Here is a 56,702-nt window from a genome sequence, read left to right on the forward strand (position 1 = left end):
CGTCCACTCGCTCCTCGTCCCCCCCCCCTTTCGTGCTCCGTTTTCGAGAACTGCTCTCCAGCCCCGTGTAGCTCAGTCGTCGTCGGTCAGGATGTCCGCCGAGAGCCCCTGGGCCATCTCGATCCCGTCGGCGTTGTTGAGCGTCCACGCGGTGCGCTCGGTGACGGCCTCGATGACCTCTCGCGCGCTCGGGTAGCCGTTGCCGGACTTCTTCACGCCGCCGAACGGGAGCTGGATCTCCGCGCCGATACACGGGAGGTTGCCGTAGGCCAGCCCGATCTCGGCGTTGTCGCGGAAGTAGTTGATCTCGCGGTAGTCCTCCGAGATGATCGCCCCCGCCAGCCCGTACTCGGTGTCGTTGTGGATCTCGACGGCTTTCTCGATGTCGCCCGCGTAGGGCATGAGCGCGACGTGGGGACCGAAGACCTCCTCCTTCGTGACCCGCAGGTCCGCCTCGTGGTCGGCCTCGTAGACGAACGGTCCGACCCAGTGGCCGTCCTCGTGGCCGTCGGGGATCTCGCTACTATCGAGTTCGGTCCGGTCGACCAGCACCTCGACGTCCTCCTCGTGTGCGAGGTCGTTGTAGCCCGTGACCTTCTCCCTGTGTTCGCCTTCGATCAGCGGCCCCATGAACGTCTCCTCGTTGAGAGGGTCGCCGACCGAGACGTTCTTCGCGGTCTCGACGAAGCGGTCCTTGAACTCGTCGTAGAGGTCCTCGTGGACGATGATCCGCTCGGCGGAGACACACCGCTGGCCGGTGGTCTTGAACGAACTCATCACCGCCGAGTGGACCGCGACGTCGAGGTCGGCCTCGCTCGTCACGACGATCCCGTTCTTGCCGCCCATCTCACACGCCGCGAGCTTGCCGGGCTCGCCGCCGACCTTGCCGGCGATCTCGTGGCCGACCTCGGCCGACCCGGTGAACAGCACCGTCGCGACGCGCTCGTCCTCGACGATGGCCTCGCCGGCGTCGCCGTAGCCCTGAACCATGTTGAAGACGCCGTCCGGTATCCCCGTGCTCTCGAACATCTCGGCGATGATCTGGCCGCACCACGGGGTCTGCTCGGCGGGTTTCCACACCACGGTGTTGCCCTCGACCAGCGAGACCGCCATGTGCCAGAAGGGGATCGCGACCGGGAAGTTCCACGGCGTGATGCAGCCGACCACGCCCCTCGGTTTCCGGCGCATGTAGGCGTCCTTACCCGCGATCTCTGAGGGGACGACGTCGCCGTGGGGACGGCGGGCGTCGGCGGCGGCCCACTCGACCATGTCCCAGGCCTCGTTGACGTCGGCTTTCCCTTCCGAGATCTCCTTGCCGCACTCCTTGGTGACGATTTCGCCGAGCTCCTCGTGGCGCTCCTTGAGCTCGTTGTAGATCTCCCAGAGGTACTCGGCCCGGTCGGTGTACGAGAGCGCGGCCCACTCCTCGAAGGCGTCGTCGGCGGCCGCGAGCGCGCGGTCGACGTCCGCGTCGGTGCCCCGTTGGAACTCGCCGAGCGTCTCGCCCGTCGCCGGGTTCGTGCTCTCGAAGGTCTCCTCGCCGGTCCCCTCGGTCCACTCGCCGTCGATGTACTGCTCGAACGGCTCCGCGACTTGTTGACTCATACGGCAAGAATTGCGCGGCCGGGGTACAAAAACACCGCGCTGTGTGGGTCAGTCGGCCTCGGCGCTCGCACGGCCGGTGAACAGACGGCGATCCGTCCGGCCCATCACGCACTCCGTCCAGGCTCGATATACGATTCGAGCGCTTCGACCACTCCCGCAACCACGCTTCCCCGAAGCCGCCCCTGAACGCCTCCCGTTTGGTCGTGCTCGATGTGCAAAATTCGGCGGCATGAAAATTGAAACCAGCGGGAAGCATGCATGGCGAACCGATCTCTACGACGACGTCGGCGAGTTACTTGGCGAGAACACGCGCTCGGGAAGGCGGGTCTGCTTGGGTCTCAGCAAGGCGGTGCGTCCAGTCCCCGACCGTTCCGTGTGACTGATCAACGTCGAGAAGATCAAGGATCGCTACCGTCTCCCGCAGCGAGAGTCCCGCTGAATGCAGGCGGACGGCGAACGCCCGAATGGGCGTTCGCCGTCCGCTCCCGGTCCCAACAGTGAGTATCTTCCGTCTCGAATGCCTCACCGAGTAGGTCGTTGAGTGGCATGAACAACCAGCTCCTCGGCCTGCTCGCTCTTAACTAGACAGCGCCGTTATGCGACAGCAACAGAAATAGCAGCAACAACCACACTGATTGCGAAGATTAAAATGATAACCGAACTCATCCACTTCTCTTCATCACTCTCACCACCATCTTGGAGAATTCCTTCGCCTATATACGCACTAATACCAATTCCGACTAACAAACTACCACCACATAAAATAACAAAGCGTGGCCAGAGCGACTGCGCTGGGAAAGAGAACGCTAGAGGTAGCTGACTCAATCCAATCAACACAGTAGAGAGAATATTGAGTTGATTATGATCGATCCGATCTTTGAGGGTATACTCACGGCTGAACACTGCTGTGAGTGCAGGGAATGAATTTTTGGCCATTATACGTACCATCTCGATTAGTTCTAATCAATCTTTCCCATAAAACAGTACTTATTAAACGGAGGGGCACCCGGTACACTCTCTTTTCCAACGGGAACAGCAGGTTCCAATGAGATAACCACATGCACCAGCCGCACAGGTCAAACACGCAGCTGGACCGAGAGCACTACACCAAAAGCACGCTCCACCACAACTAGATAGTATACAGTTCACACGTACTGCCTTACAAACACGTCGATGTTTGCCCTTCTCCGGTGCAGGAGCTGGGTTACACTTACAAGCACTAGCACTAATTTCCGCTAATGACTCAGTTGGAGTGCCATTAAAACTAGAGCTGTTGGAAACCAACATCATGTCTTCTACGTTTTCGCCAACAATATTCCACAAGACAGCCATATCTTTTATGCTATTCGTTACCTTCTCATATTTCTGCCGAGTTATGAGGTTATCATTATTTCCAAGTGCCACCGTCGTCATCTTATTTCCATCCTCAAGGGTGTGCTCAACAGCGGAGACAAGGAGGTCATCTTCAGCTAAACTATCGACGTCGCTCGCACTTGTGTGGCTTGAGATGTTTTTTGAAACAATGTGCCCGGATTGCTCACTAGGGGCCACCTCCAAAGCAACTCCACTCTGTATAGTCTCTCGCATCTGTGTATTCATTACATTCGTAACATCATCCTGGCTCTTGGTCTCACTTATTAGCTGCCCTAAGTCACTACCAGTAACCGGCTCACTACTTTTGACCGAAGGTCGGGAAGGCTCAGCAGCCATTGCCGATGAAGAGAACACGCTTCCAGCGATAGCGGTACCTCCAGTCACACCAAGAGCCTTGACGAATCGACGACGATTCACTCCAGTGTGATTCTTGGTCTCTGCTGTCTCATTCGCCTCATGTCGTTCAGGCATCGCAGTTCGACCCACTCCCGCACCCATTTTCACCTTACTGCGTGGGTAATCGCCAACCCAATGGGTTGGTAGTTGCCAATCTAGTGGGCAAATGTTCACCTAGTGGGTATTTGCCCACCCACTGGGTGATTACCTATTCAGTGGGCATCTGCCCAGCAGGTAAGGTGAAATCCACCGCGTCTGTACCCCGTCGCAATGTCACTCGTTGATCGCTTTCGCCAGCCCGAATACACCGGCGAAAACCGCTGCGTCCCCTGTACCGCCGTCAATATTGCTATCGCTGCCGGTACGAGCGCCCTCGTCGCCGTTGCCTCAACCGTCCTCGGAGCCGGCATATTTACCCTCTCGCTCGGAACCATCTACCTCCGCGGCTATCTCGTTCCCGGCACACCCGCGCTCACGAAACGCTACTTCCCCGACCGTGTTCTCCGATGGTTCGACAAGGACTCCGCGACACCAATGGCCGACGAAGCCGTTGAAATCGATCCCGAACGGGTACTCCTCGACGCCGACGCAGTCGAACCCTGTCGAGAGGGCACCGACCTCTGTCTCACCGCCGATTTCCAGCAAGCGTGGCGCGAACGCATCCACACTACCCGCGCACACGATCTCAGCGAGCACCATCTCGCCGATGCGCTCAACGTCTCAACCACCGACGATCAAATCGCGGTCGATCAACACGACGAGGCGTTCGTCGCCCACACCGATGATGCCGTCGTCGGCCAGTGGAGTTCACGCGCTGCCGTCATCGCTGACGTCGCCGCTGCAACCGAACTCAGCGAACGTCTCCCCGACTGGCAGAACCTCGCTCCCGCCGAGACCGCGCGCGTCCTGATGAGCCTGCGTATCTTTATCGAACGATGCCCCGACTGCGACGGTCCCGTACGGGTAGAGGAGGAGGTCGTCGAATCGTGTTGTCGGTCCTATGATGTGATCGCCTCGGCCTGTCAGGAGTGCGATGCTCGCCTATTCGAAATGGAGTGGGATGAAACTGCCGTGGATGACGCCTCTCAGCGGCCAGATCGATCCGCCCAAGCTACTGTCTAAACCGGTAAGGGACTGGGACTACTCGACCAGTTCCCTATCGCCCGCTACCGACGGAGTAGCTGCCTTGGAGGGCGGGGTGGACTGACGTCTGTACGCCTCATAGACTCGCTTCCCCCATTTGATGGCCGTCTCGCTAGTCGATTCGACTAGCACTTGCATCCGACCGAACTCGTCGTAGGCAGCGAGCGCGAGTGCGTCATCGGAGACGAACAGCCCGTACGGAAGATCGCCGTCATACACCCAAACATCGATATGAGCAGGCGGGTCTATCTCCGCCCCGTCAACACCCTCGCCGGCGTACTGATCGTGAAGCGCATCGAATACAGCTGACGAGACGACGTACTCACCATTGGGTTCGCCGTCAGCATCCGCACGACGGGCCTCCTCGACCGATACGAAGGAGACAACCGGCAAAAGCCCCCGGACGCGATCGACCTCCTCCCCGAAAATCTCCAACAGTCGCTTCCTCGGAGCGTACGGCCGAGTTGGATCGGGTGTCGTTACGAACACGTCACTCAATCGGTTGACAGCAACCTCCCCGGGTGCATTCGCCGTGTTCAAGAACGGAGCCATGCGTTCGATTTTGGAGGCTGTCTCGCCCATCTCTACGAACTCCCTACAGAGGAGGTCACCGACGGTAGTTGCCGTATATCCGGAGCTTGTCCTCTCAACCCAACCCTGTCTTTCCAGAACAGAGAGGTTACGTTGGACGGTAGATCGAGGGCTGTCTAGCGCCTCCATCACCTCACGAACGTCCATCCGTGCGTCACCGAGCACGTCGAGTATTTCGAGCCGCTGAGGCGAGTTACAGAGGCATTCAATGATTTCACGGGACTCGCTCATCGTCTGCGCCTTTGTTTCTTTGATTCTAGAGGAAAAAGTTTTCGGAGCTTGCGTCGACTCAAACGACATCAGATCACGACTGTCGGCTACAGACGCTCGTATCGGTACGTGACTTACATGCCCAGGCAATTAGCGGCTCACCACGAATGACTGGATGTACGGACAACCGCCACGGACGAGCCACGTCTCCACGTGAACGGCCGGCACTATTGAGCACGCAAAAGGCGTTATTCCCGGATCACTCAATCGGCTGTGACCCGCCGTTCGTCGTGCATCTGTCTGACTGATCCCTGTTCGCGGACACGAAGCTGGAGGGTTCAGCGCTGATTTTGCCCATCATTCGCGCTTGATGACGAGGCTCGTGTGCAGAATCAGGATGTCGCTCTTCTTGACGCACAACCTCCTCCCTCTGTGGTCGCACGAGAACACACGAAGTTGTGTGAACCTATCCCGTGTGACCACTACTGACGGAGTGCGTCGGGAGGAGCGAGACGTGCCGACCTACGCCGCGCGTTTTTCGATCTCGCCCCGGAGGAGCGTGGCGTCGAAGTCGTGGTCCGGACGCATGTCGATGAAGCTCACGAAGTCGCGGGCGGCGAGGAGGTCGTCGGTCGCGTAGTGGCGCGCGGCGGCGTCGACCGCCCTGCGCGCGCCGATCGTGGGTTCGAGCGCCGCGAGGCCGCACGCGAGGTCGTAGGCTCTGGCGTCGGCGGCCCCGGACCCACGGAGGCTGGTCGCGTCGATGAAGTAGAGCTCCCCGTCGGCCACGAGGACGTTCTCCGCCCGGAGGTCGCCGTGGCCGAGGCCCGCGTCGTGCATCCGGGCCAGCGCCGCGAAGAACTCCGAGGCGACCTCCCGCACTTCGGCCGGCGGGAGGTCCCCGATGGTCCGGAACTCGGGGAGGTACTCGAGCACGAGCACGCCGAACTCGCCGTGGGCGAACGCTTCGAGGGGTTCGGGTGCGTTGAGCCCGATCTCGCGGATCCGCCGGGTGGCGCTGAGTTCGTGTTCGGCCATCTCGACGGGGTTCTCGAAGCGCTCGAAGAAGCCCTCGGTGCCGCTCGAGAACATCCCCAGGTTCCGGCCGGTGGTGAAGAGGCCGTGGACCAGCGCGTTCCGTGGGCTGAGGACCTTCACGAACCAACGGTCGTTGACCACGCAGGGCGTCGAGAGCCAGTTGTCTGTTTCGAGGAAGACGACGCGCGCGACCCGCTGGTCGTACCGGGCCGCGACCTCGCGACAGACGGCTTCGAGGGCCGACCACTCCACTCGCCCGCGAACGAATCGACGAAAGGCCACACCGGCACGAGGGTCTCGCCCCATTTGAGTCCGTCCCCACGCGTGTCGACGCTCGTCGTCGGCTGTCGCCCGTCTCGGGTAGTTCCGTGATCGTTTCTCGAAACCTTCAAACATCATCCCATACGAAGAAGCACAATGGCCATCCCGTACGAGACGGTCGCGTTCGCGCTGTTCGCGCTCGTCACGGTTCTCAGTGCCCTCGGCGTCGTCCTGATGGAGGACGTCTGGCACTCCGCGTTGATGCTCGGGGCGGCGCTGTTGAGCGTCGCCATCCACTACATCATGATGAGCGCGGAGTTCCTCGCCGCGATGCAGATCCTGGTCTACGTCGGCGGCGTGTTGATCCTCATCTCGTTCGCCGTGATGCTCACCCGCACCGACGACGCGACGGAGGCGACCTCGTGACCACCCGTCCCCACCTCAAGCTCGGCCGGCATCTCCTGCCCGGCCTCGTCGCGGTCGCGCTGTTCGTCGTGCTCGCCGTGACCGTTCTCACCGAGTCGTTCCCCGCCCCCGCGGGCTTTCCGGGTGGCGGGTCGGTCACCGCCTCGATCGGCTACGCCCTGTTCAACTTCGACGCGGGAGCCTACCCCGCCGAAGGCTTCCTCGCGACGTTCATCATCATCGCGCTCGTTCTCGACGTCGCCCTCGACGCGGCGGTGATGCTCGCGAAGACCGAAGCCGACGGCCGGATCGCCGGCGCGCTCCGCTTTCGGACCGACCCCGACGAGTCGGGCGACGCCGACGAACGGGACCCCCAGCGCTCGCCGGTCCGTCCCGACGGGGGTGAGGACTGATGGTCCCCGTCGAATACTACCTCCTGCTCTCTGCGGGGCTGTTCTGTATCGGGCTCTTCGGTATCCTCACCCGCCGGAACGCCCTGTTGTACCTGATGTGCGTCGAACTCATGCTCACCGCGGGCAACATCAACCTCGTCGCCTTCTCGTTCCAACACGGCAACCTCACCGGCCAGGTGTTCAGCCTGTTCGTGATCGCGCTTGCGGCGGCGGAGGTCGCCGTCGGCATCGGCATCGTGCTCGTACTCTACCGTAACTTCCGTGGCGTCGACGTCACCGAAGCAACGACCATGAGGTGGTAACAATGGCGGCACTCGACTACGCACCCGCGATAGCGGTCCTCCCGCTCGTCTCGTTCGTGATCGCGCTGTTCGCCGGCCGCGTCCTCCCGAAGAAGGGTGCGCTCGCCGGCATCATCGCCACCGCCGGTTCGCTGGTCCTCTCGGCGTGGACCGCGCTCGCGGTCGCCGGCGGCGCGACGGTCAACACCCGGCTCTACACCTTCGCCGCCACCGGCGGGTTCGACCTCCACCTGGGGGTCCTGATCGACCCGCTCGCGGCGCTGATGCTCCTCATCGTCTCGCTGGTCTCCTTCCTCGTCCACGTCTTCAGCCTCGGCTTCATGAACGACGAGAACGAGACCGGCATCCCGCGCTACTACGCCGGGCTCGGTCTCTTCACCGCGAGCATGCTCGGCTTCGTGATGGCCGACAACCTGTTCATGGCGTTCATGTTCTTCGAGATGGTCGGCTTCTGCTCGTGGCTCCTGATCGGCCACTGGTTCAAGCGCGACGCGCCCGCGAGCGCCGCGAAGAAGGCCTTCCTCGTCACGCGCTTCGGCGACTACTTCCTCCTCGTCGGCCTCGTGGGCATCCTCGCCACCTTCGGGACGGCGTCGTTCGCCGGGCAGGGGAGCTTCCCGGTGCTCGCCGAACAGGCCCTCTCCGGTGAGGCAGCGAACCTCACGACCTTCGGCCTCTCGCCCGCCGGCTGGTTCTCGATACTCGGGCTGCTCGTGCTGGGTGGCGTGATCGGGAAGTCCGCCCAGTTCCCGCTCCACACCTGGCTCCCCGACGCGATGGAGGGCCCCACGCCGGTCTCGGCGCTTATCCACGCCGCGACGATGGTGGCCGCCGGGGTCTACCTCGTCGCCCGGATGTACGGCTTCTACGCGCTCCTGCCGACGGTGCTCGCGGTCATCGCGTTCGTCGGCGGTTTTACTGCCCTCTTCGCGGCGTCGATGGCCGTCGTCAAACGCGACATCAAGCAGGTGCTCGCCTACTCCACCATCTCGCAGTATGGCTACATGACCCTCGCGCTCGGCGCGGGCGGCTACACCGCCGCGGTCTTCCACCTCATGACCCACGCCTTCTTCAAGGCGCTGCTGTTCCTCGGGGCCGGCTCGGTGATCATCGCGACCCACCACACCCAGGACATGTGGGACCTCGGCGGGCTCAAGGACCGCCTCCCGACGACCTACTGGACCTTCGTGGCGGCCTCGCTCGCGCTCGCGGGGATCTTCCCGTTCGCGGGCTTCTGGTCGAAGGACGAGGTGCTCTACGAGGCGCTCTCGGCCGGGCTGAGCTCGCCCGTGCTCCTCGTCGCCTACGCCTTCGGGCTGATCGCGGTGTTCGTCACCGGCTTCTATACGATCCGGATGGTACTGCTCACGTTCCACGGCGAGCCGCGGAGCGACGCCGCCCGGAACGCCCACGGCGTCGGCTGGAGCGTGAAGGCCCCGCTCGTGGTGCTCGGCGTGCTCGCGGTCGTCGCCGGCTTCGTCAACATGCTGCCCGTCGCCGAGGCCCTGAACCTCGACATCACGTACCTCGAACACTGGCTCGCCCACGGTGTCGGGGACGCCACCGGCGAGCACTACTACGAACTCGTCGAGGAGTTCGCCGGCTACGGTGCGTCGGTCTCGTCGCTGCTCGCCGCGGTCGTCTCGCTGGTGGTCGCGCTCGCCGGCGCGGGACTCGCCTACGCCCTCTACAGCGGTCGTTCCCCGCGGTCCCACACCGACCGCCTCGGCGCGCTCAAACCCCTCCTCATGCACAACTACTACCAGGACGAGTACCAGGTCTGGCTCGCGAACGGCACCGCCCGCGCCGCCCGCGCGGTCAGCACCTTCGACAACGGCGTCGTCGACGGCGTCGTCAACGGCGTATCGAGCCTCAGCCTCTTCTCCGGGGACCGCATCAAACGCCTCCAGACGGGGGTCGTCACCAACTACGCCGCGCTGCTCTCGCTCGGGCTCGTGGTCCTACTGGTGGCCTTCGGCCTGCTCGGGGGGTGGTTCTGAGTGCTGATCGAACTCCTGATCGCGCTCTGTCTCCTCGGCGCGCTGGTCGTCTTCCTCCTGCCGGACGAGTACGCGCCGTTCGGCGGGTTCGTCGCGAGCCTCTTCCCGCTGGTGACGAGCTTCGTGCTCTGGTACGGCTTCGACGGCTCGGGCAACGCCTTCCTCCAGGGTGGCCAGCTCGCTTACGAGACGAACGTCGAGTGGATCTCGCTCGGCCAGTACGCCGTCAACTGGCACGTCGGTCTCGACGGCATCAGCATGCCGCTCGTGGTGCTCTCGACGGTTCTCACAAGCCTCGCCATCGTCACCGGCTGGACGCCGATCGACCGCCAGCGCTCGGGCTTCTACGCGCTCCTCCTCTTCCTCGAAGCGGGGCTGGTGGGCGTGTTCAGCACGCTGGACTTCTTCGCCTTCCTCGTGTTCTGGGAGGCGGTGCTCGTCCCGGTCTACCTCCTCATCACGGTCTGGGGCGGCCCCCGGCGGGAGTACGCCGCGATCAAGTTCTTCGTCTATACCAACGTCGCCACCCTCGTGATGTTCATCGGGTTCACGGCGCTGGTGTTCGGTCTCGGGGACTCGGTGACGAGCCTCGACCTCCCCGCGATCACGCAGGCGCTCCGCGCGGGTGAGCTCGGGGCGCTCGGCGGCGTCGGTGCGGGAACCCTCCGGCTCGCAGCGTTCGCCGCGATGTTCTTCGGGTTCGGGATGAAGATGGCGGTGGTGCCCTTCCACACCTGGCTCCCCGACGCGTACACCGAGTCGCCGACCCCGGTGACGGTGGTGCTCGCGGGCGTCGTCACGAAGATGGGGACCTACGCCATGCTCCGGTTCAACTTCACGATGCTGCCCGACATCGTCGAGCAGTACGCCCAGGTGATCGCGCTGTTCGCGGTCGTCACCGTGATCTACGGGGCGCTGTTGGCGCTCTCACAGCACGACCTGAAGCGGATCGTGGCCTACTCCTCACTCCCCTCGATGGGCTTCGTGCTCCTCGGACTCGTCGCCTACACGCCCTACGGCCTCTCGGGCGCGACCTTCCAGATGGTCTCGCACGGTCTGCTCTCGGGGCTGCTGTTCGCCTGTGTCGGCGTGATTTACAGCGCGACCGGCACCCGGATGGTCGGCGACATGGCGGGGCTCGCGGACCGGATGCCGGTCACCGCGGCGGCGTTCGTCGCGGGCTGTTTCGGCTACATGGGTCTGCCCTTCATGTCCGGCTTCATGGGCGAGTACTTCATCTTCCAGGGTGCGTTCGATTCGTTCCCCGGATCCCCCATATTCACCGCGGTCGCGATGTTCGGCATCGTGCTCGTGGCGGGCTACCTGCTCTTCGCGATGCAGCGGGCGCTGTTCGGCGAGTTCCGGGTCGACGGGGACTCGACGGTCCGACGGGCGGCGGTCCACGACCTCGCGCCGCTCGTGGTGCTCGTCGCGTGCGTGATCGTGCTCGGCAGTGCGCCCTCGCTGGTCTTCTCGATGATCGCGGACGCGGTCGGTCCGCTTCTGGGAGGTGGGCTGTAGATGGCTCCCCTCCCCGACTGGGTCGGCCTCGCGCCCGCGCTCGCGCTCACGCTCACGGCGCTCGTGGTGTTCGTCATCGACACCGTCAAGCCGCGCTCGAACGACCGGGCGCTGCTGGCGGGCACGACGCTCCTCGGGACGGTGGCCGCGCTCGCCGCCGCCGGCGCGGTCCTCGTCTCCGGGATGGCGAGCGGTGAGGGGTTGACCCTCTTCGGCGGCCAGCTCGTCGTCGACGGGATGAGTCTGTTCTTCAGCGTGATCTTCGCGAGCGTCGCGGCGCTCGTCACGCTCGCGAGCTACGACTACCTCGCCGGCCAGTCCGAACAGGCCGAGTACTACGCGCTCGTTCTGCTCGCGACCGCCGGGATGTGTCTGCTCGCGAGCTCGGCCAGCCTCGCCACGGCGTTCGTGAGCTTCGAACTCCTCTCGCTCGCCTCGTACGCGCTCGTTGCGTTCCTGAAGGAGAACGAGGGCAGCGTCGAGGCGAGCCTGAAGTACTTCCTCGTCGGGGCGGTCTCCTCGGCGATACTGCTCTACGGCATCAGCCTGATCTACGGCGTCACCGGCGGACTCCTGTTCGACACCGTGGCCGAGAACGTCGTCGACACGCCTCACACCGGGCTGCTCGGCGTCGGCGTGCTGATGGTGCTCGGCGGGTTCGCGTTCAAGACCGCGAGCGTTCCCTTCCACTTCTGGGCTCCCGAGGCCTACGAGGGCGCGCCGACGCCGATCTCGGCGTTCCTCTCGTCGGGGTCGAAGGCCGCGGGCTTCGTCGTCGCCTTCCGGGTCTTCACGGTCGCGTTCGGCTTCGACATCCTCACCGACGTGGACTGGGTGCTGGCCTTCCAGGTGCTCGCGGTGGTGACGATGACGGTCGGGAACTTCGCCGCCGCGACCCAGGAGAACGTCAAGCGGATGCTGGCGTACTCCTCGGTCGGCCAGGCGGGCTACGTCCTCATTGCGCTCGCGGCCCTCGGTGGCGGCAGCGACGCCCTCGTGCTCGGGATGGGGATGAGCCACCTGCTGGTCTACGGCTTCATGAACACCGGCGCGTTCCTGTTCGTCGCGCTGGCCGAACGCTGGGGCGTCGGGCGGACCTTCGAGGACTACGCGGGCCTCGGGTCGAAGGCCCCGGTAGCCTGTGCGGCGATGACCGTGTTCATGCTGAGCCTCGCGGGGATCCCGCTCGGAGCCGGGTTCTTCTCGAAGTACTTCCTCTTCGGCGCGGCGGTCGACGCGGGCTACTGGTGGCTCGCCGCCGTCGGGGTCGTCAACAGCGCGCTGTCGCTCTACTACTACACCCGCGTGCTCCGCGCCATCTGGGGTGGCGACGCGAACGAGAGCCTCAGGATCGAGAGCTATCCGGTGGGGCTCTACACCGCCGTGGTCGCCGCCGCGGTCGTCACGGTGCTCCTGATCCCCGCCTTCGGCTTCGTCACCGGTCCCGCCGTGGACGCCGCCGCGGCGCTGTTCTAACGACTGCTTTCTCGATTTTCGCTTTCCCGAGATAGAGGCCGCACGAGCACCGCGGCCGCGGTGCGGGTGCGGTCGTGGTGCGGCGCTGTCGCGGAGGGGGTCGCGTGACCTGGCGGATGAAGGGCGAGCGAACGAAGTGAGCGAGGGCTTCGGCGGAGGCGGTGCTGTGCGGGTGCGGTGCCGTCAGCAATTGTACCGCGAGTGAGGCCGGAGGCCGAACGAGCGGCCTTTTTTAGTCCAGGTTTTTGGGCGGGGGTTGAGCGAGCCGAAGGCGAGCGATGCCCCCGTCGAAAAAAGTGGGGCGTTACAGCTTGCGTTCGGCGTCGTTCGCGAGTTCGCGCATCCGCTTGCCGATCCGACCGGCGTCGGAGAACTCGTCGTCGCTCATGGCCTCGGCGAGCGCGTTGCCGAGGATGAAAACGGCGTGTTTGTGCTCGCTTTTGGACTTGTGGACGTCGTCGGGGGTGACGCCGAGTTTCTCGTAGGTCTCGAACAGCTCGGGGTCGACGTCGTCGCGGTTGTTGACGAACTCCGTGATGTTCACCATCTGCTCGTGGAGTTCGAGGAGTTCTTCCTTGTGCATGTTCGGCGGAAACGGGAGCGGTCGGTTTAACAGTTCTCCCCGCGGTGCGGCCGCCGGACGAGCGGTCCTGGCCCGGAGTGGCGGGTCAGAAGACGTACTCGTCGTCGTGGCCCATCATGCCGTCGTCTTCGAGCCCCGGTTCGTCCTCGTCGTCCATCGGGCCGCTCGTCTGATAGGCGCGCATTCCGGCCGAGAGGAGGTCCTCGACGGCTTCTTGCCGGTTGAGGAACTCTCCCTCCTCCACCATTCGTGCGATCTGCATTTCGAGCTGCTCGGGGACGGTTATCTCTACCTTGGCCATCGGAACACATCGGGCTTCGGCAGAGGGGTATTTAACGCTGACGGCAAGATCGCTTGCCGCTGTGGGAACTCTCGGGACGGCTTTCGGGAAGAATTATTTTCGGATCGTTCGATCCCGGTTCGATGTCGGGTCGCGTTCGCCCGGGCCCGCTCGACGCCCACCGGGTTCGCGACCCGGGGTCGTTCGCGCTCGATATCCCCGAAGGACACGCTCAAGAACCCGCCGCTCGAACCGTTCGTAATGGCACAGGCAGGAAACGAGGCCCGTCCATCAGGGGTCGATGGCGGCCGGCTGGTGAGCCGAACCCGCGAGGTGGCCGACCGCTCGTTCCGTGCGTTTCTGGAGACCGCGTCGGTGCCGCGGGTGGCGTGGGCGACCCCCGACGGGCTCGAACTCGCCGGCGGCGGCGCGGCGGCGGTCGTCAGCGCCGAGGGGGACGACCGTTTCGATTCACTCCGCGAGGACGCGACACGGCTGTTCGAGACCGTCGACGCGACGGGGCCGCCCGCGGCCCGCCCGCGCGTCGTCGGCGGCATCGCGTTCGACGCGGACCACGCTCCCACCCCGCCGTGGGAAGGCTTTCCAGCGGCGGAGTTCTTTCTCCCCGAAGTGCAACTCACGAGGGCCGACGGCCGGACGTGGTTGAGCGTCACCGAGTACGGGCCCGACGCCACCCCCGAGGCGGTCGAGGAACGCCTCGACGAACGGGCGGGATCGGTCGCCGACCTCCCGATGATGTCGCCGAGCGGCGGTCCGCCCGGCGTCGCCGCCACGCGCCGGACGACCACGAAAGCCGAGTGGACCGCCGGCGTCGAACGCGCCGTCGAGCGGATCCGAACCGGCGACCTCCGGAAGGTGGTGCTCGCTACCGCGCTGGCGGCCGACCTCGAAACCGAGATCGACCTCCCCGCGGTGCTCGAACGGTTCCGGCGGACCTACCCCGAGTGTTATCGGTTCCTCGTTCAGCCGACCGCCGACGCCGGTTTCTTTGGTCCGCCGCCCGAACGGCTCGTCCGGATGACCGGCTCCCGGGTCGAGACCGAGGCGCTCGCGGGGTCGGCCGAGCGTGGCGACACCCCCGAGGACGACGCCGACCTCGCGGCGGGGCTCGAAACCGACGCGAAGACCGTCCACGAGCAGGCCCTGGTCGCCGAGGCGATCGCCGACCGGCTCGCGCCGCTGGGCGACGTCACGGTCGGCGAGCGCCGGGTCGCGGCGTTCGCGAACATCCAGCACCTCCGGACGCCGATCACCGCCGAGCTCCGTGAGGAGACCCACGTTCTCGACGTGGTCGAGGCGCTCCACCCGACCCCCGCCGTCGGCGGGTTGCCGCTGGAGCGCGCACGCGAGGTGATCGACGAGACCGAGACCTTCGACCGCGGTTGGTACGCAGCGCCGGTCGGCTGGTTCGACGCCGCGGGTGACGGCGAGTTCGCGGTCGGGCTTCGGTCGGCGGTCGCGGGCGGCCGTCGCGCCACCCTCTTCGCGGGCGACGGCATCGTCGCGGATTCGGACCCCGACGCGGAGTGGGCCGAACTCGGCCCGAAGTTCCGGCCCGTGCTCGACGAACTCGAACGATGAGCCGCGACGATGATGGTAGGGACAGCTCACCCCGTGGGCCGCCGTGGCCGAACCGTAACACGCTCTGGGGCCACGCTATCGCCGACGAGTTCGCGAAAGCGGGCGTTTCGGCGGTTTGCATCGCTCCCGGCAGTCGCTCGACACCGCTGACGGTGGCGTTCGCCGACCACCCCGGCATCGAGGTTTACAGCCACCTCGACGAGCGTTCGGCGGCCTTCTTCGCGCTCGGCCGGGCGAAGCGCACCGGCGAGCCCACGCCCGTGCTCTCGACCTCCGGCACCGCGACCGCGAACTTCCACCCCGCCGTGATCGAGGCGAACCAGGCCCGAGTCCCACTGGTCGTGCTGACCGCCGACCGCCCGCCCGAACTCCGCGAGAGCGGCGCGAACCAGACCGTGGACCAGGTCAAACTCTACGGCGGGGCGGTCCGGTGGTACCACGAACTCCCCGAACCCGAGGTCGACGGCCGAAAGCTCCGGTCGGTTCGGGTGGCGGTCGCGCGCGCGTTCGCGACGAGCCGGGGGACCCCACCCGGTTCGGTCCACCTCAACGTCCCCTTCGAGAAACCACTCGAACCGGTTTCAGTACCGGGCGACGTGCCCGACGGCTTCGAGCGCGACGAGCCGCTCGCCGCGACCGGCCGCGACGGACCGTTCGTCGGGGTCGAGAGGGGCCGGCCCACGCTCGACGACGGCTCCCTCGAACGGGTGGCCGACGCGCTCGCGGTCGAGCGCGGGCTCGTCGTCGCGGGGCCGAGCACGACCCTCGACGCCGATGCAGTGACGGAGTTCGCCACCGCAACGGGGTTCCCGGTGCTCGCGGACCCGCTCTCGGGGCTCCGATTCGACGCACAGCTCGCGGATCGCGACGTACCCATCTGTGGCGGCTACGACTCGTACCTCGACGCACCGAACTGGCCGGCCCCCGAGGTCGTTGTCCGGCTGGGCGCGTCCCCGACCTCGAAGGTGCTCCGTGGGTTCCTCCGGGAGGCGGTCCGCGAGTCTGGAACCCGCCAGTTCGTCGTCGACCCCGCCGGCGAGTGGCGCGAAGCGACCTTCACCGCGGACCACCTCCTCGCGACCGACCCGAACCGGCTCGCGCACGACCTCGCGCCGTTGGTCGAGGCGACGGGGAGCGAGCGGTGGTGCGAGCGCTTCGCCGCGGCCGAACGGGAGTACTGGGAACTCGTCGATACGGCCCACGACGAGCGGTTCTTCGAGGGCACGGTGCTCCGGGACGTTCTCGCCGACGCGCCGGTCCCCGCGACGGTGTTCGTCTCGAACTCGATGACGGTCCGCGATGCCGACCGCTTCGCCCGGCCCCGGGCTGCCGACCTCACGATGCTCGGGAATCGCGGCGCGAGCGGCATCGACGGCATCGTCTCGTCGGCGCTCGGGGCCGGGAGCGCGACCGACGACCCGCTGGTGTGCGTGCTGGGGGATCTGGCCTACTATCACGACATGAACGGATTACTGGCGCTCTCGCGGTGCGGCGTCGACGCCACCGTCGTGCTCGTGAACAACGACGGCGGCGGGATCTTCCGGATGCTCCCGATCGCCGACTTCGAACCGCCGTTCACCGACCAGTTCCGAACCCCGCACGGACTCGATTTCGCGCCGACGGCCGACCTCTACGGCGTCGAGTTCGTCCGGACCGGCGACCGCGAGACGTTCCGGGACGCCTACCGTGCCTCGCTCACGAGTCCGGGAACCCAGGTCGTCGAGGTTCGGTTCGATGCCGAGGACAGCCACCGCTTCCGGGAGACGATCCACGACCGGGCCTGCGACGCCTTCGGGGAGTGAACCCGTCGCGTGTGGCGCTCGACACCGACAAGGCTTCGCGTCCGGGCTCCGTAGAACGTCCATGAGCCTGCTCTCGAAACTCCTCGGTGCGAACTGGCGGTGTCAGGCCTGTGGGACGGAGTACTACCGGAACCCCTCGTCCTGTGGCAACTGCGGCAACACCGTTTTCGAGCGGGCGAACTGAGCTCAGGCCGCCGCGGCGGCCGACTGGCCGGCCCCCGAGTCGTTCCCGAGCCGTCGTTCGACCAGCGCGAGCGCGCCGTCGAGCGCGATCGCGAGTGCCGCGCCCGCGAACGCCCCCGCGAGGATGCGCGGGGTGTTGAACAGCTGGATACCGCCGATGGCCCAGACCCCGAGCCCGCCGGCGCTGATGAAGTACGCGAGGTAGGCCGTCCCCACGTTGAGAACGGTGCTCGTCCGGATCCCGCCGAAGATCACCGGTAGCGCGAGCGGGAGCTGGACCTTCCGGAGGATCTCCCAGTCGGTCATCCCCATCCCGCGGGCGGCGTCGACGGTGTTCTCGTCGACGTTCTCGATACCCGCGATGGTGTTCGTGAGGATCGGGAGCAACGCGTAGATGAACAGCCCCACCACCGCGGGCACGAAGCCGATCCCGAGGATCGGCAACATTAGGGCGATGATCGCGAGCGTAGGGACCGTCTGGGCGACGTTGCCGAGGGGTTCGACGACGCGCTTGACCCGGTCGTTGCGCGCCGCGAGGATCCCGAACGGCACGGCGATGAGGATCGCCACGGCCTCGGAGACGAACACGAGTTCGACGTGTCTGGTGAAGAGACCGACGAACGCGTCCCAGTTGGTCACGAAGTAGGTCCACGTTGCCACGAGGACGTCGAGGACCCCCATCAGGCGGGCCCCGTCTGGCGGTCCCTGATCGCGGCTTCGGTGACGATACCGACCACGTCGGCGTCCTCGACGACGGGCAGCGCCTCCACGCCGGCCTGGATACACCGCGAGAGCGCGACCTGGGCGGTGTCGCTCGGCGAGACCGGGATGATCTCACCGCCGTCGGCCATCACGGCGTCGTCCGACTGGAAGGCGTCGACCACCGCCGCGTGCTCGTCGGGTATCTCGGCCTCCATGACCTCCTCGACCCGGAGCACGCGGAGCCGCTTGAGGGTTCGATCCGGACCGATGAACTCCTCGACGAACTTCGTCTTCGGGTTGTCGAGCAGCGCCGTCGGGGTGTCGTACTGGACGATCTTGCCCTCGTTCATCACCGCGATCTTGTCGCCCATCTTCAGCGCCTCGTTGATGTCGTGGGTCACGAAGACGATCGTGGTGTCGATCTCCTTTTGGATGTCGAGGAACTCGTCCTGGAGCTCCTCGCGGGTGATCGGGTCGAGCGCGCCGAAGGGTTCGTCCATCAGCATGACGTCGGGACCCGCCGCGAGCGCGCGGGCGACGCCGACGCGCTGTTGCTGGCCGCCCGAGAGCTCGCCGGGATAGCTGTCGCGGAACTCCTCCGGGGGCAGCCCCATGAGTTCGAGGAGCTCGTCCACCCGGTCGGCGGTGCGGTCGGTTTCCCAGCCCTTGAGCTCGGGCACCGTGGCGACGTTCTCGCCGACGGTCATGTGGTCGAACAGCCCGATGTCCTGGATCACGTAGCCGATCTCCCGCCGGAGGTCGGTGGCTTCGAGGTCCTCGATGTCGGTGCCGTCGTAATATATCGTACCCTCGGTGGGTTCTTCGAGGCGGTTGACCAGCCGCATCGTGGTGGTCTTCCCACAGCCGGAGGGGCCAACCAGCACCGTGGTGGTGCCCTCCTCGACCTCGAAGTCGTGGCCGTCCACCGCGCGCGTTCCGTCGGGATACTGTTTGTGTACGTTGTCGAATCGGATCATGTGAGTCGTGTGCGGACCGCGGTGAGTGTTCGTGTGACGATCGTCGGCTCTATCTCCTCGCCGTTGCGGAGCCGGAGACCCTCCTCGACGACCCCGAAGGCGTAGTCGAACGCCAGCGCGAGCAGCGAGACGAGCACCGTGGCGACCACGATCATCGGGGTGTCGGTCTGGGAGATGCCGTAGAAGATCCGGCCGCCGAGCCCGCCCGCCCCAATGAACGCCCCGATGGCGAGCAGCCCGACGAGGATCACGACGGCGTTCCTGATGCCCGTCATCACGACGGGCAGCGCCACCGGCAGCCGGATGCGCCGCAGGCGCTCGAAGCGCGTCATCCCGAGCCCGGTTCCGGACTCGATCGCGGCGGCGTCGACCTCGGTCAGCCCGACGTAGGTGTTCCGGATGATCGGGAGCTGGGCGTAGACCACGAGTGCGGCGATCGTCGGCGGGTTGCCGATCCCGAGCACCGGAACCAGCATGCCGAACAGCGCGATCGCCGGGAGCGTCAGCAGGATGCTCGCGGCCCAGAGCACGACCGTCGCCAGCCGGTCGTAGTAGCTGCTGAGGACACCGAACCCGATCGCGATCGGCAACGCGATCGCGAGCGTGATCAGGGTGAGCACGACGTGCTCGTAGGTGAGCCGCAACAGCCGTCCCGCGTTGTCCACCGCGTAATCGACGAAGGGGTCGAACGGGCCGAGGAACGCCGGACCGGAGACCACCAACTCGGGGATCACAGCAGTCCCTCCGACTGGAGGTAGTCACGTGCGACCCGCTGGGGGTCCTCGTTCTGGAGCGAGACCCGCCCGTTGAGGCGCATGATCTTGTCCGTGGTGAGGGTCGGACCGATCTGGTTCAACGGCTTTCGCATCTCGGGGTTGGCCTCGATCGCCTCGCCGTTGACCAGCGGGGCGGGGTTGTACGCCGGGAAGAACCCCTCGTCGTCGTCGATCGTCGCGAGGTCGAACTTCCGGATGTTGGGGTTCGTGCTGAAGCCCACGCCGACGTCGGCCCCGCCACGGCCGATGACCTGGTAGGTCAGGGAGTTGCCGACGTTCCGGACGTTGAGCGAGGAGGCGGCGTCCGCGAAGCCGTAGTGCTCGACCAAGCCGGGCCAGCCGTCGGGGCGGGACTGGAACTGCGGTCCCATCACGACCCCGAAACCGGTGTTGCCGTTGGAGACGTACTTCGCGAAGTCGCTCATCGTCTTCACACCAGTTCTCTTGGCCCACTCGGAGCTCGCGATCAGGATGTAGGTGTTGTTGAAGGGAGCCCGACGGAGGAACGCGAGCCCGTGTTCGCGCTTCATCTGGCGTTTCACCGCCGTGTAGAGTTTCCCCGGGTCGGCGATCACCCGGTCTTTGATCGGCGGGATCGTGGTCCACCCGCCACCGGTGTAGAGCCAGAACATCGACACCTCGCCGCTGTTGACCGCTCGAAAGTTCATCGGGGTGCCGCCGAGCGCCGTCTCGTCGAGTACCGTGAGGTCGGTGTTCGCCCGCAACGACTCGATCGCCATGTAGCTCAACAGGATGCTCTCGGGAAACCGCGCCGAGCTCACCTTCACGGTTCCCGCCTGGGTGGCACCCAGCACGCCGGCACAGCCCGCGAGTCCGGTCGTCCCGAGTGTCGCCGCGGTCGCGCCCCCGTATCGAAGGAGGTTACGTCGGGTGGTTTTCACGGGTGATTCTTGCGGTCCGGGGGCTGTCACGTCCGACGGACGGCGGTCGGATGGACTGCTCCCCGGTTCGACGCGTGTGATGGTCCATGAGGAAGCCACCGAAGCATACGTTTGTCCACTGATACCTTCCGTGCTTGCACGTGCCAACCCCTCTGAACGAGAGCCGCACTGCCAGGGTAGTGAACCCGCTCCCGAACCTCGACCCGAGCCCGGGTCCGTTCACGTGACGTTACCGGCGACCCGTCGAGCGACGAAGTTTTTTCGGCCAGCCGAGATGGTTGAGTATGGTTTCGGACCTGTTCGACGCCGACCGCTGGACCCCGATCGAAGGATTCGAGTTCGACGACCTCACCTACCACCGCGCGACCGACTCCGGGACGGTGCGGATCGCCTTCGACCGTCCCGCGGTCCGCAACGCCTTCCGGCCGAAGACCGTCGACGAGCTCGCGACCGCGCTCGACCACGCCAAACGCCAGACCGACGTCGGCTGTGTGCTCCTCACCGGCAACGGCCCATCGCCGAAGGACGGCGGCTGGGCCTTCTGCTCGGGCGGCGACCAGTCCGTTCGTGGGGGATCGGGCTACGAGTACGACGAGGACGACGAATCGGACGGCGAGAACCGAACCGGCCGGCTCCACATCCTCGAAGTCCAGCGCGCGATCCGCCACCTCCCGAAACCCGTCGTCTGCGTGGTGCCGGGCTGGGCGGTCGGCGGCGGCCACTCCCTCCACGTGGTCTGTGACCTCACCATCGCGAGCGAGGAGCACGCGCAGTTCCTCCAGACCGACCCCGACGTCGCGAGCTACGACGCGGGGTTCGGCTCGGCCTACCTCGCCAAGCAGATCGGCCAGAAGAAGGCGCGCGAGGTGTTCTTCCTCGGGAAGACCTATTCTGCTCCCGAGGCCGCCGAGATGGGGATGGTCAACGAGGCGGTGCCACACGAGGAGCTCGAAACAGTAGCTCTGGAGTGGGCCGAGACCATCAATTCGAAGTCGCCGACCGCGATGCGGATGCTCAAGTACGGCTTCAACCTCGCCGACGACGGCATGGTGGGACAACAGGTCTTCGCGGGCGAGGCGACCAGGTTGGGGTACATGACCGACGAGGCCCGCGAGGGCCGCGAGGCGTTCATGGAGGGCCGCGACCCCGACTTCTCGGACGTGCCGTGGTACTACTAGAAACCCCCACCTTTTGCTGCGCTCGCCTTCGGCTCGCTGGCAAAATGTGGATCAAAAGCGCGTCGGGTTCCCACCGGAAGAGCTTCGCTCTTCCGTGCTCTCGCTCGCTCCGCTCGCGAGAACGATGGTCACCCTCGCGCCCGCTCGCTCACTTCGTTCGCTCGCGGCAGGATCACTAACGTCACCGTTCCGCAACCGCACGGCACCCCCTCCGCTCCGCCGAAGCCCTCGCCAGCGAGGCGCGAGCGAAGCGACGCGCCTCGATGCGAACGGGGAGGGGGCCGTGGCCGACCACTGGGAGGCCACGAGGCGAACGGTGAACGGAGTGAACCGTGAGCGGAGCGACCCGTGAGCCGTGCGCCTCGCCCTTCATCCACCAGGTCGCGCGACCGTACCGCCTCCGCACCGCGGCCGCGGACCACGCCGCCCCGCGGCCGCGGCGGCCCGGAAGGAAAACGTATTTCACCCGGCCGGAGTAACTCGAAATCACAGGGCCGGTAGCTCAGTTAGGGAGAGCATCTGACTCTTAATCAGACGGTCGAGGGTTCAAATCCCTTCCGGCCCGTGGAACGAGCCGATGAGCGACGCGAACCGGCGAGTGACTTCCGCTACTCCGTTCGAGTCACCTCGTTCGCACCACAACCCTCGTAGGACCTCCTCCCATCGGAATCAACCCGTATCCGTCGTTCCGAACCGCGAGGTCCGGTAGACCTCGGCTGTCACCCGTATGACCCGCCGGTTTGTGCGACGACGTGCTTCGATGTGAGCGCTCCTCCCGTCCCGCCCGTTACCTTGCCGTTGAAAGCCAGCCACACAACCGTCGACGAAACCAAAAAACACGTATGGCGAAGACGAACGTTGGCAGCGGTGTCGTAGAGTACTGCAAGTTGTGTGGCGAAGCGGCGATGGACATCGTGGACGGGACATGCACGAGCTGTCGGTAGCTCCCCCGAACACGCCCCACCCTGAATCTCGGTGTGAATTAGAGCGGCGATAGAACCACCGAAGGCGAACTTCGTCGTCCTCGATGGATCCACGTCATCGCTTCGCGGTTCGTCGGCATCGTCACCGTCAGTCGACGAGCGATGGCGTCGACCGAGCACCGGCCGGTTTGGCCGGTGCATCGACCCCTCCTGGACCCCGATTGTGCTCGTGCTAACCGTCGGATTCGCCCGCCCACACAAAGCTTATTACGGAATAGCAGTGACGTTGATATAGGACCGATACGGGGACTCCGTTGCCTGGCATCACCTGTAACACTTCCCCTCCGGTCCTACCTTCCCTCCCCCCCCGTTTTCCCTCACGAAGAGCGGCAGCTAAGCGGTCGGTGCGAGTGACGTATCGGGCTTCTACTGGCTGGCTCTCCGACAGTGATAGCAGGTCCCGTTGCCGACGTAGGGATCCGGCATCCCCTTTCCACACCGGTCGCAGGTTTTCACGCTCCGTTCCCGTCCACTCGTCCCATCGTCCCGTTGCATTGGCATCACCCACTTGCATGATCATGGGTGTCGTTTATAAGGTTACTGCAAACCTTCGTCGGCTGACTCGTAAAAACACGACGTTCGTCCCGTGAGGAAATCGGACCGATGCCTATCACGTTCACAGAACAACATTCACGCGGACGTCTTCGTCCTCTTCACAAGGGGACGTGGACTTTCGGTCCGGAGCGTCCCCTCCTCCACGAAGCGACCGACGACGGTCTCCGACGCCGGGACGATATGTTAGAACAGAACGATTTGGTGTCGTTTCACAAGGCCTATAAAAGTCGCCCCGCTGTCACTGGTACTGGTCAACGGACCAGTCCGGGAAACTCGAGAGCAGGGTGATGCCACGCAACGGGGTTTCCCCCTTTTTGCGAACCCCTCTCCCGAGCACTGAATGATTCGTGTGTTACGATAATGAGGCTTGTGGTAACGCACAGTACGGTGGGGGCGAACAACTATCCCGTCGCCGTCGCGTTTTAAACCGAAACCGCGACCGACCCTGGTAGTGTGGCCGTTGAGCAGGGCGGTCGGCGTTTGGGTCCGAGTCGACTCGCGACCCGTGAACTCTGTTTCCCCTCGCGAGTCAGTGGACGTGGCCGGTGTGTCGTCGCGACCGCCGCCCGCGCGACCACCAGGTGATCCCCGTGGCGACGGCCAGTGCGCCGAGCACGAGGTACGAGACCACGAGGTGGATAGCGACGAGGGTCGTCGCGGGGTCTGGGACGCCGGTGACGACGCCGAGGTAGGCCTCGAAGGGCAGGAGCGCGGTTGCGAGGGTGATCGTCCACGTCGTGAGCGTGTAGCCCTCGACGCGCCACCACGCGAGGGCCGTCGCGCCGAGCATCACGAGGCCGGTGACGAACGCGACGGCACGATGAAACCACTCGGCGTAGACCTGGGTCGCGGTGTAGCCCGTCGACTGCGCGGCCCCCGGGTCGAGCATCGGGATCAACGAGCCGGCACACATCGGGAACGCCTCGCCGCAGGACATCCAGCCCCGGATCGCCACCGAGTACATCCCGAAGCCCATCAACAGTACCGTGCCCACGAGCGAGAGCGTCACGAGATAGCGGAGGAGCCGGGCCGGCCACCGCCCGCCGGCCGCGGCGTCCGCGGGTTCGTTGGCCATTCGTCCGCCGGTACCCGTTCCGCGACCCTCACCCTTTCGAAAGCGTGAGCGTACCGCGGGTGCCGTGGAGGGGGTAACCGCAACCGATACCCGTCCGCGGACCCCAGTTCCCCCATGCACGCTGGACCGGGACTGCGGGGTGAACGCCGGCCGCGACGGCGGGTCCACACCGCCCGCCGCTCCGTGCGCGACCGCCGAAGCGCGGGGACGACCCAGTGACCGAGTGTACGCTGTGCGGGTCGCCGGTCGGCGACGACCCCGCGACCGCAGCCGACGTCGACGGGGTCTTCTGCTGTGAGGGCTGTCTCGCGACCTTCCAACGGCTCGACGAGACCGAGGACGTCTCCGCCGAGGACCTCCACGAGCACGGCCACGACCATCACGCCCACCACGAACACGGGTCGGACCACGAGCACTCGGAGGGGAGCGAGACGGCCTTCCTCTCGGTCGACGGGATGCACTGTTCGACCTGCGAGTCGTTCATCGAGACCAGCGCGACCGAGACCGACGGGATCAACGACGCCCAGGCCAGCTACGCGACCGACATGGTCCGGCTGGACTACGACCCGTCGACGATCGACAGAGGGGGGCTGATCGACGCGGTCAGCAAGCTCGGCTACCACGCCAGCGACCCCGACGAGGAGGACGAGGGGGCCGAGGAGCGCTTCGAGTTCGGCCGCCTCCGTCTGGTCTTCGGCGGGCTGGCGGCGATGGCGGTGATGATGTTCTACGCCGCCTTCCTCTATCCCGTCTACCTCGGCTACTACCCCGAGAGCTTCCTCTCGGGCACCAGCGCCAGCCTGATCGCGTTCGTGCCGATCTTCTTCGGGAGCACCATCGTGCTCTTCGGCGTCGGCTTCCCGATCCTCCGGGGGGCCTACGTCAGTCTCAAAGTCCGGCAGCCGAACATGGACGTGCTGATAGCCTTCGCGGTGCTCGCGGCCTACGTCTACTCGGTGTTCGCGCTCGCGTTCCTCGACACCACCCACGTCTACTTCGACGTCTCGACGATGGTGATCGTGGTGGTGAGCATCGGCAACCACATCGAGGCCCGGTTCAAGCGCCGCGCGCTCGGCGACCTCTCGGCGCTCACCGAGTCCAGGATCACCGAGGCACGCGTGCTCACCGACGAGGGCCACCACGACGTCGCGCTCGAATCCCTCTCGCCCGGCGACCGTGTGCTCGTCAAACCCGGCGAGCGCGTCCCGATCGACGGGACGGTCGTCGAGGGGCAGGCCGCGATCGACGAGTCGCTCGTCACCGGTGAATCCGTACCAGTCTCGAAGAGCCTCGGCGAGGAGGTCGTCGGCGGGTCGGTGGTGACCGACAACGCAGTCGAGATCGAGGTCGGCGAGGAGGCCACCAGCACGTTCGACAGGCTCGTCGAACTCATCTGGAACGTCCAGAGTTCGGACTCGGGCGCGACGCGGCTCGCCGACCGCGTCGCGAGCGTCTTCGTGCCCGTGGTGGTCACGATCGCGACGCTCGCAACCGTCGGCTGGCTTTTGACCGGCGCATCCATCGGCCAGGCGATCCTGATCGGGGTCTCGGTCCTCGTGGTGTCCTGTCCGTGTTCGCTCGGGCTCGCGACCCCGCTCGCGATCGTCTCGGGCGTTCGCGAGGCCGCCGAACGACGGATCACGGTGCTCAACGCCACCGTGCTCGAACGGATCACCGACACCGAGATCGTGGCGTTCGACAAGACCGGCACCCTCACGACGGGCGAGATGTCGCTCGACGGCGTGCGCGGCGACGACCCCGACGAACTCCTCGCGCGCGCGGCGGCGGTCGAGACCCGGTCGAGCCACCCGGTCGCCGAGGCCATCGTGGCCGCCGACCGCGACCGTGGAAGCGATGCAACCGCTCGCACGGTCACCGACTTCGAGAGCCACGCCCGCGGCGTGGCGGCGACCGTCGACGGCGAGCGCGTCGTCGTCGGACATCCGGGCTTCGTTCGCGAGTCGGGCTACGCGGTCCCCGAGCCCATCGACGAGCAGGTCCGGGAGACGCGGTCCGATGGCTTCCTCGCGACCCTCGTCGCGTGGGACGACGAGGCGAAGGGAGTCCTCCAGGTCGGGGACACCCCGCGTGCGGACTGGGCAGAGGTGGTCTCGTCGATCGCCGAGGAAGGTCCCCGCGTGGTGGTGCTCACCGGCGACGACCGCGAGATCGCCGAGCGGTTCTCGGGCCACCCCGACGTCTCCGAGGTCTTCGCTGGCGTGCCACCGGAGGCCAAGGAGGCGGTGGTGGGTCGGCTCCGCGAGGAAGGCACGACGACGATGGTCGGCGACGGCACCAACGACGCGCCGGCGCTCGCGGCGGCGGATCTGGGGATCGCGATGGCCAACGGGACCGAACTCGCGATCGACGCCGCCGACGCCGTGGTCTCCGGCGACAGCCTCCGGCCGATCCCGGCCTTCTTCGCGGTCGCGCGCGGGACGCGCCGCCGGCTCCGGACCAACCTGGGGTGGGCGTTCTGCTACAACCTGGTCGCCATCCCGCTCGCGGTGGCCGGCCTCGTCAACCCGCTGATCGCCGCGGCCGCGATGGCGGTGAGCTCGCTGGTCGTGGTCACGAACTCCGCCCGCGGGATGGGCATCGACCCGCTCCCCGACGACCCGACCCCCGACTCGCGACCGTCGATCGCGCCCGCGGAGGGCGGCTCACCGCGGGCGACCGACGGCGGCACCCGCGAGGTCTGAAGACCGGAAAAGAGTACCAGTCCCGACGAGACCGCTCTCGCCGGCGTTCAGGATCCGTTGGCGATCCGGTCGGTACGTTCGAACTCGCACATCGGACATATCTCGGCGATATCGGCGTCGAACAACAGTCCGTGAACCCGACACTTCCGGACCTCCCCGACCTCGATGTTCTCGCTGGAACCAACACGTTCGTCCATGAGGGAACCCATACCCAGGACTCCGAAGCACGGGGGCATAAGCTTTCCCCGAACGGGCGTAGCGGGTCGAGGTCGATGGGTCCCGATAGCTGTCAGTTCTCGACGATCTCGGTGCGGTAGCGGGGGAGGTAGTACGCGAGGTCGGTGGTCGTGACCACGCCGACGAGGTCGCCGTCGTCGACCACGGGGAGTCGCTTGATCCCGTGGTCCTGCATCCGCTCGGCGGCCGCGGCGATGTGGTCCCCGCTCTCGACCACCACCACCGGGGTGGTCATGACCGACGAGACCGGCAGCCCCGGATCGCGGTGTTCGGCGACGAGCACGACGATGTCGGACTCGACGACGATCCCCGCTATCCCGTCGTCCCCGACCACGACGAGCGAGCCGACCGCGCGGTCGCGGAGGCGTTCGGCGGCCTCGGCAGCCGTCGCCGTGGGCTCGATGGTCGAGGCGGGTGCGGTCATGACCTCGGCGACGTGGGTTTCGATCATCCGAGACCTCGGCGCACGAACGTCGTCATCCGTCGGCGTCCCGGAGCGCGTCCCCGATGTGGTCGCCGAGCGCGTCGAGCTGGGCGGCGTCGAGCGTGTGGACCGTCGTCGTCGGGGTGTCCCCGCGCCCGGTCTCGATCCTGAGTTCGAACTCGCCCGGCCAGACCTCCGTCACCGCGGTTCGACACGTGGTCCCGACGTCGCCGGCTCCCGAAGCAGTTCCCATGTGTACCCGCTCGACCAACGTCGCGTATCTATCTTCCCCTAATACACGATATATTCATTGCAGATGATTTCAGGAAACGAATATCCACTACTGAAGAAATTCGGTTCCGAAGATCAACCACACAGCCGTATCCGGCGATCCATTCAAGCGACGAACGACCAGATGCGCCCGACCTTTTGCTAACAAATCGACGAATTCTTATCAACGCTAAATATCGAAACCCGGTTTGATGGCAGGAGATTTAATATAACATCGAGTTCTACCTCCTTCCATGTCCAACGGGTCGTCCCACGCCAGCGGCTCGTCGGCCGACGGCGGGGCCGGACACGATGACCACGGGCACGACCACAGCCACGGACACGGCCACAGCCACGGCGACGACGCCAGCACTCGAACGCTCGCGCTCGTCGCCGGCATCAACGTCGTCGGGTTCGTCGCCGAACTCGCCGGCGGGCTGCTGTTCGGCTCCGTCGCGCTCCTGAGTGACGCGGTCCACATGCTGTTCGACGCGCTCGCGTACGTGATGGCGTTCGCCGCCTCCTACGTTGCCACCAACGCCGAGACGTCCGACCGCTGGTCGTTCGGCCTCCACCGCCTCGAACCCCTCTCGGCGTTTGTCAACGGCGCGCTCCTCGTCCCGATGGTGGTCTTCATCGTCTACGAGGCCGTCCAGCGCTTCATCGACCCCGTCGGCATCGCGACCGGCCCCACGCTCCTCATCGCGGGGTTCGGTCTGGCGGTGAACCTCGGGTCGGTGCTCGTGCTCGAAGGCGACGAGATGAGCCTCAACGAGCGCGGTGCGTTCTATCACCTCCTGGGCGACGCCGGTGGCTCCGTCGCGGTGATCGTCTCGGTGCTCGCGGTCGAGTACACCGGGGTGAGCGTCATCGACCCCATCACCGCCGGCCTGATCGCGTTCGTGGTGCTCTGGAGTGCTGGCAAGCTCCTCCGCGGCAGCGGCGCGATCTTCCTCCACCGGACCCCGTTCGACAGCGAGGCGGTCCGGACGGCGATCGCCGAGGTCGACGGTGTCACCGGCGTGACGGACCTCCACGCCTGGCAGGTCTGCTCGCAGATCACGGTCGCCACGACCCACGTCGAGACCGCGGCGGAGGGCGTCGACCGCGAATCGGTGACCCGGCAGATCCACGACGTGCTGGCCGAGGCGGGCGTCGACCACGCCACCGTCGAGTGCTGTCCCGCGAACACCCACCACCCCACCTCACCGCCCACGACCACTGACCGGGAGCTCAGGCGGGCGCGGTTCGTGACAGGTCGCGTTCGAGCGCGTGGCGGGTCGAGGTGTCGAGCTCGACGAGGTGACACAGCGGGTTGCCGGGATACACGAGCGGGTTTTCGAGCACGCCGACGAGCAGCCCCGTGAAGGGCGCGCGGACGGTCTCGGACTCGGTCATGAACGGGTCGGTGATGGTACAGACCCGTTCGCCCTCGCGAACGAGGTCGCCGCCGTCGTGGTGCATGTCGACCAGCCCGCCGACGTCCGCCCGGAGCCACGTTTTCGCCGAGCTTCCGTCGATCACGGTGCGCCAGCCGGGCCACCGGACGGCGCTCGTCCGTCGCATCCCGAACTCGGCGAGCACGCTCTCGACCCCCGCGAGCGCGCGGTCGATGAGCTCGCGTTGGAAACGGTGGGCCTCGCCCATCTCGATGGTTATCGTGGGTGTACCGCTCGCGCTCGCCTCGCCCCGGAGGGTGCCGTCCGGTCCCGAACCGCCGATGACGACGTTCGAGGCGAACGCCTTGGCGACGCGCTCGACCGCCTCCTCTCCGGTGTCGGCCCGGACGTGGAGCATGTTGGTCCGCCCGCGGGTCGAGGTGTGGAAGTCGAGCCCGAGGTCGCAGGGTGCGATGAAGTTTTCGAAGATCCGGTGGGCCATCCGGCGCGCGCTCGTGCCGGTCTCGCTCCCGGGGAACGACCGGTTGAGGTCGCGGTCGTAGATCGGGAGGTAGCGCTGCTGGGCGAGGAAGCCCGGGACGTTCAGGACGGGGAGACAGACCAGCGTTCCGTGGAGGTCGGCGTGGTCCCAGTCGTGGGCCACCGTTCGAACGACCTCGACGCCGTTGAGCTCGTCGCCGTGGGCCGCCGCGCTGAGGAAGGCCGTCGGGCCGGGCTCCGCGCCGTTGACGATGGTGACCGGGATCCGGACGGGGTCGCCCATGTAGGTCTCGCTGATACCGTATCTGATGTTCTGGGTCTCGCCCGGTTCGACCTTCCCGCCGTTGTACGTAAACGCGCCCTCGGCCATTGCCCCTCGAAGGTGAACCATCCCTAAAGCCCTCCCGCCTCCGGTTTCATCCGTTCGAGGGGACGACGCATCGCTACAACTTTGCCCCGGGCTCGACCAAGGAACGGCATGGAATCCTCCAACGACGCGGTTCGTGTCGGCGTGTTGAGCCTCCACAACAGCAAGGAGACCAAGGCGATCCTCAACGCGGTCGAGGACCTCGGTCACGAGCCCGTCTGGCTCCGTCGGGAGAACACCGCGGTCTCGATCCGGGACGGCGAGGTGAGCCTCGAACCCGACGTCGACGTGGTTGCCAACCGACTCCTGCTCTCGAACACCGAGGAGCCCGCCGAGGGGCTGGGGCTAGCGGCCACCTTCGAACGGATCCGCCCGATGCTGAACCGGCCGGGTGCCACCCTGACCGCGATCCACAAATTCGCGACCGCGGCGACGCTCGCCGACTGGAACGTGCGGGTGCCGGACGCGTTGCTCGCGCTCTCGAACGACCGGCTGAACCGGGGCCGCGAGCGCTTCGGTGACGTCGGTGTCTACAAGACCGCCATCGGCACCCACGGCGGCGGTACGTGGAAGGTCGACCTGAGCGACCCCGTCAACCCCCGAGTGGGGAACCGACAGGCGTTCCTTCAGGAGCTCATCGAGCGCGACGAGACCCAGCACCGCGACCTCCGGGTGTACGTCGTCGGCGACCGGATCATCGGCGCGATGCACCGCTACGCCCCCGAGGGCGACTGGCGGACCAACGTCGCGCTCGGCGGGGCGGTCGAGGACGTCACCGACGAGATCCCCGACGAAGCGCGCGAGACCGCGCTCTACGCCGCCGACGTGATCGACCTGGACTACGTCGGCGTCGACCTCGTGGAGGCCAACGACGGCTGGTACGTCCTCGAGATGAACCCGACGGCGGGGTTCAAGGGGCCCTACGAGGCCACCGGGAAGAGTCCGGCCCCCTACATCGCGAAGCTCGCCGTCGAACACGTCGGCGGCAGCGTCGACGACGACCGGGTGCGCGAGCTCTCGGGAACCCTCGACGACTCCACGCCGTCGTCGATGCCCCGCGAGGAGCGGCCCGCACCCGGCGAGACCCCCACCATCGGCTACATCGAGGACGTGGTGGTCAGCGGGACCAGCGGGTCGCAGTCGACGCTCGCCAAGTCGGACACGGGGGCGACCAGAACCAGCATCGACACCTCGCTCGCGGCCGCGATCGGTGCCGGGCCGATAAAGAGTCTCACGAGGGTTCGCTCGGGCAGCCAGAAATCCGGGAAGGCGCGGCCGGTGGTGGACCTCGTGGTCGGTATCGGGGGCACCCAACACACCGTGACCGCGAGCGTCGAGGACCGGAGTCACATGAACTACCCGCTCCTGCTGGGTCGGGACATCCTGAAACACTACCAGGTCGACGTTCGGCGGCGGTCCGACAGCGACCAGCCCCAGCCGAACGAGGACGTCCTCGAAGAGTGAACTACGACTCGTAGTGTTCCCAGAGGTAGAGCGTCGCGAGCGAACGGTGGGGCTCCCAGCGCTCGGCGAACTCGCGCATCTCGGCCCGGCTCATCTCGCCGTAGAGCGACTCCATCGCCCGCCGAACGGCGAGATCCCCCACTGGAAAGACGTCCTCGCGCCCGAGCGCGAAGATCAGGTACATCCGGCCGGTCCACTCGCCGATCCCGTGGATCTCGGCGAGCTCGTCGATGACCTCCTGGTCGGTGGCGTCGGCGAGCCCCGCGCGGGTCAGGTCGCGTTCGATGAACGCCTCGGCGGCGTTCCTGATGTACTCGGTCTTGGCCTTCCCGAGGCCCGCCTCGACGAGGGTCTCCTCGTCGGCCGCGAGCACCGCCTCGGGGGTGACCTCGTCGAACAGCGTGAAGGTCCGCTCGCGAACGGCGTTGGCCGAGGCCGTCGAGACGGACTGGTTGATGATCGATATCACGAGCCGTTCGAACTCGCTCTCGGCGGGGTCGAGTTCGAGGGGGCCGTACTCCGCGACGAGTTCGGCCATCACCGGGTCCTGGGTGAGTTCGTCCATTCGGTGGTCGATCGAGGGTCGCGAGCCGCTTGAGTCGTGTCATCGGCGAAGCCGGCTCCGCACTCGCCGTCGCACTCGAAAATAAACTCGAAGCGAGTTGTTAGCGATCGGTTCGTCGCGCTTCGACCGGCACGGTCGTGAACCGGGAGCCGGCCGGACGGAAACGTTGAAATCCCGCGAGCGAGTTGTAACGGTGAATCATGAACGTCGACGACATCGAGACCGTTGCCGTACTCGGCGCGGGGAACATGGGCCACGGCATCGCCGAGGTCGCTGCGCTCGCGGGCTACGACGTCCGGCTGCGCGATATCAACGAGGAGTTAGTTGAAAAGGGGTACGACCAGCTCGAATGGAGCGTCGGGAAGCTCGAGGAGAAGGGACAGCTGACCGAGGAGGAGGCCGAGGCCGCGCTCGACCGCGTGACGACGCTGGTCGACGTCGAGGAGACCGTCTCGAACACCGACGTGATCATCGAGGTGGTCCCCGAGAAGATGGACATCAAACAGGACGTCTACCAGGAGGTCGAACAGTACGCGCCCGAAGAGGCGCTGTTCGCCACCAACACGTCCTCGCTCTCGATCACCGACCTCGCGGAGGTCACGGAGCGTCCGGGCCAGTTCTGCGGGATGCACTTCTTCAACCCCCCAGTCAGGATGCAGCTCGTGGAGGTCATCTCGGGCGAGCACACCGCCGACGAGACCCTCGACACGATCGAGGCGCTCGCCGAGAACTTCGGCAAGACGCCGGTGCGGGTCCGGAAGGACAGCCCTGGCTTCATCGTCAATCGCGTGCTGGTGCCGTTGATGAACGAGGCGGCGTGGCTGGTCGAAGAGGACGTGGCGACGATGGCGGAAGTCGACAGCACCACGAAGTTCGACATGGGGCTCCCGATGGGGAGCTTCGAACTCGCCGACCAGGTGGGGATCGACGTGGGCTATCACGTCCTCGAATACATGCACGACGTGCTCGGGGATGCCTACGCACCGTGCCCGCTGCTCGAATCGAAGGTCGAGGCCGAGGAGCTCGGGAAGAAAACGGGCAAGGGCTTCTACGACTACGAGAACGGCGACGGCGCGGACATCCCGACCGACGCGGGCACCGAGGAGATCGAGGCACGACTGCTCGCGGTGATGGCCAACGAGGTCGCGAAGCTCGTCGGGAACGACGTCGCGCCCGCCGCGGACATCGACGAGGCCGTGATGTTGGGGGCCGGGTTCCCGAACGGCCCCGCGAAGCTCGCCGACGAGGCGGGGCTCGACTCGCTCCACGAGACGCTCTCGGAGCTCCACGAGGAGACCGGTGCGGCGCGCTACGAACCCGCCCCCGCGCTCGACGAGCTCGCCGGCGAGGGCTTCTACGCGGGCTCGGACGACGGTGACGGTGACACGGTCGAGTTCGAGACGGTCGGCGTCGAGTATCCGGGCGACATGGTGGGCGAGATCGTCATCGACCGCCCCCACCGGATGAACACCATCAACATGGACGTGCTCGATGAGCTCGCCGCCGCCATCGAGCTGTTCGAGGACGACGACGAGGTGCGCACGATCCTGATCACGGGCGCGGGCGACGACGCGTTCTCGGCGGGTGCAGATGTACAATCGATGGCGGCGAGCGCCGAGCCGCTCGAAGCCATCGAGCTCTCGAAGAAGGGCAAGGACACCTTCGGCAAGCTGGAGGAGTGCCCGATGCCGGTCGTGGCGGCCATCGACGGCTACTGCCTCGGCGGCGGGATGGAGCTCGCGATGTGTGCGGACCTCCGGATCGCCACCGAGCGCTCGCAGTTCGGCCAGCCCGAACTGAACCTGGGCCTCCTGCCCGGCTGGGGCGGCACCCAGCGCCTCCAGCACATCGTGGGCGAGGGGCGCGCCAAGGAGATCATCCTCACCGCCGAGCGCTACGAGGCCGCGGAGATGGCCGACTACGGCTTCGTCACCGACGTGGTCTCGAAGAACGAGTTCCGGGACGCGGCCCACGACCTCGCCGCCGACCTCGCCGCCGGCCCGCCGGTGGCCCAGAAGCTCACCAAACGCGCGATGCTCCGGGGCTGGGAGGACACCGAGGCCGGGCTGGAGATCGAGTCCCAGGCGTTCGGCCACCTCATCAACACCGACGACCTGATGGAGGGTGTCACCGCGTTCATGGGCGATTCGGACCCCGAATTCGAGGGGAAATAGACGGACCGCCACCGTCGAACTCCAACGGTTGTGAAAACGGGGTCGCCCGAGGCTTTATCACTCGAAACGAATCGAACGGCTACTGCCGATGGTGAGACGCTATCGAAGCGGTTGGTGGCTCGAAGTCAAATATTGGGACGAAGAGCTGACACAGGGAGCGATCGCCAACGAATGCAACGTCTTCAGCCGTCCGGAAACTTCTCCCTCGAAACGTGTCTCGAGAACGCGAGAGGTCGTGAGAATACGGACCACTCCCGATAGCAAACAACAGTGTTTATCAGTACCCGATACTGAGAATCAATTACGCTCGGTTGGTGTAGTCCGGCCAATCATTTCGGCCTTTCGACAAATGAGGGCTCGCGCCCGGTTTGGAAGAGAGCCGATGACCGGGGTTCAAATCCCCGACCGAGCATTCTGCGAGGAACGAAGTGACGAGCAGACGCGCAGGTCGGGGATTTGAGTAGACCAGTCGCGCGCAGCGAAGCGAGCACGTCTGGGCGTGTTCAAATCCCCGACCGAGCGATTTTCGAGCGTCCTACCGACGAGCACCAGCTCCCGTCGCCACAACCGATCGTTCAGCGTCGACCATCTATTTTTGGATGAGTGTCCATCGCACCCCGCATGATACCGCGACTCGCGCAATTCTTATGACCCGGTGGGCGTTGGCTTTAGAAGCAATGGCAAAAGGCACGGTTGATTTCTTCAACGACACTGGCGGCTACGGCTTCATCGACACTGAGGATTCCGAGGAGGACGTGTTCTTCCACATGGAAGACATCGGCGGCCCGGATCTCGAAGAGGACACGGAAGTCGAATTCGACATCGAACAGGCTGACAAGGGCCCGCGCGCGACCAACCTCGAACGACTGTAAGTCGGACGAGTAGCGTACGCAGCACTTCACTAACCAACAATTTTTCCCGACGACGCATCGCGTAGCGACGCGGCTCCAGTACGTGGCCATCACCGGGAGCTGCTCGGTTCGAGGAGTGGCCTCGGTACTCATAGGGTTCGTCACCATCCGGGTGCCGAGTCCGGTTCGGAACCACGGCTCGTCATCGGCCATCCGACGCGACGAACGCGACCGGCAAGACGGTTTTCCTCGCGGACGGAAACGCTATGCCGCCGCGCCACGCAGGTTTCGGGAACCGTGACCACTGATCGCACACGGGGCGACGACCGCGTGCAGGTGCTCGACGCCGACGGCCAGGTCGTCGACGGCGCGACCGTACCGGCCCTCTCGGACGAGGCGTTCGTCTCCATCTACCGCGACATGCGCTTCGCGCGCCACCTCGACGAGCGCCTGATCAGCCTCCAGCGCCAGGGGCGACTCGGGACCTACTCCTCGCTCGCCGGCCAGGAGGGCTCCCAGATCGGCTCGATGTACGCGCTCGACGAGGCCGATTGGGTGCTCTATCAGTACCGCGAGCACGGCACGGTCGTCGTGCGAGGCGCGCTCGCCGAGTACCTCCAGTACTGGATGGGCCACGAGTCGGCCAACGCCGCGCTCGCCGACGTCAACATCGCGCCGCTCAACATCACCATCGGCGACCACCTCCCCCACGCGGTCGGGATGGCGTGGGCCTCGAAACTCAAAGGCGAGGACAAAGCGTTCGTGAGCCACTTCGGCGACGGCGCGACCAGCGAGGGCGACTTCCACGAGGCGCTGAACTTCGCGGGCGTGTTCGACACCCCGAACGTCTTCGTCTGCAACAACAACCAGTGGGCGATCTCGGTCCCCCGCGAGCGCCAGACCGCGTCCGCAACACTGGCGCAAAAGGCCGAGGCCTACGGCTTCGAGGGGATCCAGGTCGACGGGATGGACCCGCTCGCGATGTATCAGGTCACGAAGCACGCCGTCGAGAAGGCCCGGGGCGAGACCGACGACGAGCGCCGCCCGACCATGATCGAGGCCGTCCAGTACCGCTTCGGCGCGCACACCACCGCCGACGATCCCTCGGTCTACCGCGAGGAGAGCGCGGTCGAGGAGTGGCGGGAGAAGGACCCGATCCCGCGGCTCGAACGTTTCCTCCGTGACACCGACCGGCTCGACGACGAGCGGGTCGACGCCATCGAGACCGAGGTCGAAGCCGGGGTGGCCGAGGCCATCGAGACGGCCGAGGGGAGCGCCGAGGCCGACCCGGACGACCTCTTCGCCGATGCCTACGCGGAGCTTCCCGACCGGCTTCGCGACCAGCGCGAGTACCTCCGGGAGCTGCGCGAACGCCACGGCGACGACGCACTCCTCGACGAGTGAGTCGATCCAGCGCACCACCGACTCCTCGGGCTGCACCCAGCGCGCACTCGTCGCGGCGGATCACCCCGTCGCGAACTCGTTGCCGCACGCCGTGCAGGTGAACTCGAACTGGCCCTCGTCCGTGAGGTCGAGCCCGTGGACGGTCTCCTCGCCGCACTCCCGGCAGTGGACCAGCGATTCGATCTCCTCGAAGTCGTGGCGGGCCTTCGGCGCGCCGAGCGCGAACCCCACGACCTGGTCGTCGGAGTCGTTCTTGCCGGTCTGGAACTCGCCGGGCGCGAACCGGACGAACCCGCCCGCCTCGACGTCCGTCTCCTCGCGTTCGCGGCCAATTTCGAACGTCGCCGTGCCCTCCTGGACGTAGAAGACCTCCTCCTGGTCGTGATGGGTGTGGAGGCCCCCGGAGAACGACTCGCCGGGTTCGAGCTCGAAGTAGTTCATCGCGAAGTCCTCGGTGCCGAGGGCGCTCGAAACCGGCTTCCGAACCGAGTGGACCCCCAGCGGGTTGGTGACGACATCCACATCGTCGATGTTGACTTTTTCCACACCGATCGCACCGCTCTCGCGAGCAAAAACGTTCCCGCCACGACGCCGAGATCGAAAAACGCGGCGTTCAGTGGTCGGCTTCGTGCGGGTTGAGCACGGTGCCGTAGTTCTCGGCGTGCTCGGTGTACTCGATGAACCGGGGTGCGTCCGGGTCGAACGGCCGTTCGAGGGAGTTGAACGCCTTCTTCTTGTCCCAGGACTGGAGCCCACCGATCGCCGAGCGGTCCTCGAGGTCGTGGTAGTCGAGGTCGGCCTCGGTGTGTTCCCACGCGTCGAGGCCCTGCTCGGTTCGGATGATGACGCTCGAATAGTCGTCAGAGGAGCCGACCGAGCCCACCGTGATGTCGGAGGTGAAGCCCGTGAAGTCGGCACACTCGTCACAGCCCTTCAGTGCGGCGCCGTGGAAGTTCTCGATGTCCTCTTCGAGGATCTTCTCGCCGTCGTGGTCGTAGATGTACATGTTCCCGTGGAGGATGTCGAACTTCCCGATCTCCTCCGGGCTGATGTCGCGTTTCTCCTCGAGCTGCTCGCCGATGAGTCGCTCGTAGTTGAAGTTCTTCGTACACATCAGCGCGATGGTGTAGTCAACGGCCCGCGCACCGCCATCCTGCGAGCCGTACTCCCACGAGAAGTCCTGGAGCGCGCGGATGCCCTCGATCTCACACGGGGTGCCGACCATCGCCAGCGAGAGGTCTTCCGGGTCCTTGTTGGGGAGCTTGTGCGCCCACTGTTCGAGGTCGAGGTTCCCGAGCGCCATCGTCTGGTTGTAGAAACTACCCGCGTTGGCGATGACCTCCTCGGGGGTGGTCGCGAGGAAGCTTTCGGCCTTCCAGGCCTCGTCCTCGCCCTCGGTGGCGATCAGCGCGCCGTCGATCTCGCCGTCTTCGAGCAGGTGGATCAGGACCGAGGAGACCACGCCACCGTCCTGGGCGTTCTCGCGCCACTCCTCCTCGACCTTCGCCGAGAACTCCGTGATCGGGTCGCCCGCGCCCTTCACGTTGTCCTCGCCACCAGTGATCTTCCACTGGCGCTCGTAGCGCAGGCCGCCGCGGGGACAGAAGTCCCAACAGAGCGAACAGCCCGTACACATCTTGACCAACTCGGGGAGCCCGTCGTCGCCGATGCCGATCGAGTCCGAGGGACAGGAGGCCACGCAGGTCCCACACTGGATACACCGGCCGTCGTCGATCACGGCGGTGTCGAGCTCCATGAACCACGTCTTGTCGTCGGGCTCCTCGATGTCGTTCATCTCCGAGCGGATCGAGTAGCCCGGCGTGTCGAGGTCCACCCCGTCGGGAACCCCGACGCGGTGGTCGGGCGAGTCGCCGTTCTCGATGTCCTGGCTCGTGCCCTCGGCGGCGGGTTCGGTGAACTGAACGTCACCGAGGCTGCCGTTCTCGTCGACGTTCGCCGACTTCATCCCGCCGTCGGCGATGGCCTGGGGTTCCGATTCGGACCCGCCGCAGGTACACCCGCCGTCGGTACAGCAGTCGTCGCCGTCGTCGCTCGTCCCCGGCACGCCGGGGAGGGGGCTGCGGTCAGTCATCCGCCGCGACACCTCCCGAGACGTTGGCGTCCGCCTGCTGCATCACGGCGCGGAGTTCGTCGTTGCCGGCGCGACGGCACCACTCGTAGAAGCGCTCGCCCTCCTCGCGCTCGTCGGTGTAGGCCGTGAACAGCTTTTCGAGCGCCGGGATGACGGCGGTCGCGGGCACCGCGTGCTCGACCCAGTCGAGGAACTCGTTGTCGGCACCCAGGGAGCCCCCGAGACCGAAGTCCATCCCCTCGACGATCTCGTCGTTCTCGTCGTCCTCGTCGTCGACGTCCGTCTTGACCGTCTCGCCCCGGAAGCCGATGTCGGCGATCTGAGGCTGGGCACAGGAGGCCGAACAGCCCGACATGTGCATCCGGACCACTTCGAGGTCGTCGGGGGTGTCGATCCGGTCGTCGAGTTCGCGGGCCCACCGCTTGACTCGATTCTTGGTCTCGATGATCCCGTAGTTACAGAACTCGCTCCCCGTACAGCCGACCGCGCCGCGTGCGAACGGGCCCGGGTCCGGCTGGTAGTTCTCCGCGAAGGGTTCGGCGAGGAGGTCCTCGACGTTCTCCTCGGGGATGTGGGTGATCAGGAAGTTCTGATCCGTCGCGAGGCGGAGGCTCGCGTCCTCGGTGCCGTGCTTCTCGGCCGCGCGGGCGGCCTCGGCGAACTCGTCGCCGCCCATCCGGCCCGCGACGACGTTGAAGCCCACGTATCGCAGGTCCTCGTCGCGCTGTTTGTGGACGCCGACGTGGTCGCCCGTGTAGCCCTCGGTGAGGTCTTCCCCTCGGGTATCGAGGTCGACCTGACAGCGGTCGCGGACGGCCTCCTCGAACTTCTCGGGCCCCATCTGCTGGACGAGGTAGCGCATCCGGCAGACGCCGCGGTTGAACCGATTGCCGAGCTCCTTGAACGTCTGGGCGACGGCCCGGGTGAACTCGACGGCGTCCTCCGGCGGGACGAACACGTCGAGCTCCGAACCCATCCGTGGGCCGTCCGAGAGCCCGCCGCCGACGCGGACGTGGAAACCGTACTGGTACTGGCCGTCGACCTCGCGGCGCGCCGGGGTCATCCCGACGTCGTTGATCTGTGACTGGGCGCAGTCCTCGCGGCAACCGGTGATGGTGATCTTGAATTTCCGCGGGAGGTTGCCGTACTCCCGGTTCTCGGTGAAGAAGTCCGAGACGGCGTCGATCACGGGCTGGGCGTCGAAGGCCTCGTGGTGGTCGAGGCCCGCGGCGGGACAGCCCAAGACGTTCCGCGCGGAGTCGCCACAGCCCTGGATCGTGGTCAGCCCCACGTCGTCGTAGCGGTTCCAGATCTCGGGGACGTCCTCGACCTCGATCCAGTGCTCCTGGAAGTCCTGGCGGGTCGTGATGTCGACGTAGGCGTCGCCCCAGAGGTCGTTCTGCTGGTCGCCGCCGTACTCCTCGGGTGCGGTGGCGAACTCGTCGGCGACCTTGCCGACGACGACCCCCTGCTCGGGCGTGAGATAGCCACCGGGGACCTTCGTCCGCATCATGAAGTAACCGTCCTGTACCCCGTGGCTGTACATCCCGGCCCACTTGAGCCGTTCCCACTCGCCGTCGCCGGCGCGTTCCTCGATCTCGTCAAACGAGAGTCCCTCTTCGGCGTACTCCCGAACGTCCTCGATGACGTCGAGCGGATGCTTCTCCTGTTTCCAGCGTTCGACTGTATTCATTGTAGTCTCAAATCAGCGCCACCGGCGACCGTGCCGGCTACCCTTGCGGACCCTACTTCCCTCTACTCATAGTATTCCCGGGTCACGGCGAGGTCTGACGCGGCTCGACGGTTCCGGACGGTGTTGCTGGAGTCTACGAGACAACTGCTGAGGCGGAACCGGGCCGAACGCGCCACTCGTCATCGATTCGGGTGGATAGCGCCAATACGGAGCGTACACGGATCCCGGGTCGACGGGAGAAAAGGACTCAAACCGATAGCCCTCGGAGACGGCACATGAGCGAAGATTGGCCGGTCTCGGCCGACGGTTCGGGTTCGATCGCCGCCGGCGACCGCTACCGACTCGATGACGGCACGACGCTCGAAGTCGTCGGCGTGGCCGACGACGAGGTCGACGTGGTACAGTACGACGACGAGGGCGACCGGATCGGCGAGTACGCCACCTCGATCGAGGAGTTCCGCGAGGACGTCGTCGACCTCGCGGAGTGACTCGGGACCCGCGGTTCTTCGATTCCGGGACTACTCGGTCTCCGCGGCGCGCTCGCGCGCCGCCGCCACGAGGAGCGGCAGCGTGATGGTCGCGTCGGCGTAGACGCTCGCGTTTCGGGCGGCTTTCTCCAACTTCCCCCACGACCGAGCCTCCTCCAGGGTCGCCCCCGAGAGCCCGCCGGCGTGTTCGGGGTCCATCGTCAACTGGACGGCGTAGTCGTAGGCGTCGGGCGCGACCAGCATGGTCTGGAGCACGTAGTTTTTGGGTACTCCGCCGCCGACCACGACCGCTCCCGTGCTGTCGGCCTCGTAGGCGATGTCGTTCAACCCGTTCATGTCGTCGAGCGCGTCGAGCGAGAAATCCGTGGTCTGGGAGTAAAGCCACGCCTGGAGGCCTAACACGGAGTCCTGGATCGCGGGGGCGTATATCGGGACGTCGTGCTCGTGGGCGGCGGCCGCGATACCCGGGTCCTCGTCGATCCCTTCCTGCCTATTGACCTCGGCGTTCGCGCGCCCGAGCTCGTCGGTGAGCCGGGCGATGCTCACCGTCTCCTCGATCGCGGGGAAGACCTCCTCACGGAGGTGGCTTTCGAGCAGCGCGAAGTGCTCCTGGGGGAGGTAGACGTCGAAGATCCGGTCGACCTGCTCGTCGCGAAGCGTCTCGTCGTGTTCCCGAAGGCTGCCGTCGCCGTGATCTCGTCCGTGGTGGTGTTTACCGCCGATGGCCTCGATGGTGTCGTGGGTGAGGTTCGCGCCGGTGGTGACGAGTACGTCGACGTGGCCGTCCCGAATCAGGTCGACGACGACCTGGCGCATCCCGGCGGGCACCATCGCACCCGCGAGGCCGACGAAGGTCGTCACCTCGGGGTCGAGCATCTCGGCATAGATGTCGACCGCCTCCGCGAGCGCGTTCGCGCCGATGCCCGCCTTGCCGTACTCGGTCGCGAGTTCGCCGACGGTCATCCCGCCCGAGACCGCCGCGTGTTCGATGGGGTCGTGGTGGAACTCCTCGCGCGGCGGGTCGTTCGGGTCGTGGTCGCTCATGGGCCGGATCGGGATGGTGTCGGTTTCAACCGCGCGGTCCGCGGTCGGGGACGGACGAAGATTCATATGGACTCGACCAGCAGTCATCGAGGATGAGGGACCATGACAGACAGGGTGGCGGGACGGGCCGGGGCGCGGGACACGTCGAGCGGCGCGGCTTCCTTCGTGGGTTCGCCGCGGCCGCCACCGTCGGCGTGACCGGCCTCGCGACCGTCGGCACCGCCAGCGCTGCGGACGTGACCGACGACTACCCGCGCGTCTCGACGCGGGACCACTTCGACGACGACGCGGACTTGACCGACGGCGAGACGGCCCACAGCTACGACGTCGAGGGGGACTGGTCGGCTATCGGCGACGACACGCTGACGGTCTGGGTTCACGGCTGGCGGACCGACGCCCAGGAGGCGGTCGACGGGGCCGGAGAGGCGCAGTCGGCGCTCGAAGCGAACGGGTACGAGGGTGACGTCGTCGCGTACTCGTGGGACGCCGACAAGGGCGACAGCCTCGATCTCGGGTGGGCCGACGCCAAGGACATCGCCGACGGGAACGGCGAGAAGTTGGCGAACTTCCTCACCGACTGGAGCGCCGACCACGACACCCCTGTTCGAGTCGTCGCCCACTCCCTCGGCGCGCGCGTCACCGTCGACACCTGTCGGTCGCTTCAGGACGACTTCGAGGAGCCCGACGCCCTCGCGTCGGCGACGCTGCTCGGCGGTGCGATCGAGGACGACGACCCCTCGCTCGACGCGGGCTGGTTCGACGACGAGTACGGCCCCTCGATCGAGTACGCCGTCGGCGAGTTCGACAACTTCTACAGCGGCGACGACCCGGTGCTGCGCTACATCTTCAACACCCGCGAGTTCGAGAGTGCCGTCGGCGAGGTCGGCATCGAGGGTCCGGCCCCCGACAACTACGAGGACCACGACGTGACCGACCGCGTCGACGGCCACAGCGGCTACTACCAACGGGACGACGGGGTGATGGACCGCGTGCTCGCCGAGTGGTGAGAGGCCGCCGAAGCCGGGTTCGAAGCGAGTCCCGACCGTCGAAAGCGCCTTTGCCATTCGGTACCAATCGTGTCAGATGGAGAAACGATGCAACGAGTGCGGGAACGCCGTGGCGTTCGAACCGGACGACGACAAGGTCGAGTGTCCGGAGTGCGGACACGTGATCCTCATCCACTGACCTCGATTTCTCGGTGCGTTTCGGTACGTCAACGCGCGTCGCCATAGCTACGGAAGAGCAGCGATAGAGAGGGACCAACTCCGCTGCACGGGGAAGCGTGATGTATCGAATTCAGGGGAGCACCAACCGTTCCGCTCTGCTATCATTCGATTCGAGGCGGAGAACGAGTGGGTTCGGGCGGATTTGAACCGCCGGCCTCCTCCATGTCAAGGAGGTGTCATAACCAGCCTAGACCACGAACCCGTCTTGGGAATAGTGGTTCATCCGGGGCATAATTGAACGTTTCGAAACGCCCCGATCGACGGAGCGCCGCGACCGGCCGACGACACGTTTAAGTCGATGTACTGATTTGTCCATTACAACGCGAAATCGTACATCACCATCCAATGAAAGAGCATATCGAACACGTGACGGACGGCGAGGACCTCGACCTGTCGGCGGCGCGGGCGGCCGCCACGGCGGTGTTCGAGAACGCGACCGACGCCCAGATCGGGGCGTTGCTCGCGGCGCTCCGGGCGAAGGGCGAGACCGAGACCGAGATCGCGGGCTTCGCCCAGGGGATGCGCGGAGCGGCCCGGACCATCGACCCCGACTCCCGCCCGCTGGTGGACACCTGCGGGACCGGCGGCGACGACCACGACACGATCAACGTCTCGACCGCGAGCGCGGTCGTCGCAGCCGGTGCGGGGGTCAACGTCGCGAAACACGGCAACTACTCGGTCTCCTCCTCCTCCGGGAGCGCCGACGTGCTCGACGAGCTCGGGGTCGACATCGACGCCGAACCGCCGGCCGTCGAGCGCGCCATCGAGCGCGACGGGATCGGCTTCATGCTCGCCCCCGTGTTCCACCCCGCGATGAAGGCGGTCATCGGCCCGCGAAAGGAGCTCGGGATGCGGACGATCTTCAACGCCCTCGGACCGCTGACGAACCCCGCGAACGCGGACGCGCAGGTCGTCGGGGTCTACTCGCCCGACCTCGTGCCGGTGCTGGCCCGCTCGCTCACGAAGATGGACGTCGAGCGCGCGCTCGTTGTCCACGGCTCCGGGATGGACGAGATCTGTCTCCACGGCGGGACGACGGTGGCCGAGGTCGACGGGGACGACGTCGAGGAGTACGACCTGACGCCCGCCGACCTCGGGCTCGACCCTGCCCCGGTCGAAGCCGTCGCCGGCGGCACGCCCGCGGAGAACGCCGCCGACCTCCGGGGTATCGTGACCGGCGACCTCGGGGGCGCGAAGCGCGACATCGTGCTCGCGAACGCCGGCGCGGCGGTCTACGTCGCCGGCCTCGCCGACAGCCTCGAAGCCGGGGTCGTGTCGGCCCGCGAGGCCATCGATTCGGGGGCAGCGGCCGAGACGCTCGCGGTGCTCCGCGGGGCGGAGACGGTCCCGGGTGAGACCGCGTGACGCGCGCGAAGCTCTGCGGGCTGACCAACGACGACGACCTCGACGCCGCTCTCGACGCCGGTGCGGACCTCGTCGGGTTCGTTTCCGGAGTGCCGATCGAGACGCCACGCGAGGTCACGCCGGACGAGGCCGCGGCGCTCGCCGACCGGGTTCCCGACGACGTCACGAGCGTCCTCGTCACGATGCCCGACTCGCCCGCCGCGGGGGCCGACCTCGCCGACCGTGTGGGGACCGACGCGATACAGGTCCACGGCTTCTCGCCGGCGGAGATCGAGGCGCTCGCGGCGGCCACCGACCGGTCGGTGTTCGTGGCCGTCGACGCGGCCGGCGACCTCTCTGGGTACACCGCGGCGGACGCCATCGTGCTGGATTCGACCGACGAGCACGGCGCGGGCGGGACCGGCGAAACGCACGATTGGGACCGCGCCCGCGAGGTCGTCGCCGACCTCGACACCCCGGTGCTCCTCGCCGGCGGTCTCACACCCGAGAACGTCGCGCGCGCGGTCCACACCGCCGAGCCGTTCGGGGTCGACGTTTCGAGCGGGGTCGAGGAGACCGGTGGGCGGAAGGACCACGACGCGCTCCGGCGGTTCGTCGAGCGCGCGAGGACGGAGTCGGTGCGCGCATGAGTTCGCCGCTCGACCTCGATCGCGACCGGTTCGTCGAACTCGCGAACGACGCCGACGGCCCGGTCGTGATCCACACCACCGCACCGCTCGACGGCGACACCGAACCGCTGGCGGCCTACGCGGCGCTCGCCGATACCGTCGATGCCGAGTACACCTTCCTCTTGGAGAGCGCCGAGAAAGTCGCCTCCAGCGACCCGGACGGCGCGTTCGCGCCCGCCCCCGAGGACCGCCACGCGCGCTACTCGTTCGTGGGCTACGACCCCGCGGCCGCCATCACGGTCGACCCGATCGGGACCGACGTCGAGACCTTCGATTCGCGCTACGAGGGCCTCATCGACGCCGGCACGGGCGACACCCTCGACCGCCTCCGCGACGCGCTCCCTACGGTCGAGCGCGCGAACTTCCCCGAGACCGACCGCCAGCAGCTGGAGGGCGGACTCGTCGGTTTCCTCGCCTACGACGCCGTTTACGACCTCCACCTCGACGAGGTGGGGCTCGACCGCCCCGATTCGACCGTTCCGGACGCCCAGTTCGTACTGACGACGAAGACCCTGGCGTTCGACCACGCCGCCGACGAGGTCTCGCTGGTGTTCACGCCCCTCCTCCGGCCCGGCGACGACCCCGGTGCGGTCTACGACGACCTCGTGAGTGAGGTCGAGCGAGTGACCGCGGCGCTCTCGGACACCGATCCCGCGTTCGGCGGGTTCGAACGCGAGGACGAGCGCGCCGGGTCGCGCGAAGCCTACGAGGAGGCGGTTCGACGCGCGAAGGAACACGTCCTCGATGGCGACAGCTACCAAGTCGTGCTCTCGCGCGCCCGCGAACTCGTCGGCGAGGTCGACCCCCGTGGACTCTACGCCGCGCTCCGCGACGTGAACCCCTCGCCGTACATGTACCTCCTCGAATACGGCGAGCGCTCGGTCGTGGGGTCGAGTCCCGAGACCCTGGTCTCGGTTCGCGAGAACGAGGTCGTCTCGAACCCGCTCGCGGGGACCTGCCAGCGGGGTGCGAGTCCGGTCGAGGACCGTCGGCTCGCGGGCGAACTCCTGGCCGACGAGAAGGAACGCGCCGAGCACACGATGCTGGTGGACCTCGCGCGCAACGACGTCCGACGGGTGAGCGAACCCACCACCGTCCGGGTCCGGGACTTCATGAGCGTCCTCAAGTACTCGCACGTCCAGCACATCGAGTCCACGGTCACGGGTCGGTTGGCCGCCGACTGCGACGCCTTCGACGCGACGCGTGCGACCTTCCCGATGGGGACGCTCTCGGGCGCGCCGAAGGTCCGCGCGATGGAGATCATCGACGCCCTCGAACCCAGTCATCGGGGGCTCTACGGCGGCGGCGTGGGCTACTTCTCGTGGGACGGCGACGCCGACGTGGCGATCGTGATCCGCACGGCTCTCGTCGACCACGGGAGCGAACGACGCGACGCGCACCGACGCGCGCTCGACCGGATCGTGGTGCAGGCGGGCGCGGGCATCGTCGCGGACTCCGACCCCGCGAGCGAGTACGAGGAGACCGAACGCAAGATGGGCGGGGTGCTCGCCGCGCTCGAAGCCATCGAGCGACCGCCGGACGAACCTTCCATCCCGGAGGCGGGCCGATGACCGGATCGACCGGCTCGACAGCCACCGGGGACCGCCCGCGGGTGCTGTTCGTCGACAACTTCGATTCGTTCACCTACAACCTCGTGGAGTACGTCAGCGAACACGCCGACACCCACGTCGTTCGGAACACCGCGTCGCTCGACGAGATCCGCGCCTACGACCCCGACGCCATCGTGGTGAGCCCCGGTCCGGGCCACCCCGAGAACGAACGCGACGTCGGTGTCACCCTCGACGTCTTCCGCGAACTCGGTCCCGAGGTACCCACGCTCGGGGTCTGTCTCGGGCTCGAAGCCGCGGTCTACGCCTACGGCGGGTCGGTCGGGCGCGCACCGGAGCCGGTCCACGGCAAGGCGTTCGCCATCGACCACGACGGCAAAGGCGTGTTCAGGGGGCTCGACCAGGGATTTCGGGCCGGTCGGTACCACTCCCTCGTCGCCACCGAGGTCCCCGACTGTTTCGCCGTGAGCGCACGCACCGACGACCTCGTGATGGGGATCCGCCACCGCGAGTACCCCATCGAGTGCGTCCAGTTCCACCCCGAGAGCGTGCTGACCGGGGTCGGCCACGACGTCATCCGGAACTTCCTCGCACGCGTCACGACCGACCCCGAACGACCGACCATCGAGCGCTGATTTCAACCCTCGACTTCCATCCGAAAACCCCCTCTATCTTCAAGTTGCAACAATCTCTACGTCTGGCCATTTTACCGCTACGGAGACCACTTCCATCGTGGTCTACCTACGGTTATGTGCTCACCCAAAAAGTGAGTGAACGTGGATGAAGCAGGAGCCAAAACAATTCGCTCAAGCGGTCTACAGACCTTGATTTCGATCGACGAGTCGGTACAGGAAAACGCGGGCCGAAGCGTTCATCACCCTCGCTTCAGTAGGAGATTCCCGTCACAGATGGTTGAATCACCCGGAAACTCACGCCAGCCCTCAACATCTGGGTAGTTTTCCGGAACACCACACATTAGATATGCTACGAAAACCGCCGGAAAGAGAGGTATCGCCATCGGATGGAGATATATCAAAGCGGATGAGGGACATCGCTGTGCTACTGGGTGCTGTCTTCGGTGGAACAGCCTTCGCTACAACTCTAATAATGAGGTGGGTCCCACGTTGGTACGTGGTTGCCGGCCTTCTAGCCTTCGTCCTTTCGGGACTCGCACTAGGAACGCTGTGGCTGTTAGCAGTAGTACAACAAGGTTAGCGTGGTTCCAACTGCACATCAAGGACCCACGCCAGCCCTCAACAGAGACCGTATCAACGCGGGGCAACTTAGCCGTGACGCTCCAGTGCTACAATTTGTTACGACTATGGAGTTGCCGTCGGACACCATCTCGACTGTAGTTTCATTTTGTTCTGAGAACTGTTTTCAGTTGGCGATTTCCATCCGAAAACCCCCTTTGCTTTCGCGTCGATAATGTCTCCCCGTTGGGTGATTCTGTCACCGATCGAATCACTTTCACTACGGTCTAACTACGGTTATGTGCGTATCGAGAGTAGGTAGCGATACGATGCGTGCGGCCACCAATGGGAACTAACATGATCAGCCAACAGACTTTGATTTCGTCTACCAGATCGAATCAACAAAGCACGGGCCGAAGCGTTCATCACCCTCGCTTCAGTAGGAGATTCCCGTCACAGATGGTTGGGACTTCCTCTTACTTCACCCGCCGAATCGACCGCAGAACCGCCGTACCTGCCCGGAGGAGCGACGCGTGAGCCGCGCGGACTCCGCCGACGAGGTCAGCCTCCCCGTCAAGCGCGTCGACGGCGAGACGCTCCAGGAGCGCCTCACCGCGAACGCCTACGACAACATCCTGCCGGCGCGTTACCTCCGGAAGGACGCCGACGGCGAACTCGTCGAGAGCCAGGAGGACCTCTTCGAGCGCGTCGCGAAGAACGTCGCGCTCGCGGAGGCGGTCTTCGAGGCCGACGCGCGCGACGTCGATATCACCGTGCGGCCCGACCAGCTGAAACCGGACCACCCGCGCCGCGACGAACTCGCGAGCGAGGTCTTCGGTAAGGGCACGACCGCCGACGCCGAGGCCGAAACCACTCTCTCGGCCTACAACGTCAACAAGTTCGCCTACGACACCATCGTTCCCGAGCTCCCCGAGGACATTCGAACGCACGTCGAGGACACCGCCGAATCGTTCCAGGACTCGATGGAACACCTCTCGTTCATGCCGAACTCGCCGACGCTGATGAACGCTGGCGACGAACTCCAGCAGCTCTCGGCGTGTTTCGTCGACTCGCCGGGCGACGACATCGACGACATCCACGAGACGGCGAAGGAAGCCGCGCAGGTCTTCCAGTCGGGCGGCGGCATGGGCTATGCCTTCTGGAAGCTCCGGCCCTACGGCGACGCGGTCGGTTCGACGGGCGGGATCGCCTCAGGTCCCATCACGTTCATGCGGACCTACGACCAGATGTGCGAGACCATCGCGCAGGGCGGCGCGCGCCGCGGCGCACAGATGGGCGTCATGCGCGTCTCCCACCCCGACGTCATCCAGTTCATCCACGCGAAGAACAAGGACGTCTCGCTCGCGCACTCGCTCCGGCTCAACGACCCCGACGACTTCACCCACACCCAGTTCGTGGACGCACTCGAGGAGGCTCGCGAGCTCATCGACGAGGAGGGCCGCGTCCCGAAACACCTCCGGAACGCCGTCGAGGGCCACCTCTCGAACTTCAATATCTCCGTGGGTGTCACCGACGACTTCATGGACGCGCTGAAGGAGGGCGGCGAGTTCACCTTCACCAATCCCCGGACGGAAGAACCGCACGTCGCCACGCCCGAGACGAAGGAGCTCTACGAGTGCTACGACCTCGGCGAGCACGTCGAGGTCGGCGAGGTCCTCTCGATCCCCGCCGAGGCGCTCTGGGAGCACATCGTCGACGGGGCCTACCAGAACGGCGAGCCCGGTGTGATCTACCTCGAACGCGTCAACAAGGAGCACTCGTTCGACGTCGAGGAGCACCCGGACCACGAGATCCTCGCGACGAATCCCTGCGGCGAGCAGCCGCTCGAGGAGTACGAGGCCTGCAACCTCGGGCACATCAACCTCTCGACGCTCGCCGCGAGCGACGCGCCCGACTGGCGGGTCTGGTCGGCCGAGCACGAGGCCGAGTACGACTCCCACGAGGCCGCGATGGACGCCTACCTGGAGGAAGCCATCGACTTCGAGGAGTTCGACCGCCGTATCGAACTCGGGACGCGGTTCCTCGAGAACGTCGTCACGATGAGCGACTTCCCGGTGGCGAAGATCGAACAGAAGGTCCGCGAGATGCGGAAGATCGGACTCGGCGTCATGGGCCTCGCGCAGCTCTACATCCAGCTGGGTGTGCGCTACGGCTCCGAGGAGGGCAACGAGGTCGCCCGCCAGCTCATGACCCACATCAACCACGGTTCGAAAGCCGCCTCGCACGACCTCGCCGAAGTCAGAGGGAGCTTCGACGACTGGGCCGACTCGAAGTACGCGAACCCGACCGCGTACCGCGAGTGGTTCGAGGCGCAAACGGGTGAGTCGGCCGACGACTGGGCCGACGGCTACCCGATGCGGAACCACAACACCACCACCATCGCACCGACGGGCACGACTTCGATGGTCGGCAACACGACTGGGGGCTGTGAGCCCATCTACAACGTCGCCTACTACAAGAACGTCTCCGACGACGTCCAGGGCGACGAGATGCTGGTGGAGTTCGACGACTACTTCCTCAGGGTCCTGGAGGCGAACGACATCGACGTCGACACCGTGAAGCGAGAAGCCCAAGACCAGATGGCCTCGAACGTGTTCGACGGCGTCGAGGGGCTCGATTCGGTGCCGGACGCCATCGGCGAGCTCTTCGTCGTGACCGCGGACCTCACCGGCAAGCAGCACGCGGCGGTCCAGTGTGCCTGTCAGGCCGGTGTGGACTCGGCCATCTCGAAGACCTGTAACTTCCCGAACTCGGCCAGCCGGGAGGACATGGACGAGGTCTACCGCTACATCTACGACAACGGCGGAAAGGGTGTGACGGTCTACCGCGACGGCACGCGCTCGAAGCAGGTCCTCACGACCCGCGCGGACAACGCCGAGTTCGCCGACGAGGACGAGGCGGCGACGGTCATCGCCGAGCAGATCGAAGAGGTCTTCGGCGGCCTCTCGGGATTCCTCGACAACGAGGACGTCCGTGCGGCGCTCGACGCCGACCTCGACGGGCTCGCCGAGCCCGCGTATGCAGAAAAACAGCCCCGGCCCGACGTGCTCCACGGCGTGACCCAGCGCATCGACACGGGCTACGGCAAGCTCTACGTCAACATCAACGAGGACGAGCAGGGCAGAGCCTTCGAGCTGTTCGCCAACATCGGCCACTCCGGCGGGTTCACCAACTCGTTCACCGAGGCGCTCGCGAAGGTCATCTCGACCGCGCTCCGGTCGGGCGTCGACCCCGTCGAGATCGCCGACGAGCTCAACGGCACCCGAAGCCCGAAGGTCGCCTGGGACAAGGGCGAGCAGATCCAGTCGATCCCGGACGCCATCGGCACCGCGATGCGGCGCTACCTCGACGGCGAGATCGAGCAGGCCTACCCCAAGCAGGCGAACCTCGACGAGATCGCCGACGAGAGCACGGCGAGCGGCGCGGAACCCGACAGCGCGGAACCCGACGGCGGGGTCGCGACGCAGACGGGCTCGGCGGACCGGGGCCGAACCAAGTCGGACGCCCAGAAACTCATCGACAACGGCGAGAGCCCCGAGTGTCCGAGCTGTGGTTCGTTCACCCTCTACTACTCCGAGGGCTGCAAGACCTGCGAGTCCTGCGGCTGGTCTGAGTGCTGACCTAGGACTCCCCTCACACTACTTCGACGGCTGAAGGAGTCGAACTCAGCCGTCGATCGTCTTCGAGACCCAGCCGGTCGCCCCGCTCGGGAACGGTTTCTGCGTCTTCTTCGGCTGGAGCGTGCCGGTGCCGTCCGTGGCGCGCACCACCACGTCGTGACTCTCACCCGGCGAGTCGTAGGTGTACTCCCACTGTCGCCAGACGTCGCCGTTGAGGTTCGGGGTGAGAACCTCGGAGAGCGTCGCGTCGCTCCAGGAACTCCCGCCGTCGGTCGAGACTTCCACGTTGTCGATCCCGCGGGTGCCGGCGTAGGCGTGGCCGCCGACCTGGATCCGGCCGTCGTCGAGGCGGTTGGTGGCGTGGAGTTTGGCGACGGTGTTGACGGGGCCGGTGCCGTGCCAGCCCTTCTTCTCCCAGAAGCCCTTCGCGGGGCTGTCGAGCACCTCGATCCCCGTGAGCCACTTGACGTTGATCTCGCCCCAGTGGCCGGGGATCAGCGCCCGGACCGGGTAGCCGTGGCCCTGCGGAAGCACCTCGCCGTCCATGCCGTAGGCGAGGAAGCCGGTTCTGAGCGCCTCGACGGGGAACTCCTGGTAGTAGTCGTCGGCCGCCCGGAGCATCACGTACTCACCTTGCAGCCCCGCCTCGTCGAGCACGCGCCCCATCGGCACGCCGGTCCAGACCGCGTTGTCCATGCTCTTGCCGTTGAGGTCGTCGCTGACACACCGGAGCGTGCCGAAGCGGTTCTCCGACGCCATCCCGGTGATGTCGTTGTAGGTAAACGTCCCCTCGTTCTCGACCGCGCCGGTCACCGACAGCGACCAGTCGTCGGCCGACACGTCGGGGTTGATGTTGCTGATGTCGACCTGGTAGAAGTCGTCGCCGCTCACGAGCCCTTCGAGCCCGTCGATACCGAGCGACTTCGACTCCGCCAGCGAGAGCATCTCGCCGACGGACGGCCCACCGTCTCCGCCGTTGTCACCGCCGCTGCTCGCGTTGGTCCCACCGTTCTCGCTTCCGCCGCTTGCGTTTCCACCGCCCGCGTCGCCGCCCGTGGCGTTTCGGCTTCCACCACTGCTCTCGTTGCCGATCTCGACCTGTGAGGCGGCCTCGCTCGCGCTCTCCCCACCGCGACTTCCGAGGAAGTAGCCGAGGACGCCCACGCCGAACACGCCCGCGACGCTCCCGAGCACCGACCGACGACCGCCCGAGACCGGTTCGTTGGTCCCGCCGGCACTTCCGGCGAGCGCCGTGAGACCGACCACGACCGCGCTTCCGAGGCCGGCCCCGAGCGCGGTCACCGGCGCGCCCGTGAGGACCGCGGCCGCGAGCCAGACGAGGACGCCGGCGAGCCCGACGGGAACGAACCGGTTCCCGTACCGCCGGCCGGTCGCGAGCGCCGCGAGGACCAGACAGGCGAACAGCAGCACACCGAGCCCGATCGCTAGAACGAGGTTGGCCTGCTGGCCGAGGTGTTCGATCCCGACCTGGTTCCCGATCGTCGTTAGCGGCCCGATCGCGAACTGGAGGAGGGCACCCGGCGCGTTCTGGGTCACCAACGACGTCACCGGCGCGGCGACGAACGACTCGGTGTAGCCCGCGAGCGCGTACGACCCGGTCACTCCCGCGACGCCCGCGAGCAGCGCCGTCACGACCCAGCCGACCACCGACCCACGTTGCGATTCGCTCATGGCTTCCCTCGGTCCCTCGGCGGAATGAAGCTTGGCCGTATTCCCACCCAATTCCCCGTCCACGAGGAAAGGTTTAGGACCGCCGCCCGGGTCCTCGCGGTATGCACGAGACGCGTACGGACACCGGGAACGAGCGCGGGCGGCCGTGTCCGGCCTGCGGGGCCGCGATGGAGCACCGCCACTGCGAGTACGTCTGCCCACGCCACGGCGTGGTCTACGACTGCTCGGACACGTTCTGGTGACGGTCCTGGAGGTGCTCGTAGGCCGGCCCGGCGAGCAGTAGCCCGGCCACCGCGACCGCCGCGACGACGAACTCGACCCCGACGCCTGCCAGCCCCTCGGTGGCGAGCCGCGAGACCGAACCGCCCGCGAGCACCGCCGCGACCGTCCACGGGATCTCGCCGAGCAGCGTGCCGACGAGGTAGGCCCGGAGTCCGATGCCCGAGACGCCGGCTCCGAACGAGACGGGGTCGGCGGGCAGCGGCGCGAGGCGGGCCGCGACCACCCCGCGGACGCCGCCCGTGTGTTCGAAGAAGCGTTCGCCGGCGCTGCCGATCCAGTCGAGCAAGCCCGACCCGCCGTCGGCGGTGCGCCCGAGCGCGTAGGCCGGCAGACACGAGAGGCAGACGCACGCGAGCGCGAGCGGCAACCCCACGAGCCCGAACCCGTAGCCCACGACCGCCGAACAGAGGCTCAGCGGCCACGCGACGACGGGTCGGACGGCGTAGAGCGCTATCACGGCGAGCCCGAACAGCAGTGGATCCGCCCGGAGGGTCGCCACCCACGCCAGCACCGCATCGGGCGAGACCAGCACCGCCGCGAGCGCGACGACCGACCCGGCGACCGCCGCGCCGACCGCCCACCGGGGAACGCGTGACACGTCCGATATCGTGCGACCGTCGAGTATGCGTGTTGCGGTCGGGTGGCCACGGGTCCGCATGGGATCGAGCGTCAACTATTCCCCGTCCAGCCTCCCTTCTCCGCTATGCCGACCGACCGAGTGACCGTCTCGCTCGACGACGACGCCGCGGCGGCGCTCGACACCCTCCTCGACCACACCGGGGCGGGCCGGAGCGAGGTGGTCCGCCGAGCGCTCGATTTCTACGCCGCGAACGTCGACGCCGCGACGACCGACGCCGGACCGAACCTCGCGGCCTACCACCGAATGCTCGCGAGCGGCGAACACGTCCTGCTCGACGTGGACTTCCTCCACTGCTTTCTGGAGTACGTCGAGGACGGGTCGGGGGAACCGGACCCGGCCTTCGTCGAGGCCGCCGACACCGTCGCCGACTACCACGCCCGCGAGTACGCCGAGCGGTTCGAGAGCGTCGGCGAGCTCCTGGACTGGCTCTCGTTCTGTGGGTTCGTCTCGGTTCGCGCCGCCGAGGGGCGCACCTACCACGTCGTCTTCCCGTCCGCGTCGCTCCGGTGGTTCATGATGCGCTTCATCGTGCGAAGCGTCCGCGACCTCCCCGTCGAACTCGACGTCGAGGAGAGCGTCTCGAAGGTCCTCATCACGGAACGACCGGTCGAGTCGTCCTGACGGTGTGTTTTCCCGGGCAGTTCCCCGGGATTTCGTTACGAACTGGACGATTCGCGCACCCTGCTTCACATCCGATCGTGGAACGCACGTCTTCGATGCACATCCCTCATAACAACCCTTATCCCCTCAAGCGAGTCTCGTGTGAGCATGACACACGAGAGGCGTGCACGATGACGTTGGTCGAGCGGATCCGCTCGGTCGGACCGGGCGCGATGGTCGCGGCGGCCTTCATCGGCCCCGGAACGGTGACGACCGCGAGCGTGACGGGCGCGGCCTACGGCTACGCGCTGATCTGGACCATCGTCTTCTCGGTCATCGCCACCATCGTGCTCCAGGAGATGAGCGCCCGGCTGGGGCTGGTCTCGCGCGAGGGGCTCGGCGAGGCGCTCCGCAACCGCTTCGACTCGCCGGCGCTGCGCTACGCGAGCGTCGCGCTCGTCGTCAGCGCCATCGGCATCGGCACCGCGGCCTACGAGACGGGCAACATCCTCGGCGGCGCGGCGGGGCTCGAAACCGTGACCGGCGTGAGCGCGTCGGTGTGGGGTCCGCTCATGGGTCTGGTCGCCGCCGCGTTGCTCTGGACCGGGAGCTACGAACTCATCGAGCGCGCGCTCGTCGGGCTCGTGGCGGTCATGGGCGTCTCCTTCCTCATCGACGCGATCCTCATCGGGCCGGACCTCGGCGCGCTCGCGGCGGGCTTCGTGCCGTCGGTGCCGCCGGGTTCGGCCTTCCTGATAACCGGCCTCATCGGGACGACCGTCGTGAGCTACAACCTCTTCCTCCACGCCAGCAGCGTCCAGGAGCGCTGGAACGGCCCGGAGGACCTCTCGGAATGCCGCACCGATACGGTCCTCTCGATCGTCGTCGGCGGGCTGATCACGCTCTCGATCCTCGTGACCGCCGCGGCGGTGTTCCCCGTCGGGACCGAGATCTCCGACGTCGGCCGAATGGCCGAACAGCTCGAACCTGTCGCGGGCACCTACGCGCAGGTGTTCTTCAGTATCGGCCTCTTCGCCGCCGGGTTCACCAGCGCGACGACCGCCCCGCTGGCCGGCGCGTACGCCACCGCCGGCGCGCTCGGCTGGGAGGGCGACCTCAAGTCCACACGATTTCGGGCGGTCTGGATAGCGATCCTCGCCGTCGGCGTCGTCTTCTCGGCGCTGGATTACAGCCCCGTCGAGGCCATCCTCTTCGCCCAGGTCGCGAACGGTATCCTCCTGCCTATCATCGCGCTCTTCCTCATCCTGGTGATGAACGACCGCGACACGCTCGGCGAGTACGTCAACTCGACCGTACAGAACGCCCTCGGAGCCGTCGTAACGCTCGTCGTCGTCTGGCTCGGGGTCCGCAGCCTGCTCTCGATCGTGGGGGTGGTCTGAGTGCGCGGGAAGACCACCGTCGGCGTCGACGTCGGCGGCACGTTCACCGACGTCGTCCTTCTTCGAGGTTCGGACCTCGTCACCGCGAAGGTCCCGAGCACCGGGGATCAAAGCGTCGGCGTGATGGACGGTATCGAGAAGGCCTGCGAACGGGCGGCCGTCGACCCCGGCGAAATCGACGACTTCGCCCACGCGATGACGGTCTCGGTCAACGCGCTGCTCGAAGGGAACGGCGCGCGGACGGCGCTCGTGACGACCGAGGGCTTTCGCGACGTGCTCGAGATCGGTCGGCAGAACCGACCCTCGCTCTACGACCTCGACGCCGAGAAGCCCGCCCCGCTGGTCCCTCGTCGCCGCCGGTTCACGGTCGACGAACGCGCGACGACGGACGGGATCGAACGGGCGGTCAACCCGGACGCCGTCCGCGAGCTCGCCCGTC

At 66.5% G+C, this 56,702-nt stretch carries 50 protein-coding genes, 3 tRNA genes and 2 pseudogenes (1 of these 55 running past the window's edge); 30 read left to right on the forward strand and 25 right to left on the reverse strand.

The genetic code is table 11. The features are described 5' to 3' along the window. Positions 1 to 72: 72 nt before the first annotated feature. From D3261_RS12105 to D3261_RS21055, 4 genes and pseudogenes are all read right to left on the reverse strand, one after another. Positions 73 to 1,605 (reverse strand): aldehyde dehydrogenase family protein, encoded by a 1,533-nt coding sequence (locus D3261_RS12105; protein ID WP_120072744.1) that lies wholly within the window; start codon positions 1,603 to 1,605, stop codon positions 73 to 75. 319 nt (positions 1,606 to 1,924) lie between these two features. Then, positions 1,925 to 2,153, reverse strand: a pseudogene (locus D3261_RS20715) (IS6 family transposase); the annotation flags it as partial. 46 nt (positions 2,154 to 2,199) lie between these two features. Continuing rightward, the gene (locus tag D3261_RS19775) at positions 2,200 to 2,541 is read right to left on the reverse strand and encodes a hypothetical protein (RefSeq protein ID WP_147464972.1); all 342 of its coding nucleotides are present in this window, start codon (positions 2,539 to 2,541) and stop codon (positions 2,200 to 2,202) included. A 54-nt stretch (positions 2,542 to 2,595) separates the two neighbouring features. Continuing rightward, positions 2,596 to 3,477 carry a twin-arginine translocation signal domain-containing protein gene (locus D3261_RS21055; protein ID WP_120072745.1) on the reverse strand — a complete coding sequence of 294 codons (882 nt, stop codon included), beginning with the start codon at positions 3,475 to 3,477 and terminating at the stop codon, positions 2,596 to 2,598. Positions 3,478 to 3,645: 168 nt separating this feature from the next. Here D3261_RS21055 and D3261_RS12115 point away from each other — a divergent pair, with 168 nt between their 5' ends. After that, positions 3,646 to 4,497: a hypothetical protein gene (locus D3261_RS12115; RefSeq protein WP_120072746.1), complete on the forward strand. Its 852-nt coding sequence runs from the start codon at positions 3,646 to 3,648 to the stop codon at positions 4,495 to 4,497. 18 nt (positions 4,498 to 4,515) lie between these two features. Here the strand turns inward: D3261_RS12115 and D3261_RS12120 are convergent, their stop codons facing one another. Next, positions 4,516 to 5,409 (reverse strand): winged helix-turn-helix domain-containing protein, encoded by an 894-nt coding sequence (locus D3261_RS12120; protein WP_233553983.1) that lies wholly within the window; start codon positions 5,407 to 5,409, stop codon positions 4,516 to 4,518. Positions 5,410 to 5,841: 432 nt separating this feature from the next. Further along, positions 5,842 to 6,639 carry an RIO1 family regulatory kinase/ATPase gene (locus D3261_RS12125; protein ID WP_120072855.1) on the reverse strand — a complete coding sequence of 266 codons (798 nt, stop codon included), beginning with the start codon at positions 6,637 to 6,639 and terminating at the stop codon, positions 5,842 to 5,844. A 141-nt stretch (positions 6,640 to 6,780) separates the two neighbouring features. On the opposite strand from D3261_RS12125, the gene D3261_RS12130 reads away from it, so the two are divergent. Genes D3261_RS12130 through D3261_RS12155 form a run of 6 tightly spaced genes read left to right on the forward strand, consistent with a single transcriptional unit; the run spans position 6,781 to position 12,735 of the window. Continuing rightward, the gene (locus tag D3261_RS12130) at positions 6,781 to 7,044 is read left to right on the forward strand and encodes an NADH-quinone oxidoreductase subunit J (RefSeq protein WP_029601951.1); all 264 of its coding nucleotides are present in this window, start codon (positions 6,781 to 6,783) and stop codon (positions 7,042 to 7,044) included. Beyond that, on the forward strand, positions 7,041 to 7,436 hold the full coding sequence (locus tag D3261_RS12135; RefSeq protein WP_120072747.1) for an NADH-quinone oxidoreductase subunit J: 396 nt from the start codon (positions 7,041 to 7,043) through the stop codon (positions 7,434 to 7,436). The genes D3261_RS12130 and D3261_RS12135 overlap by 4 nt, the downstream gene beginning before the upstream one ends. Next, the gene (gene nuoK, locus D3261_RS12140; protein ID WP_120072748.1) at positions 7,436 to 7,738 is read left to right on the forward strand and encodes an NADH-quinone oxidoreductase subunit NuoK; all 303 of its coding nucleotides are present in this window, start codon (positions 7,436 to 7,438) and stop codon (positions 7,736 to 7,738) included. Before D3261_RS12135 ends, nuoK begins: the two co-directional genes overlap by 1 nt. Positions 7,739 to 7,740: 2 nt before the next feature. Further along, the gene (gene nuoL, locus D3261_RS12145) at positions 7,741 to 9,738 is read left to right on the forward strand and encodes an NADH-quinone oxidoreductase subunit L (protein WP_120072749.1); all 1,998 of its coding nucleotides are present in this window, start codon (positions 7,741 to 7,743) and stop codon (positions 9,736 to 9,738) included. Continuing rightward, a complete protein-coding gene (locus D3261_RS12150; RefSeq protein ID WP_120072750.1) occupies positions 9,739 to 11,259 on the forward strand; it encodes a NuoM family protein in 1,521 nt (506 codons plus the stop codon). It begins immediately after the preceding gene. Next, positions 11,260 to 12,735: an NADH-quinone oxidoreductase subunit N gene (locus D3261_RS12155; protein ID WP_120072751.1), complete on the forward strand. Its 1,476-nt coding sequence runs from the start codon at positions 11,260 to 11,262 to the stop codon at positions 12,733 to 12,735. Positions 12,736 to 13,039: 304 nt separating this feature from the next. Here D3261_RS12155 and D3261_RS12160 read toward each other — a convergent pair whose 3' ends face one another. Then, positions 13,040 to 13,318, reverse strand: a complete 279-nt coding sequence (locus tag D3261_RS12160; RefSeq protein WP_120072752.1) for a UPF0058 family protein — start codon at positions 13,316 to 13,318, stop codon at positions 13,040 to 13,042. Between the two features lie 85 nt (positions 13,319 to 13,403). Continuing rightward, complete coding sequence (locus D3261_RS12165) at positions 13,404 to 13,619, reverse strand: hypothetical protein (RefSeq protein WP_007695659.1); 216 nt, start codon at positions 13,617 to 13,619, stop codon at positions 13,404 to 13,406. Positions 13,620 to 13,859: 240 nt separating this feature from the next. Between D3261_RS12165 and D3261_RS12170 the strand changes: the two genes are divergently transcribed. The 3 genes from D3261_RS12170 to D3261_RS20860 all read left to right on the forward strand — a co-directional run bounded on the left by D3261_RS12170 (position 13,860) and on the right by D3261_RS20860 (position 17,186). Next, entirely contained in the window at positions 13,860 to 15,200 is a 1,341-nt protein-coding gene (locus tag D3261_RS12170) for an isochorismate synthase MenF (RefSeq protein ID WP_120072753.1), read from the forward strand. Then, complete coding sequence (gene menD / locus D3261_RS12175; protein ID WP_120072755.1) at positions 15,197 to 17,002, forward strand: 2-succinyl-5-enolpyruvyl-6-hydroxy-3-cyclohexene-1-carboxylic-acid synthase; 1,806 nt, start codon at positions 15,197 to 15,199, stop codon at positions 17,000 to 17,002. Before D3261_RS12170 ends, menD begins: the two co-directional genes overlap by 4 nt. A 61-nt stretch (positions 17,003 to 17,063) precedes the next feature. Further along, positions 17,064 to 17,186, forward strand: a complete 123-nt coding sequence (locus D3261_RS20860) for a hypothetical protein (protein WP_255409221.1) — start codon at positions 17,064 to 17,066, stop codon at positions 17,184 to 17,186. 2 nt (positions 17,187 to 17,188) lie between these two features. Here D3261_RS20860 and D3261_RS12180 read toward each other — a convergent pair whose 3' ends face one another. From D3261_RS12180 to D3261_RS12195, 4 genes are read right to left on the reverse strand one after another with little or no spacing between them, the layout of a single operon-like run. Beyond that, positions 17,189 to 17,866 (reverse strand): ABC transporter permease, encoded by a 678-nt coding sequence (locus D3261_RS12180; protein ID WP_120072757.1) that lies wholly within the window; start codon positions 17,864 to 17,866, stop codon positions 17,189 to 17,191. Continuing rightward, the gene (locus D3261_RS12185) at positions 17,866 to 18,864 is read right to left on the reverse strand and encodes an ABC transporter ATP-binding protein (protein ID WP_120072759.1); all 999 of its coding nucleotides are present in this window, start codon (positions 18,862 to 18,864) and stop codon (positions 17,866 to 17,868) included. Before D3261_RS12185 ends, D3261_RS12180 begins: the two co-directional genes overlap by 1 nt. Further along, positions 18,861 to 19,595, reverse strand: a complete 735-nt coding sequence (locus tag D3261_RS12190) for an ABC transporter permease (protein ID WP_394337580.1) — start codon at positions 19,593 to 19,595, stop codon at positions 18,861 to 18,863. Before D3261_RS12190 ends, D3261_RS12185 begins: the two co-directional genes overlap by 4 nt. Next, on the reverse strand, positions 19,595 to 20,542 hold the full coding sequence (locus D3261_RS12195; RefSeq protein ID WP_120072769.1) for a glycine betaine ABC transporter substrate-binding protein: 948 nt from the start codon (positions 20,540 to 20,542) through the stop codon (positions 19,595 to 19,597). The genes D3261_RS12190 and D3261_RS12195 overlap by 1 nt, the downstream gene beginning before the upstream one ends. 284 nt (positions 20,543 to 20,826) lie before the next feature. Between D3261_RS12195 and D3261_RS12200 the strand changes: the two genes are divergently transcribed. Next, the gene (locus tag D3261_RS12200; protein WP_120072771.1) at positions 20,827 to 21,720 is read left to right on the forward strand and encodes a 1,4-dihydroxy-2-naphthoyl-CoA synthase; all 894 of its coding nucleotides are present in this window, start codon (positions 20,827 to 20,829) and stop codon (positions 21,718 to 21,720) included. A 491-nt stretch (positions 21,721 to 22,211) separates the two neighbouring features. Further along, positions 22,212 to 22,285: transfer RNA gene (locus D3261_RS12205), tRNA-Lys, on the forward strand. Positions 22,286 to 23,787: 1,502 nt separating this feature from the next. Here the strand turns inward: D3261_RS12205 and D3261_RS12210 are convergent. Beyond that, entirely contained in the window at positions 23,788 to 24,333 is a 546-nt protein-coding gene (locus D3261_RS12210) for a COX15/CtaA family protein (RefSeq protein ID WP_120072773.1), read from the reverse strand. Positions 24,334 to 24,548: 215 nt separating this feature from the next. Between D3261_RS12210 and D3261_RS12215 the strand changes: the two genes are divergently transcribed. Continuing rightward, positions 24,549 to 27,035: a cation-translocating P-type ATPase gene (locus tag D3261_RS12215; RefSeq protein ID WP_120072775.1), complete on the forward strand. Its 2,487-nt coding sequence runs from the start codon at positions 24,549 to 24,551 to the stop codon at positions 27,033 to 27,035. 47 nt (positions 27,036 to 27,082) lie between these two features. Here D3261_RS12215 and D3261_RS20050 read toward each other — a convergent pair whose 3' ends face one another. The 3 genes from D3261_RS20050 to D3261_RS12225 all read right to left on the reverse strand — a co-directional run bounded on the left by D3261_RS20050 (position 27,083) and on the right by D3261_RS12225 (position 27,949). Beyond that, a complete protein-coding gene (locus tag D3261_RS20050; RefSeq protein WP_158589389.1) occupies positions 27,083 to 27,244 on the reverse strand; it encodes a hypothetical protein in 162 nt (53 codons plus the stop codon). A gap of 80 nt (positions 27,245 to 27,324) precedes the next feature. Continuing rightward, positions 27,325 to 27,723: a cyclic nucleotide-binding/CBS domain-containing protein gene (locus D3261_RS12220; RefSeq protein WP_120072777.1), complete on the reverse strand. Its 399-nt coding sequence runs from the start codon at positions 27,721 to 27,723 to the stop codon at positions 27,325 to 27,327. Positions 27,724 to 27,748: 25 nt separating this feature from the next. After that, entirely contained in the window at positions 27,749 to 27,949 is a 201-nt protein-coding gene (locus D3261_RS12225) for a hypothetical protein (RefSeq protein ID WP_120072779.1), read from the reverse strand. Between the two features lie 271 nt (positions 27,950 to 28,220). Between D3261_RS12225 and D3261_RS12230 the strand changes: the two are divergent. Beyond that, positions 28,221 to 29,150: pseudogene (locus tag D3261_RS12230) on the forward strand (cation diffusion facilitator family transporter); the annotation flags it as partial. A 49-nt stretch (positions 29,151 to 29,199) separates the two neighbouring features. Here D3261_RS12230 and D3261_RS12235 read toward each other — a convergent pair. Next, positions 29,200 to 30,216, reverse strand: a complete 1,017-nt coding sequence (locus D3261_RS12235; RefSeq protein ID WP_120072780.1) for a succinylglutamate desuccinylase/aspartoacylase family protein — start codon at positions 30,214 to 30,216, stop codon at positions 29,200 to 29,202. A 108-nt stretch (positions 30,217 to 30,324) separates the two neighbouring features. On the opposite strand from D3261_RS12235, the gene D3261_RS12240 reads away from it, so the two are divergent. Further along, positions 30,325 to 31,677, forward strand: a complete 1,353-nt coding sequence (locus D3261_RS12240; protein WP_120072782.1) for a RimK/LysX family protein — start codon at positions 30,325 to 30,327, stop codon at positions 31,675 to 31,677. A 1-nt stretch (position 31,678) separates the two neighbouring features. Here D3261_RS12240 and D3261_RS12245 read toward each other — a convergent pair whose 3' ends face one another. Continuing rightward, positions 31,679 to 32,242, reverse strand: coding sequence for a DNA-3-methyladenine glycosylase (locus D3261_RS12245; RefSeq protein ID WP_120072783.1), 564 nt, complete (start codon positions 32,240 to 32,242; stop codon positions 31,679 to 31,681). A gap of 200 nt (positions 32,243 to 32,442) precedes the next feature. Between D3261_RS12245 and D3261_RS12250 the strand changes: the two genes are divergently transcribed. The 4 genes from D3261_RS12250 to pdhA all read left to right on the forward strand — a co-directional run bounded on the left by D3261_RS12250 (position 32,443) and on the right by pdhA (position 36,671). Further along, positions 32,443 to 34,416 carry a 3-hydroxyacyl-CoA dehydrogenase/enoyl-CoA hydratase family protein gene (locus D3261_RS12250; protein ID WP_120072784.1) on the forward strand — a complete coding sequence of 658 codons (1,974 nt, stop codon included), beginning with the start codon at positions 32,443 to 32,445 and terminating at the stop codon, positions 34,414 to 34,416. A 305-nt stretch (positions 34,417 to 34,721) separates the two neighbouring features. Then, positions 34,722 to 34,828 (forward strand) — tRNA-Glu (locus tag D3261_RS12255). A 265-nt stretch (positions 34,829 to 35,093) separates the two neighbouring features. Then, entirely contained in the window at positions 35,094 to 35,288 is a 195-nt protein-coding gene (locus D3261_RS12260) for a cold-shock protein (RefSeq protein ID WP_120072785.1), read from the forward strand. A 276-nt stretch (positions 35,289 to 35,564) separates the two neighbouring features. Next, positions 35,565 to 36,671 carry a pyruvate dehydrogenase (acetyl-transferring) E1 component subunit alpha gene (gene pdhA / locus D3261_RS12265; RefSeq protein WP_120072786.1) on the forward strand — a complete coding sequence of 369 codons (1,107 nt, stop codon included), beginning with the start codon at positions 35,565 to 35,567 and terminating at the stop codon, positions 36,669 to 36,671. A 60-nt stretch (positions 36,672 to 36,731) separates the two neighbouring features. Here the strand turns inward: pdhA and D3261_RS12270 are convergent, their stop codons facing one another. The 3 genes from D3261_RS12270 to D3261_RS12280 form a co-directional block, all read right to left on the reverse strand. Next, positions 36,732 to 37,217: a cupin domain-containing protein gene (locus tag D3261_RS12270; protein ID WP_120072788.1), complete on the reverse strand. Its 486-nt coding sequence runs from the start codon at positions 37,215 to 37,217 to the stop codon at positions 36,732 to 36,734. Between the two features lie 67 nt (positions 37,218 to 37,284). Continuing rightward, positions 37,285 to 38,763 (reverse strand): Coenzyme F420 hydrogenase/dehydrogenase, beta subunit C-terminal domain, encoded by a 1,479-nt coding sequence (locus D3261_RS12275; protein WP_120072790.1) that lies wholly within the window; start codon positions 38,761 to 38,763, stop codon positions 37,285 to 37,287. After that, positions 38,756 to 40,456, reverse strand: a complete 1,701-nt coding sequence (locus tag D3261_RS12280; RefSeq protein ID WP_120072792.1) for a nitrite/sulfite reductase — start codon at positions 40,454 to 40,456, stop codon at positions 38,756 to 38,758. Before D3261_RS12280 ends, D3261_RS12275 begins: the two co-directional genes overlap by 8 nt. 275 nt (positions 40,457 to 40,731) lie before the next feature. Here D3261_RS12280 and D3261_RS12285 point away from each other — a divergent pair, with 275 nt between their 5' ends. After that, the gene (locus D3261_RS12285) at positions 40,732 to 40,944 is read left to right on the forward strand and encodes a hypothetical protein (RefSeq protein WP_120072794.1); all 213 of its coding nucleotides are present in this window, start codon (positions 40,732 to 40,734) and stop codon (positions 40,942 to 40,944) included. A 30-nt stretch (positions 40,945 to 40,974) separates the two neighbouring features. On the opposite strand, the gene D3261_RS12290 is transcribed toward D3261_RS12285, so the two are convergent. After that, complete coding sequence (locus D3261_RS12290; protein WP_120072857.1) at positions 40,975 to 41,988, reverse strand: deoxyhypusine synthase; 1,014 nt, start codon at positions 41,986 to 41,988, stop codon at positions 40,975 to 40,977. A 92-nt stretch (positions 41,989 to 42,080) separates the two neighbouring features. Between D3261_RS12290 and D3261_RS12295 the strand changes: the two genes are divergently transcribed. Next, positions 42,081 to 42,995, forward strand: coding sequence for a DUF726 domain-containing protein (locus D3261_RS12295; RefSeq protein ID WP_120072796.1), 915 nt, complete (start codon positions 42,081 to 42,083; stop codon positions 42,993 to 42,995). Between the two features lie 346 nt (positions 42,996 to 43,341). Here the strand turns inward: D3261_RS12295 and D3261_RS12300 are convergent. Then, a tRNA-Val gene (locus D3261_RS12300) sits at positions 43,342 to 43,416 on the reverse strand. A 143-nt stretch (positions 43,417 to 43,559) separates the two neighbouring features. Between D3261_RS12300 and trpD the strand changes: the two genes are divergently transcribed. From trpD to D3261_RS12325, 5 genes are all read left to right on the forward strand, one after another. After that, positions 43,560 to 44,579, forward strand: a complete 1,020-nt coding sequence (gene trpD / locus D3261_RS12305) for an anthranilate phosphoribosyltransferase (RefSeq protein ID WP_120072798.1) — start codon at positions 43,560 to 43,562, stop codon at positions 44,577 to 44,579. Further along, positions 44,576 to 45,208: a phosphoribosylanthranilate isomerase gene (locus D3261_RS12310; protein ID WP_120072800.1), complete on the forward strand. Its 633-nt coding sequence runs from the start codon at positions 44,576 to 44,578 to the stop codon at positions 45,206 to 45,208. Before trpD ends, D3261_RS12310 begins: the two co-directional genes overlap by 4 nt. Next, positions 45,205 to 46,818: an anthranilate synthase component I gene (trpE, locus tag D3261_RS12315; RefSeq protein ID WP_120072802.1), complete on the forward strand. Its 1,614-nt coding sequence runs from the start codon at positions 45,205 to 45,207 to the stop codon at positions 46,816 to 46,818. The genes D3261_RS12310 and trpE overlap by 4 nt, the downstream gene beginning before the upstream one ends. Then, positions 46,815 to 47,450: an anthranilate synthase component II gene (gene trpG / locus D3261_RS12320; RefSeq protein ID WP_120072804.1), complete on the forward strand. Its 636-nt coding sequence runs from the start codon at positions 46,815 to 46,817 to the stop codon at positions 47,448 to 47,450. Before trpE ends, trpG begins: the two co-directional genes overlap by 4 nt. A gap of 1,091 nt (positions 47,451 to 48,541) precedes the next feature. Next, positions 48,542 to 51,649, forward strand: coding sequence for an adenosylcobalamin-dependent ribonucleoside-diphosphate reductase (locus D3261_RS12325; protein ID WP_120072806.1), 3,108 nt, complete (start codon positions 48,542 to 48,544; stop codon positions 51,647 to 51,649). 45 nt (positions 51,650 to 51,694) lie between these two features. On the opposite strand, the gene D3261_RS12330 is transcribed toward D3261_RS12325, so the two are convergent. Beyond that, on the reverse strand, positions 51,695 to 53,341 hold the full coding sequence (locus D3261_RS12330; protein WP_120072807.1) for a molybdopterin-dependent oxidoreductase: 1,647 nt from the start codon (positions 53,339 to 53,341) through the stop codon (positions 51,695 to 51,697). 101 nt (positions 53,342 to 53,442) lie between these two features. Here D3261_RS12330 and D3261_RS20375 point away from each other — a divergent pair, with 101 nt between their 5' ends. Then, positions 53,443 to 53,583 carry an HVO_2523 family zinc finger protein gene (locus D3261_RS20375; RefSeq protein WP_192927988.1) on the forward strand — a complete coding sequence of 47 codons (141 nt, stop codon included), beginning with the start codon at positions 53,443 to 53,445 and terminating at the stop codon, positions 53,581 to 53,583. Here the strand turns inward: D3261_RS20375 and D3261_RS12335 are convergent. Continuing rightward, positions 53,556 to 54,221, reverse strand: a complete 666-nt coding sequence (locus D3261_RS12335) for a TVP38/TMEM64 family protein (protein WP_120072859.1) — start codon at positions 54,219 to 54,221, stop codon at positions 53,556 to 53,558. The two genes, D3261_RS20375 and D3261_RS12335, sit on opposite strands and share 28 nt — an antisense overlap. Before the next feature lie 105 nt (positions 54,222 to 54,326). Here D3261_RS12335 and D3261_RS12340 point away from each other — a divergent pair, with 105 nt between their 5' ends. The 3 genes from D3261_RS12340 to D3261_RS12350 form a co-directional block, all read left to right on the forward strand. Further along, entirely contained in the window at positions 54,327 to 54,884 is a 558-nt protein-coding gene (locus tag D3261_RS12340; RefSeq protein ID WP_120072809.1) for a ribbon-helix-helix protein, CopG family, read from the forward strand. A gap of 170 nt (positions 54,885 to 55,054) precedes the next feature. Continuing rightward, a complete protein-coding gene (locus tag D3261_RS12345) occupies positions 55,055 to 56,263 on the forward strand; it encodes an Nramp family divalent metal transporter (RefSeq protein ID WP_120072811.1) in 1,209 nt (402 codons plus the stop codon). Next, positions 56,264 to 56,702, forward strand: the 5' end (the start) of a protein-coding gene (locus D3261_RS12350; RefSeq protein ID WP_120072813.1) for a hydantoinase/oxoprolinase family protein. It continues 1,571 nt past the right edge of the window; the window shows 439 of its 2,010 coding nt (coding positions 1-439); it begins with the start codon at positions 56,264 to 56,266; its stop codon lies beyond the right edge, outside the window. It begins immediately after the preceding gene.

The sequence above is a fragment of the Halococcus sp. IIIV-5B genome (assembly GCF_003602035.1).
GTDB classification, from domain to species: domain Archaea; phylum Halobacteriota; class Halobacteria; order Halobacteriales; family Halococcaceae; genus Halococcus; species Halococcus salsus.

Excerpts from the sequence above, each read along its gene's own strand:
- D3261_RS12105 (WP_120072744.1), bottom strand. The coding sequence starts at position 1,605 with ATGAGTCAACAAGTCGCGGAGCCGTTCGAGCAGTACATCGACGGCGAG.
- D3261_RS19775 (WP_147464972.1), bottom strand. The coding sequence starts at position 2,541 with ATGGCCAAAAATTCATTCCCTGCACTCACAGCAGTGTTCAGCCGTGAG.
- D3261_RS21055 (WP_120072745.1), bottom strand. The coding sequence starts at position 3,477 with ATGGGTGCGGGAGTGGGTCGAACTGCGATGCCTGAACGACATGAGGCG.
- D3261_RS12115 (WP_120072746.1), top strand. The coding sequence starts at position 3,646 with ATGTCACTCGTTGATCGCTTTCGCCAGCCCGAATACACCGGCGAAAAC.
- D3261_RS12120 (WP_233553983.1), bottom strand. The coding sequence starts at position 5,409 with ATGTCGTTTGAGTCGACGCAAGCTCCGAAAACTTTTTCCTCTAGAATC.
- nuoK (WP_120072748.1), top strand. The coding sequence starts at position 7,436 with ATGGTCCCCGTCGAATACTACCTCCTGCTCTCTGCGGGGCTGTTCTGT.
- nuoL (WP_120072749.1), top strand. The coding sequence starts at position 7,741 with ATGGCGGCACTCGACTACGCACCCGCGATAGCGGTCCTCCCGCTCGTC.
- D3261_RS12155 (WP_120072751.1), top strand. The coding sequence starts at position 11,260 with ATGGCTCCCCTCCCCGACTGGGTCGGCCTCGCGCCCGCGCTCGCGCTC.
- D3261_RS12160 (WP_120072752.1), bottom strand. The coding sequence starts at position 13,318 with ATGCACAAGGAAGAACTCCTCGAACTCCACGAGCAGATGGTGAACATC.
- D3261_RS12165 (WP_007695659.1), bottom strand. The coding sequence starts at position 13,619 with ATGGCCAAGGTAGAGATAACCGTCCCCGAGCAGCTCGAAATGCAGATC.
- D3261_RS12170 (WP_120072753.1), top strand. The coding sequence starts at position 13,860 with ATGGCACAGGCAGGAAACGAGGCCCGTCCATCAGGGGTCGATGGCGGC.
- menD (WP_120072755.1), top strand. The coding sequence starts at position 15,197 with ATGAGCCGCGACGATGATGGTAGGGACAGCTCACCCCGTGGGCCGCCG.
- D3261_RS20860 (WP_255409221.1), top strand. The coding sequence starts at position 17,064 with ATGAGCCTGCTCTCGAAACTCCTCGGTGCGAACTGGCGGTGTCAGGCC.
- D3261_RS12180 (WP_120072757.1), bottom strand. The coding sequence starts at position 17,866 with ATGGGGGTCCTCGACGTCCTCGTGGCAACGTGGACCTACTTCGTGACC.
- D3261_RS12185 (WP_120072759.1), bottom strand. The coding sequence starts at position 18,864 with ATGATCCGATTCGACAACGTACACAAACAGTATCCCGACGGAACGCGC.
- D3261_RS12200 (WP_120072771.1), top strand. The coding sequence starts at position 20,827 with ATGGTTTCGGACCTGTTCGACGCCGACCGCTGGACCCCGATCGAAGGA.
- D3261_RS12210 (WP_120072773.1), bottom strand. The coding sequence starts at position 24,333 with ATGGCCAACGAACCCGCGGACGCCGCGGCCGGCGGGCGGTGGCCGGCC.
- D3261_RS20050 (WP_158589389.1), bottom strand. The coding sequence starts at position 27,244 with ATGGGTTCCCTCATGGACGAACGTGTTGGTTCCAGCGAGAACATCGAG.
- D3261_RS12220 (WP_120072777.1), bottom strand. The coding sequence starts at position 27,723 with ATGATCGAAACCCACGTCGCCGAGGTCATGACCGCACCCGCCTCGACC.
- D3261_RS12225 (WP_120072779.1), bottom strand. The coding sequence starts at position 27,949 with ATGGGAACTGCTTCGGGAGCCGGCGACGTCGGGACCACGTGTCGAACC.
- D3261_RS12235 (WP_120072780.1), bottom strand. The coding sequence starts at position 30,216 with ATGGCCGAGGGCGCGTTTACGTACAACGGCGGGAAGGTCGAACCGGGC.
- D3261_RS12240 (WP_120072782.1), top strand. The coding sequence starts at position 30,325 with ATGGAATCCTCCAACGACGCGGTTCGTGTCGGCGTGTTGAGCCTCCAC.
- D3261_RS12245 (WP_120072783.1), bottom strand. The coding sequence starts at position 32,242 with ATGGACGAACTCACCCAGGACCCGGTGATGGCCGAACTCGTCGCGGAG.
- D3261_RS12250 (WP_120072784.1), top strand. The coding sequence starts at position 32,443 with ATGAACGTCGACGACATCGAGACCGTTGCCGTACTCGGCGCGGGGAAC.
- D3261_RS12260 (WP_120072785.1), top strand. The coding sequence starts at position 35,094 with ATGGCAAAAGGCACGGTTGATTTCTTCAACGACACTGGCGGCTACGGC.
- D3261_RS12275 (WP_120072790.1), bottom strand. The coding sequence starts at position 38,763 with ATGACTGACCGCAGCCCCCTCCCCGGCGTGCCGGGGACGAGCGACGAC.
- D3261_RS12280 (WP_120072792.1), bottom strand. The coding sequence starts at position 40,456 with ATGAATACAGTCGAACGCTGGAAACAGGAGAAGCATCCGCTCGACGTC.
- D3261_RS12285 (WP_120072794.1), top strand. The coding sequence starts at position 40,732 with ATGAGCGAAGATTGGCCGGTCTCGGCCGACGGTTCGGGTTCGATCGCC.
- D3261_RS12290 (WP_120072857.1), bottom strand. The coding sequence starts at position 41,988 with ATGAGCGACCACGACCCGAACGACCCGCCGCGCGAGGAGTTCCACCAC.
- D3261_RS12295 (WP_120072796.1), top strand. The coding sequence starts at position 42,081 with ATGAGGGACCATGACAGACAGGGTGGCGGGACGGGCCGGGGCGCGGGA.
- trpD (WP_120072798.1), top strand. The coding sequence starts at position 43,560 with ATGAAAGAGCATATCGAACACGTGACGGACGGCGAGGACCTCGACCTG.
- trpE (WP_120072802.1), top strand. The coding sequence starts at position 45,205 with ATGAGTTCGCCGCTCGACCTCGATCGCGACCGGTTCGTCGAACTCGCG.
- trpG (WP_120072804.1), top strand. The coding sequence starts at position 46,815 with ATGACCGGATCGACCGGCTCGACAGCCACCGGGGACCGCCCGCGGGTG.
- D3261_RS12330 (WP_120072807.1), bottom strand. The coding sequence starts at position 53,341 with ATGAGCGAATCGCAACGTGGGTCGGTGGTCGGCTGGGTCGTGACGGCG.
- D3261_RS20375 (WP_192927988.1), top strand. The coding sequence starts at position 53,443 with ATGCACGAGACGCGTACGGACACCGGGAACGAGCGCGGGCGGCCGTGT.
- D3261_RS12340 (WP_120072809.1), top strand. The coding sequence starts at position 54,327 with ATGCCGACCGACCGAGTGACCGTCTCGCTCGACGACGACGCCGCGGCG.
- D3261_RS12345 (WP_120072811.1), top strand. The coding sequence starts at position 55,055 with ATGACGTTGGTCGAGCGGATCCGCTCGGTCGGACCGGGCGCGATGGTC.